Genomic DNA, 56,748 nt, shown 5'->3' on the forward strand with positions numbered 1-56,748 from the left:
CCGCTATGAAACCCACCGGCAGCATAGCAAGGGCACTGGCCACGTTTTTACACAGTCTGGGCCAGAAGCAGACGCAATAGAGCATTGCTAGTCTTGAGAGCACGCTAGGCAGTCCGAATATGCCAAGAACAGAGTGATCCGGGAGCAAGGGGTCTTGGATCGACACCTTCCATGTTGGGCCGCCACAGTGTGACTGCCGGAGCTTAATCTCCACGGAGAGAAGTGATGAAGTACTTTTTGATACTGGCGGTACTTGTCTTGAGCATGCAAGTTCAGGCCGAAGATTTCTTCCGGCCCTGCGAAGACGTCATTGAAAGCCCGGGATACACATCCCTTGCAGAGACTTTCGAGTCGGGAAACGTCAAGGCAAGATACTGTCAGAAACTCAACACCAATGAATTTCTGTACGTAACGGATGTGGGCAATTACGACCAGTTCTACCATTGCACCAAGACGGAATTGAGAAAGTTAGAGTGTCGGGGGATCGATAAGTACTCGACCTACCCTAATATAAACGTGGAACAGAGATTCCGCAGCAACAAGGGAAAACAGTTCGTATTGTTCAGCGTCGGAAAATTAAGTCATGGCATCTACTCTACAAGTTATGTGCTTTTCCACCTTGTGCCAAAATCGGAGGCACGTTCCGGCTATCTAATTTATTCACTGCGAGAAGCAGGGGAGCGCAGCGGCCGCTATTCGGACTTAGGGAAGGTGTGCAGCAACCTGGACGGACAGGATGCGACTACCCCGGAAAATCCACCTTATGAGTTTTTCGATAACGGAAAAGATGCGGCGATTATCAGGTTCCATCAGAAGCTCACGAGCTGTGACTCGACAAACACCGAAGCCAAGCAGACGCTGGAATATAAATGGGTAAAGGGGGAATTCAGGCTCTCGAAGAACACCCGGATTATCGAGTAACGGTGACCCGCAAGCCATGAGCTTCAGCCTAACGGTATCGATAGCAGTTTTATCCGAATCGCCGATAGTCAGCTATGGATCGCTAGCGGCCTCTCGTCTGCTCGATACTGTTCAACAAGAGGCCAAGCGCTTGAACTCATAGGCGCCCTGAGCTATGGCCTCATTGCTAGCTCTGCCTGCGGCCTCATTTGCCAATCGATCAAATTCTTGTAGTTGCTCCAGAGTCATAATAGTGCTCATCTCATTGCTCTCCTTTCGCCAATGCGGCGTCGATCTTGTCTTTAGTTGCCTGATAAACTCTTGTGAAATCGCTCAACTGCCTTCTCGGAAATCGATAGATCAATACAATATTTTCCCAGGCGGTTATTTTTGCAGAGCAGATTCCCGACGAGATATCTTTGCCGCAGAAAATTATTGGAAAGCTCATATCCACGGCGCCGTTGCGATGCCTGTAGAAATAATCATCTGCATGCTCCTCGTTACCCAAGGCCTGATAGAATCCAAGCTCTTCATTTAGTGAAATGGCATATCCTGAAGGTCCGCCTATCAGTTTATTTGTCAGATTATTGAGAGGTAAGTATTTTTCAGGAGAAGGAGTTGCTCCCATTTTGCAATTCATTAGTATAATAATTTTTGGATTACCCGGATCAATATCGGTAGAAATTACACCCGACATTGTTTCCTTCATGTGACTAACGCTATCTCTGTAGATTAGAGTCACGCCAGGAATAAACTTTCCTTTCTCTTTCCATACGTCTGGATTTCTGAATGTTGGCCGATATTCGTCTGGCGTTGATTTCAGGTGCTCGAAATCAAATCGCCTTCCTGCGACCCATACTGGTTCGCCATCTTCAAATTTTTTATCCGTGTAGCGCGAGTAATTTTCTCCTCGCGCTTCTATCGCATTTTTTGTGTAATCAATACATTTCTGTTCTTCAGGGGAGATATGGGAGCGGTTATTTTCATTTCCACAGGCTGAAATAAATGCTGTGACAGCTACTATGCCGAGCCCGATAAGTAATCGCCGCGAATACTGCGCGTACTGAATTATTTTAATTAAGACGCTATGCATAGCGCATATCCTCAACGCTTCTTCAGCCTAAAGGTATCTATAGCAGTTTTATTCCAATCGCCAATAGTCCGCTTTGGGTGGCGGTTGCCGCCAGATCAGAAAGCTATACCCCGCTTGACCTCTTCCAGCCTTCCCCATAACCTCCCGACGCCCCTGTGAAAGCGGCAGGGGGGCGGGTTTGGCGACCCGATAAATCCACAGTGCGACCGCGCTCATAGCGCTGCGACGTATTTCTACGTCCGCAGTGTCTTGCTATGGCAGGCCGCGCAGGGAGACCTTCGGGTCTGCCGGTCCTGTGGTTCCGGTTCGCCAACCTTGCGCGGTTCTGCCACCCCTACCGTTTGGCGACGGGGGAGTGGCCTTTCTGGATTAACCACAAAGGTCTCAACTCCATGGACGACATCTACGTTCCCACCGTTTTCCACCGCTACAACCGTTCCCTGCGCGGCGTGTTGATCGACAACCAGCCCTGGTTGGTCGCCCGCGAGCTGGGTTATCTGATCCGCGAGCAGGTCGATGCTTATGTTCTTCGATTGGATGAGGACCTCTTTCGCGAGGCGCGCCTGGTGACGGGTGGCGGTGAGGAGGTCGTGCTGCTGGTCAGTGACTATGGCGCTTTCCATGTCATGCACCGCTTTCGTGATCCGGAGCATCGGCAAATGCGGATGTGGATCACTGGCCATGTGTTGCCGACGCTCAGGGATCAGGGGCGGGTGCCTGCGGGGCTGCCGAAGCGGATGCTGGCGAAAGGCGAGGGGCGGTCGTTGGCGGTGCTGGATTGGCAGGGGGAGTATTGGGTGCCGATGGGGGAGGTGCCGCGGTTGATGCGTGAGGAGAGGCGCGGGAGATGGTGGCGGAGGGAGTGATTGGCGGTTTGGAGTGCGGTGGGTTCGCGAGCGAGCTCGCTCCTACAAGAGCAAGAGCCCCTCACCCTAACCCTCTCCCGCACGCGGGAGAGGGGACCGTTCGGTGTGGGTCATGCCCTGGTGTCAGTCGGGCAGGGCATGACTCTTTGATTGCCAATCAAGCAGCCGGAGGCGTGCCTTCGGCGTTGGCGGCCACGGCGTCGATCTGGATCAGCGCACCTTTGGGCAGGGCCGCTACGGCTACCGTCCTGCGTGCGGGGACGCCGCCGGGGAAGTAGCTGGCGTACACCTCATCGACGGCGGCAATGTCGTCGATGTTCTTCAGGAAGACGTTGACCTTCACCACATCGGCCAGTGCGTGGTCGATGCTTTCGACGATGGCCTTGAGGTGCTTGAAGCACTGGCCGGCCTGTTCCTTGATGCCGCCTGCCACCAGTTCACCGGTCTTCACGTCCAGCGGCAGCTGGGCGGAGATGTGGTTGTAGTGGGAGAAGGCGACGGTTTGGGTGGAGTAGGGGCACTTCGGCGCGGCGTCGGTGTTGTGGGCCTTGATGACGATGCCGTGGCGGTCTTCGACGGCTTGCGGGGGCGTGCCGTCGCCGTGGGAGACCACGGCCTCGACCTGCACCAGGGCATCCATCGGCAGGGCTTGCTCCTGTACGACAGTACGTGCCGGGACGTAGCCGACGGTGCGGGCGATGGCCGAGTCGGGGAAGAAGGTGGTGTAGACCTTGTTCACGGCCTGCATGTCGGCCAGGTTCTTGACGAAGACGGTGATGCGCACGATGTCATCGAAGGGCACGTCGATGCTTTCGAGGATGGTCTTGATGTTGCGCAGGCACTGCCGGGTCTGTTCCTCGACGCCGCCGGGCACCAGCTTCCCGGTGCGCGGGTCGATGGGCAGCTGGGCGGTGAGGTTGTTGTAGTGGGAGAAGGCGACGGTCTGGGTGGACAGCGGGCTCAGCGGCGCGCTCTCGGTGTTGCGTTCGACCTTGATCAGGTCGCCGGCCTGCGGGGCGTTGGGGATGGTGCCTTCGCCGCAGGTGATGAGCGCTTCGACCTGCACCTGGGCGCCCAGCGGCAGGGCAGCCACGGCGACGGTGGTGAGTGTCGGCAGGTAGTTGGGGAAGAAGGCCGCGTGCACTTTGGCGACGGCTTCGGCATCGGCGATGTTGGTCAGGAAGATGGAAATGCGGACGGTGTCGTTCAGGGTGTGGCCGATGCTTTCGATGACGGCCTTGAGGTTCCTGAAGCACTGCTCGGCCTGTTCCTTGGCGCCGCCGGCCACCAGCTTTCCGCTGCTCGGGTCGACCGGCAACTGGGCGGAAAGGTTGTTGTAGTGGGAGAAGGCGACGGTTTGGGCATAGGGGCCGAGGTTTTGCGGGGCCTTGTCGGTGTTACGTGCCAGAACTGCGTTGTAGCCACTCATGTTGGTGCTCCCTTGTTTGCTGGGAATCCATGGGTTGCGTGGCAAACGCTTCTTCCACTTCGATATCGGTCGTTGCCACTATCGGTTCAGACGACGGATATCAAGCTCGTCGAGAGGCGCGCAGACTATCGAGTCTTGAAGGGTGACCCCTTTGACTTATGGCAAGCGTAGTGGGGTCTTCTTACCGGGTTGTTTCATTTGGCGATGGGGATGAGTCGGGATATTTCGAAAGGGATTTCTGAAAGCGGGGCTGGTGGTTCTCGTGGAGGTCCGGTGCCAGAGCCTTTCCCTCACCCCAGCCCTGGCTACGCGCCCCGCTCCGAAGGGAGAGGGGGCAGACCGTTCCGACTGATGCTGCGGGTTCTCCTTGCGCCGAACGGTCCCCTCTCCCTTCAGGGAGAGGGGACCGTTCGGCCGCCTATCAGAAGATGTAGTCGGTAGTCAGGAAGCTGGAGTCGCGGTCGCGGATGATCTGGCTGATCAGGGCCTTGTTGGCGTCGGTGAAGCGCGTGGCGACCAAGGTGCGGATGGAGAAGGTGCGCAGGGCGTCGTGGACGGAGAGGGTGCCTTCGGCGGAGTTCTTGCGGCCGTTGAAGGGGTAGCTGTCCGGGCCGCGCTGGCACTGGGCGTTGAGGTTGATGCGGCCGACCTGGTTGACGAAGGCGTCCACCAGCGGGCCGATCTGCTCGGGGTCGTCGCCGAACAGGCTGAGCTGCTGGCCGTAGTCGGACTGCAGGACGTAATCGATTACTTCCTTGATGTCGCGGTAAGGCACCACCGGCACCAGCGGGCCGAACTGTTCCTCGTGGTACAGGCGCATGTCGGCGCGCACCGGGCTGAGCAGCGCGGGGTAGAAGAAGCTTTCGTGGCTCTCGCCGCCACCAGGGTTGATGACCTCGGCGCCCTTGGCCAGTGCATCTTCCAGCAGGCCGTTCAGGTAGTCGACCTTGCCCGGCTCGGGAAGCGGCGTCAGCGCCACGCCTGATTCCCAGGGCATGCCGGGTTTGAGTTCGGCGAGCTTGGCGCTGAACTTGTCGAGGAAACTGTCCAGCACGTCTTCGTGGACGAAGAGGATCTTCAGCGCGGTGCAACGCTGGCCGTTGAAGGAGAGGGCGCCGGTGATGGCTTCGCTGACGGCGTTGTCGAGGTCGACGCTGGGCAGGACGATGCCGGGGTTCTTGGCGTCCAGCCCGAGGGCGGCGCGCAGGCGGTGCGGGCGCGGGTGGAGCTTCTTCAGGTCGGCGGCGCCGGAGTGGGTGCCGATGAAGGCGAAGACGTCGACCTTGCCGCTGGCCATGAGCGCGCTGACGGTCTCGCGGCCGCGCCCGTAGATGACGTTGATGACGCCCGGCGGGAAGCTGTCGCGGAAGGCTTCGAGCAGCGGGCGGATCAGCAGCACGCCGAACTTGGCGGGCTTGAAGACCACGGTGTTGCCCATGATCAGCGCCGGGATCAGGGTGGTGAAGGTCTCGTTCAGCGGGTAGTTGTACGGGCCCATGCACAGCGCGACGCCCAGCGGCACGCGGCGGATCTGCCCGAGGGTGCCCTGTTCCAGTTCGAAGCGGCTGGAGCGGCGGTCCAGTTCCTTGAGTGCCTGGATGGTGTCGACGATGTAGTCGCAGGTGCGGTCGAACTCTTTCTCCGAGTCCTTGAGGTTCTTGCCGATCTCCCACATCAGCAGCTTGACCACGGCCGTGCGCTGCTCGCGCATGCGGGCGAGGAAGCGCTCGACGTGGGCGATGCGTTCAGCCACGCGCAGGTTCGGCCACGCGCCCTGGCCGTTGTCGTAGGCGGCCACGGCGGCGTCCAGCGCGGCGAGGGCGGCGTCGGCATCCAGCAGCGGTGTGCTGCCGAGGATCACCTGTTGGTCGCCTTCATCGGTGGCGAGGAAGATCGGGCTGCGCACCGGGGCCAGCGGGCCGTCCCAGCGGCGCAGTTCGCCGTTGACCAGGTAGTCGCGCTGCTCGACGGGCGCGTCGGGGCGCCAGGCGTCGGGGATGTCGCTGAGGCGGGGGAACAGATGGTCGAGCTTGTTGTTGTCGGGCATGACTCATCCCTCGGGGGAAGGTGGGCGACTAGTTTGTGCAGGGCGCATGACTGTTCGCAGTCATGCGCCGATGTTCTCTTGCGTTGTGATGGCGGATAACGCGTGCCGCGTTATGCGCCCTACGGAATTCTCTGGAGCCTAGCTTGGCCTGGGTAAATCGATTCAGCAAAAATTGATGCGCGGGGCTTTGGTAGGGCGGATAACCGCTTGCGGTTATCCGCCGGCTTCACGGTGTGCGGGCGGCGGCGGCGGATAACCCGTTCCGGGTTATGCGCCCTACGGGTGCGAGGGGTTGGGCTGCGGTGTTGGTGCGGGCTGCAGGAGTTCCTGCTGCTCGGCGTAGCGGGCGCGAATGTCGAAGTCGCGCGGCCAGGTGGGTTGGGCGGGGGCTTTCGGAGTTGCGGAGGAAGTCACGGGCGATACCTCGTTGCAGGAGTCCGGGGCGGGCGGTTGGTGGTGCTCGCCGGGTGATAGGGCGCTGGGCTTGATGGGTATCGCTGCGCTCCACGCCATCCTACGGGGAGCGCCTGGGTAGGATGGGTGGAGCGCAGCGATATCCATCGATCAATGCATCAGACGAACAGCGACAGCAGCAGGATGAACAGCAGGCCGACCACCGAGAGGATGGTTTCCATCGCCGTCCAGGTCTTGAAGGTCTCCATCACGCTCATGTTGAAGTACTGCTTCACCAGCCAGAAGCCGGCGTCGTTGACGTGGGAGAGGATCAAGGAGCCGGCGCCGGTGGCGAGCACCAGCAGCTCGCGGTTGACGCCGGGGATCAGGTCGATGACCGGCACCACGATGCCCGCGCCGGTGATGGTGGCGACGGTGGCGGAGCCGGTGGCGATGCGGATCACCGCGGCCACCAGCCAGGCCAGGAGGATCGGCGAAATCTGCGCCTGCACCGCCATGTGGCCGATCACGTCGCCCACGCCGCTGGCCACCAGCATCTGTTTGAAGCCGCCGCCGGCGCCGATGATCATCACGATGGCGGCAGTGGGCGCGAGGCTCTGGTCGAGTAGCTTGAGGATTTTCTTCGAGTCGAATCCGCGAGCGTGGCCGAAGGTGTAGAGCGACAGCAGCAGAGCCAGCAGCAGCGCGGTGATCGGGTGGCCGATCATGTCCAGCCAGGCGCGGACGATGTGGCCGTCGGCAAGCATGACGTCGGCGAAGGTCTTGAGCAGCATCAGGAACACCGGCAGCAGCACGGTGAGCAGGGTGATACCGAAGCTGGGCAGGTTGCTGGTGTCCGGCTCGTGGGCGATCTGTGCCACCAGCTCTTCATTGGGCTGGCCGGGGATGTACTGGGCGATGAACTTGCCGAAGATCGGGCCGGCGATCGCGGCGGTGGGCAGGGCGACCAGCAGGCCGTAGAAGATGGTCTTGCCGATGTCTGCGCCGAATACGCCGATGGCCAGCAGCGGGCCGGGGTGCGGCGGCACCAGGCCGTGCACGGCGGAGAGACCGGCGAGCAGCGGGATGCCGATCTTGATCAGCGATACGCCGCTGCGCCGGGCGACGATGAACACCAGCGGCACCAGCAGGATGAAGCCGATCTCGAAGAACAGCGGGATGCCGACCAGGAACGCGGCGAACATCATCGCCCAGTGCACGCGCTCCTTGCCGAAGGCCTGGATCAGCGTGCGGGCGATCTGATCGGCACCGCCGGACTCGGCCATCATCTTGCCGAGCATGGTGCCCAGCGCAAGGATGATGCCGACGAAGCCGAGCACGCCGCCGAAGCCATCCTGGAAGGATTTGACGATGGTCGCCACCGGCATGCCGGAGGTGAGGCCGAGGAAGCCGGCCGCGATGATCAGGGCGACGAAGGGGTGGATCTTGAAGCGGGTGATCAGCAGGATCAGGCCGATGATGGTGACCACCGCGTCCAGCAGCAGATAAGTGTCGTGGGACATGCCGAGCATGAGTCTCTCCTGTTTTTGTCGTTGTGCCGGAGCGGTTCTTCTTCTTGGGTGAGTTGAGGTAGCGCTATCTTTTGATGGCAGGCGCTATCGGCATCAGTCGCTGGAGTGCTGTCGCCACCAGAGGTGCGTGGCTTCGGCCAGCTCGTCGAGTGGGCGGGTGGCGTCCAGGCGCAGGGTCAGCGGTTCGCTGGTAGGCACTTCGAGGGCGGCGAACTGGCTGTCGATCAGGCTGGCCGGCATGAAGTGGCCGGGGCGGGTGGCGACGCGCTGGGCGGCGGTTTCCGGGGTGAGTTCCAGGAACACCACACCCAGGCCGGGCACGGCGCGGCGCAGGCGCTCGCGGTAGATGAGCTTGAGTGCGGAGCAGGTCAGCACGGGGCGCTGGCCGGTGGCGATGGCTTGCTGCAACTGGGCGGCGAGGGTGTCGAGCCAGCCGGCGCGGTCCTCGTCGGTCAGCGGGATGCCGGCGCTCATCTTCTGGATGTTGGCTTCGGGGTGGAAGGAGTCGCCTTCGATGGCGAACGCGCCGCTGCGCAGACACAGGGCCTCGCTGACACTGGACTTGCCACAGCCGGCGACACCCATGATGAGCACGGCATCGATGGAGGGGAGCATGCAGGGCCTCGGATGTGAGACAGCGCTATCTTTGTTGGGCGTAACGAAAAGCATCGGGCTGCCTCCGTATTCTTGTCATTCTAGTCGGTGTGTCCCGGTGCTCTCGGCGGATGCTGCTGTGATAAGCAAACGCCGGCGGGCGAGGGGCGGCGGGAGCCGGCCTCAGGCAATTGCCCTGGCTGCGAGACAGCGCTACCTTAGTGCCTCGATTTTTGTTTGGCAAGCCGCCCGATGACCGCCCGGAAGAACGATAAGAAAAACGACAGAAGCTCTCGCACCACCGGCAAACCCACCCTCAACGACGTGGCACGCAGTGCCGGCGTCAGCCCCATCACCGCCTCGCGCGCCTTGCGCGGCGTGAGTACGGTGGCCGAGGAACTGGTGGTAAAGGTCCGCCAGGCTGCCGCCGACCTGGGCTACGTGGCCAACCCCGCCGCCCGCGCGCTGGCTTCCAAGCAGAGCCACAACATCGTGGTGCTGGTGCCGTCGTTGGCGAACCAGCTGTTCATCGAAACCCTCGAAGCCATCCATGCGGTGATGCACCCGCGCGGCCTGGAAGTGCTGATCGGCAACTACCACTACTCCCGCGACGAAGAAGAGAACCTGCTGCGCAACTACCTCGCGTACCAACCGCGCGGCCTGCTGCTGACCGGCTTCGACCGCACCGAGAGCGCCCGGCGGATGATCGAGGCCAGCGGCGTGCCGGCGGTCTACATGATGGACCTGGACCCCGGCGCGGGGCTGCATTGCGTGGGCTTCTCGCAGATTCGTGCAGGGGAGGCGGCGGCCAAACACCTGCTCAAGAGTGGGCGCAAGCGCCTGGCCTATATCGGCGCGCAGTTGGACCAGCGCACCTTGCTGCGTGGCGAGGGTTACCGCCGCGCGCTGCAGCAGGCCGGCTGCTATGACCCGGCGCTGGAAATCCTCACGCCGCGTTCGTCATCGGTGGGCCTCGGTGGTGAGTTGTTCCGCCAGTTGCTGGCCAGCCATCCGCAGGTGGAAGGCATCTTCTTCGGCAACGACGACCTGGCCCACGGCGCCTTGCTGGAGGCCATGCGCCACGGCATCCGCATTCCCGAACAGGTAGCGGTGCTGGGCTTCAACGATCTGCCCAGCTCGGAATTCATGGTCCCGCGCCTCTCCAGCATCCGCACCCCGCGCAAGGCCATCGGCAGCCATGCGGCGGAGCGCCTGCTCGACCTGATCAACGACAAACCGGTGAATGCGCCGGTGCTGGACCTGGGGTTCGAGTTGATGGTGCGGGAGAGCAGCTGACGCTCGTCACCCAATCGTAGGGCGCACAACGCGCCAGCGTTATCCGCCGTCGGAGGTGAGCGGCGGATAACCTGTTCCAGGTTATCCGCCCTACGGTTTCAAGTTCGCTGCAGGGTATAGCGGTAAATTCCCCGTGAGCCTCGCAAGTAGGATGGCGTGGAGCGAAGCGATACCCATCGATTCCACATGCGGGGCGTGGGATGTCGGGTTTTTTCGTAGGAGCGAGCTTGCTCGCGAACGGATTCCCCGGTGGCGCGGGCGTCAAGCGGTTCGCGAGCAAGCTCGCTCCTACAGAAAATCCCCGCGCATAAAAAAGCCCGCTGGAGCAGCGGGCAGTTGTGCGCGGGATAGCCGCGGAGGCAAAACATTCCCCGGCGGGCAAGCCGCCGGAGCAATCACTCAGTACGCATCGCTCATCCCATCGGTGATGGTGATGCCCTGCTTGCGCATTTCCTGGATCAACCCGGCGCGGGTGCCCGGCAGGTTGAGCAGGGCCTGGTAGCGCGTGGCTTTGACTTCCTCGGCGGTGTAGGGCTTGAACTCGGTGGGCATGCTGTCACCGGCCATGCCCTCCTTGCGCAGCAGCCAGTTGAGCAGGTCGGCCAGTTGCGCGTCGTTCAGCGCGGACTGGGACATGCCCGGCACGCGCACGAGGAATTGCCGCCCACCATCCACCTTCAGGAAGTTGCCGACGAAGCCGTGCAGGCGCGGCGTGTCGTTGGCCTTGCTGCCACTGCCTTCGGTGAGGTGGCAGCCGGCGCATTGCAATTGGTAATTGGTGGCCGGGGTGTAGCTCTGCTGGGAGATCGGCTTCTGCACCTCCTCGTTGCCGGGCGCCGGCCGCTGGTGCGGATCGGGGATCGCGCGGGCCTGGGCAAAGGGGGCGACCAGACTGCAGAGCAGGGCGCCGACAACGAGACTGCGCATGGGCTGTTCTCCCGACTTCAGACCGCGACGCCGCGGATGATGGTGACGGTGCAGTTGTAGATGCGCGATTCCGCGCCCAGGCACCAGTTGACGTCGTTGTTGTTGAACGGACGGTACAGCGGCTCCTCGCTCTCGTTGCGGGTACAGGCGCACTGGGAGCAGCTGTGCTTACCGCAGCAGTCGTTGTAGGAAATGATGTAGTCCTTGCCGTCTGCCGGGTTGCGGCAGGTGCCGATCCAGGTCACTTGCGAGGCATCGGTGCCGGGCGGGCAGGAGGTGGTGGTGCCGCCGCAGCAGGTGCAGAGGAAGCCGTCGATGGAGCAGTAGCGCCAGTAGTCGCAGCTGTTCGGGTCACCCGGATCGCCAGCCTTGGGCGCCTCGGCGGCCAGGGCCTTGGAGGTGCGGTCGATCGGCAGGATGATCGGCAGGGCGGCGCCGGCCACCAGCAGCGAGCCGAAGCGGCCCAGCAGCTTGCGCCGCGAAGTGACGTTGGCCACCTGGCGGGAGGAGCGCTCGAACAGGTTGTCGAGGAATTTCATGCTTGTTCTCTCCGTGATCAGTGGCTGTGGCCGTGGCTGGCGTCGTGGGTGTGCACGTGGCCGGTGCCTTTCATGTACTGCTGCAGGGTGGCGCTGCCCAGGTGCTCGACCTCGAACAGGCTGTCCAGGTGCTCGCGGGAGTTCACCAGGCCCTTGGCGCGCAGCACGCCCTTGCTGTCGATCAGCGCGGCGTAGGGCAGCTTGCCGATCTGGTAGGTCATGCCCACTTCCGGGCCGACCACGTAGGCGGATTTCTCCAGGCCGTGCTCGGCGATCAGCGCCTGTTGGGCGGCCATGTCGCCGTCGCTGACGTAGATCACTTCCAGCTCGCCAGCCTTGTCCTTGGCGATGGACTTGATCGCCGGCAGCAGCGATTTGCAGATCGGGCAGGTCGGCGAGAGGAAGAACAGCAGCTGGCCGCGCTCGCCTTCATAGCCGAAGTTGACCGGACGACCGTGGCGGTCGGCGGCGGTGACTTTCGGTGCGGGCTCGTTGACCGCCACGCCCTTGTCGACCATCAGCGCGCCGGCCGGAGCGATGCGGCCGTGGAGGACGCCGATCTGGCGCACCAGCGCCATGACGGTGAAGGCGAGGGCGATGAGCAGCACCCAGAGAAGAATGTTGGAAACGATCAGACCTTCCATTTGTTCACCTTCCGATGAGTTTGAGCAGACGAGGATGATTGGCCAGCAGGCTATCGGCCGCGGCATACAGGAGCAGGGTGACGGCGCTGGCGGCGAGGATCACGAAGGCGTCGAACACGCCCATTTCGCGGGCCTGCGGGGTGCAGGCGGCGAGCAGGGCGAGCGCGGCGATGATCGCGTTGCGCAGCAGCAGAACCGGGCGCAGCGGTTGCATCTGGCCGGGGCCGGAGCAGCCGCAGTCGATGTCGCGACGGCCGCGCCACAGGTTGATGCCGATGGCGCCGGCATAGAACAGGATCAGCGCCGTGGCGGCCAGGGCCGCGACGTGACGGCTCGCCGGCACCAGCAGGGCGAAGGCAACAGCGCCTTCGACCACCGGCAGCACGCGGGCCACCGGGCCGACCAGCGAGGCTGGCAGCAGGCCGTAGTCTTCGACCTGGCGGGCGAAGCGCATCGGCGCGCGCAGCTTGTGGCTGGCGGCGCTGGCGAGCAGCACCGCAACGGCCACCGCACTGGCGATGATCAGGATCGGATCGGAAAACATATCCGTACCTCTCGGTTGGCTTTCTAAAAAAGGCTTAGTGGCTCAGGACCAGGATCGGCGTCTTGGCGATCTTGTCCATGGCGCCGTTGTACTTGCCGGTCTTCAGGTCGAAGATCTGCAGGCCGCCTTCGATGTCGGTGCCCAGCAGCAGCGGCTTGTCGTCGGTGGTGGCGTGCAGGCTCCACACCGGCTTGGGCGCTTCCAGGGTGCCGATCTTCTTCTGGGTCTTCAGGTCGTAGACCCAGATGAACGGGCTCGGGTCTTCCCATTTGCCGGCGCTGTGCTCTTCATGCATCAGCACGTACAGGCGGTTCAGCTTGGGCGCTACGGCCATCAGCTGCCAGCCGCCGGTACCCCAGCCTTTCTTGCGTTCTTCGTCGGTGGTCAGCGACCAGCTCGGCAGCATCTTCGGCTTGTCGCCGGAGACGTCCACCGGCTTGACCATGCCGTCGGTGGTCACGAAGAAGTAGGTTTCGCCGACAGCCAGGCCACGCTCGTTGAGCTTTTCCTTGTTCGGATCGAAGAACGGCGTCTGGCTACGGCCGACTTCCTTGCCATCGTCGCCGACCTTGGTGATCTGCAGCTGGCCGTCACCGCACAGCGAGGCGAAGCTGCGCTTGCCCACCGGGTAGTTGAGCACGCAGCCGCTGATGGCGATTTCGCTGGCGACCTTCTTCTCCTGGGTGTCGACCACGGTGACCGAGGTGGACGGGGTGAAGTTGTAGACGTAGACGAAGCGGTCGTCGGAGCTGCTGCCCAGGGCGTACTTCTGGGTCAGGATCGAGGCGCGCTTGGCCGGGATTTCCACTTCCCACTTCGGACGCAGGTTCGAAGTATCCCAGGCGGTCAGCACGTCGGTGCGCACGCCGCGGGTGCCGCGGGAGTAGAAGGTGTCGGCGGAGTACAGGGTCTTGGCGTCGTGGCTCAGGGTGGACGGAGCGACGAAGCCGGTGCTGACCATGCCGAGCATCTTCTTCTGCTCCGGGTCGACCACGGTGACGCGGCCGGCGATGAAGTTCTCGAACTCCACGTCGACGATGTAGGCGCGGTGCGGCGAGGGCGGGAACGGCAAGACGGTCTCACCGATGCTCTCGGTCGGCAGCTCGGCGTGGGCTGCGCCCATCGCGAGGCACGTGCTCAGCGCGAGGACCGATGGAGCGAGGAACCTGGCGACGCTCATTGGCGGGTACTCCCTTTTTCTTGTTGGCGGGCTCTCTGTTGTTATCAGGCCATCCGCCAGGGGCGGACAGCGGACGGAACATTGAGGAGAGTCTGCCTGCGTCGGTGCGTGCCGGACTTGTTGTCCGTGCCATTTCCTTGTCTGGGGGTGACAGGGTGTCGCAGGGACAAAGTCCAGACGGCAAGCGGCGCGTGCGGCGGGAATTCCGCCGAACGGCAGTGATTTGGGTCAGAGGGTTCGTCTATTTTGGTGCGAAAAAGCTGCATCGCGCCCCAGAAATCCGCACAATGCACATTTGAGCTATCTTGAAACGCCGTTACACCCACCGGAAGTGTGCATTGTGAACAGATCACAATGTTCGACATGCTCAAAATTTCCGCGTCGTTCCTGATTGGCTTTTCCGGCCCGCTATTTGCGTTGGCCGGGAGTCCTCAACCAATCCTCGCGGAATGCCCCCCCGATGAAAAAAGCCTCGACGAGTTCCCCCAGTGAGTTCCCCCTGAGCGCGACGCCCAGGGAAGGGCGCAAAGGCCTGCTGCCCATCGCCATGGTCCTGTTCAGCTTCACCTTCTTCACCGGCACCATGTTCGCCGGCGGCAAGATTGGCATGGCCTTCGACTTCGTCGACATGCTCTGGGTCGCCTTCATCGGCAACGTGCTGCTCGCCGTCTACGCCGCCTCCCTGGGCCTCATCGCCTCCCGCAGTGGCCTGAATACCGTGCTGATGGGCCGCTTCTGCTTCGGTGAGCGCGGCAGCAAGCTGTCCGACTTCCTCCTTGGCTTTGCAGAACTGGGCTGGTACGCCTGGGGCACCGCCACCGTGGCCATCGTGCTGGTGAAGATGCTGTCGCTGCCCGAGTGGCTGAATATCCCGCTGATGGTGGTGTTCGGCCTGCTGTTCTCGATCACCGCGATCATCGGCTTCAAGGGGCTGGACATCATGTCCCGCGTGTCGGTGCCGCTGATGTTCATCCTGCTGGTCGCCTCGATGGTCATCGCCACAAACCACGCCGGCGGCTGGAGTGGCCTGCTGGCGAAGGAGCCGAGCCAGATCCTGACCTTCTCCGCCGCCGTGACCATGGTCTTCGGCACCTTCGCCAGCGGCGCGACCCAGGCCACCAACTGGACCCGCATGGCCCGCAGCGGACGCATCGCGGTGATCGCCAGCGTGGTCGCCTTCCTCATCGGCAATGGCCTGATGATCGTCGCCGGCGCCTGGTGCGCCATCGTCTACCAGAACGCCGACATCGTCGAAGTGATGGTGCTGCAGGGCCTGTCCTTCGCCGCGGTGATCATGCTCTGCCTGAACCTGTGGACCATCCAGGGCCCGACCATCTACAACGTCTCCGCCGCCGCCTGCCACCTGGTGCGCAGCGAGCGTCGCCGCACCATGACCCTGCTGGCCGCCGGCATCGGCATCATCCTCGCCATCGGCGGCATGTACGAATGGCTGATTCCGTTCCTGGTACTGCTGGGCTCGATCATCCCGCCGCTGGGTGGCGTGATCATGGCCGACTACTGGTACCGCAACCGCGGTGAATACCCGGCGCTGGTGGGCACCCACATCCCGGCGTTCAACGTCACCGGCCTGGTGTCCTACGCGGTTGGCGCCGGCCTGGCCTACGCCTCGCCGTGGATTGCGCCGCTGGTAGGCATCGCCGCTTCGGCCATCTGCTACATCATCCTCACCGAAGTCACCCGCGCCCGTGCGCCGGTGGCCGAGCCGCGCGCTTGAGCCTGAGCGTCGAGGAAATCCTCCGTCTGCCGGGGCTGGAAAGCCTCGTGCTGCGGGCCGGCGCGCGCAACGTGCATCGCAGCGTGCGCTGGTCGTACGTGGCGGAGAACGTCGGCATTGCCGACTGGGTGATGGGCGGCGAGCTGGTGTTCGTCACCGGCATCAACCACACCCGTGACGAAGCCAACCTGCTGCAACTGGTGCGTGAAGGCGTTGCCAGCGGCATTGCCGGCATCGTCATCCTCACCGGCGACGAGTTCATCCAGCGCATACCGCCGTCCGTGGTGCGCCTGGCGGAAGCCGAAGGCCTGCCGCTGATCGAGCAGCCCTACGCGCTGAAGATGGTCATCGTCACCCACCTGATCGGCACGGCGCTGGTGCAGATGACCCAGGTGAAGACCTCGCGCCGCGACATCCTCGGCCAACTGCTCAGTGGCGATTACCCGAGCCTGGAGATCGTCCGCCGCCGCGCCCAGCACCTGGAGCTACCACTGGCGACGCCGCGCCGCCTGGTGGCGCTGCGGCTGTCCGGCGTCGATACGCTGTTCCAGCAACAGGAGCCGGAGGAGGCCGAGCGCGTGCTGCAACTGACCCGCCAGCGCCTGCTCGACCATCTGGAGAACTGGCAGCAGGAGCGCCCCGAGCGTTTGCCGGTGGTGATCCAGGGCGACCTGTTCGTCCTGCTCCTGGCGGATGCCGAGCGCGTCGAACTGCATGCCCTGGCTGCCGAGTTGCAGCAGGAGCTGGCGCCGTTGCGCGCCTATCTAGGGCTGTCCGCCCGCGCCGAGTCCTGCGCCGAATTCCCCCGCGCGCTGCTCGAAGCCCGTCAGGCGCTCGACGTCGCCGAAGGCATGCAGGCTCCCGGCAGCTTCTGTGACTACCGTGAGCTGGGCGTGCTGCGCCTGTTGCGGGCGATCCCCGATCGCGCAGTGGTCGAGCAGTTCATGAAAGACACCCTCGGCCCGCTCAACGAGGCGGGCCGCAAACAGCCGCACCTGCTGATCGAGACGCTCGACGCACTCGTCCAGGAAGGCGGCAACGCGCTCAAGGCCGCGCAGCGCCTGGGCATCCACCGCAATACCCTGAACCAGCGAATCGCGCGCATCGAAGCCCTGAGCGGTCAATCCCTCGATGACGCACAGTTCCGCCTGAATACCTCCGTGGCGCTGCTCATCTGGCGCATGTCCAATGCGCCGCGCCACGAATAGCCTGAAGAGGAAGAAAAAGCCCATGAAGATCATCAACGCCTCGCTGCGCAAGCAGACCGGCCTGTTCACCATCCGCTGCGAAGGCGACGTCATCGCCGAAGTCGTGCAGCAAGCCGGCAGCGTGGCTGCCAGCGGCGACGACATCGATGCCCGTGGCAACCTGGCCATCGCCCCGCTGGTGGAACCGCACATCCACCTCGACGCCACCCTGACCGCCGGCGAGCCGGAATGGAACATGAGCGGCACGCTGTTCGAGGGCATCGAGCGCTGGGCCCAGCGCAAGGAAACCATCACGCACGAGGACACCAAGTCCCGCGCACACACCACCATCCGCATGCTGGCCGCCCACGGCATCCAGCACGTGCGCACCCACGTCGACGTCACCGATCCGAGCCTGGCCGCGCTCAAGGCCATGGTGGAAGTGCGGGAAGAAGCCCGGCACCTGATCGACCTGCAGATCGTCGCCTTCCCGCAGGAGGGCATCGAGTCCTACGAGGGTGGCCGCGAGCTGATGGAAGAGGCGATTCGCCTGGGGGCGGACGTGGTCGGCGGCATCCCGCACTTCGAGAACACCCGCGAGCAGGGCGTCAGCTCGATCAAGTTCCTGATGGACCTGGCCGAACGCACCGGCTGCCTGGTGGACGTGCACTGCGACGAGACCGACGACCCGAACTCGCGCTTCCTCGAAGTGCTCGCCGAAGAAGCCCGCGTGCGCGGCATGGGCGGTCGCGTCACCGCCAGCCACACCACGGCCATGGGTTCCTACGACAACGCGTATTGCTCGAAGCTGTTCCGCCTGCTCAAGCGCTCGGGCATCAACTTCGTCTCCTGCCCGACCGAGAGCATCCACCTGCAGGGCCGCTTCGACACCTTCCCGAAACGCCGTGGCGTGACCCGCGTGGCCGAGATCGACCGCGCCGGCATGAACGTCTGTTTCGGCCAGGATTCGATCAAGGACCCGTGGTACCCGCTGGGCAACGGCAACATCCTGCGCGTGCTCGATGCCGGCCTGCACATCTGCCACATGATGGGCTTCGACGACCTGCAACGCGCGCTGGACCTGGTCACCGACAACAGCGCCCGCGCGCTGAACCTGGGCGCGCGCTACGGCATCGCCGCCGGCCGCCCGGCCAACCTGCTGGTGCTGGGGGTGGAGAGTGACTACGAAGCGGTGCGCCAGCAGACCAAGGCGCTGTATTCGATCCGCAATGGCCGCGTGCTGATGAAGCGCGAGCCGGAGCAGGTGGAACTGGTCGAGGGTTGATCGGTTCCACTTGCAGGAGCGAACTTGCTCGCGAACCTGGCCTCGCTGCGGGGCTGTTCGCGAGCAAGCTCGCTCCTACGAGATCAAGAGCCGCTGACTCTCTAATGGATCGGTAGGGCGCATAACGCCGGAGGCGTTATCCGCCATTTGGCGGATAACCCGTTCCGGGTTATCCGCCCTACGAAAGCCGACTCTCAGGGCACCATCGCCATCCCGACGCCAAAGCGGTTCCACGCATTGATGGTGGCGATCGCCAGGGTCAGGTTGACGATCTCGGCTTCGCTGAAGTGCTCGCGCAGGGCGTCGAACTGGTCCTGCGGGGCGTGTTTTTCCGGCAGGCGGGTGAGGCTTTCCACCCAGGCCAGCGCGGCGCGCTCGCGTTCGGTGAAGAAGCGGGTTTCCTCCCAGACGCTCAGGGTCTGCAGCCGCGCCTCGGTCTCGCCGGCCTTGCGGGCGTCATTGGCGTGCATGTTCACGCAATAGGCACAGCCGTTGATCTGCGAAGCGCGCAGGCGCACCAGCTCCAGCAGCGAGGTCTCCAGCCCGGATTTGGCCAGGGCCTGCTCCAGGCCGATCATGGCCTTGTAGGCCTCGGGGGCGGCCTTGGGCCATTCGATGCGTGCGCTCATGGTGATCTCCAGTGGGGCCCGCGGCAGTGCGGGAATGGAGCTAAGTTACCCCCAGTTCCGCCGCCACCGAATAGCCAATTCCCGGCAATAGCGGCAGACCAATGCGAGCCATTCCACGGCCCGAGGCCAGCCATGGCCGCCCGCCGTTCTAGTACCAAGGGAGTAGGCGGGAGCATCCAAAGCAGGATTCGGCCGCCGGCCGCGCGTTCTTACCATCTTCATCACTGGCGTCGTTCCGGGCGCCATGCCTTGCCAAGCATCTCGATGAGAGGATGAAGTGATGAACAACAAGAACGTGCTGTGTGGCCTGCTGTTAGTGGCCGGCCTGGGTGTCTCGGGTCTGGCCCTGTCCCACGGCAATGTGACGCCCCAGGCAGTGGATACCACGGGGCTGGAACCACTGGGCAAGGAATGGCGCGACACCAACCCCTACCGCGAACCCTACGCCAACCACGCCAAGGCGGTGGAGATAGGCTCCTCGGCCTACAACCAGAACTGCGCGCGTTGCCATGGCCTTGAAGCCAAGTCCGGCGGCATTGCCCCCGACCTGCGCATGCTCGATGTGGGCGCCGAGGGAGACGAGTGGTTCAAGGAGCGGGTGATCAACGGCGCGGTGCGTGACGGTGCGGTGTACATGCCGAAGATGGCCGATTACATCAGCCAGGAAGGCCTGTGGGCGATCCGAACCTACCTGGACAGCGTGCACGTGGAAGAGTGATCGCCATGCGCCTGCCCAACCTGCTGATTGGCGTGCTCTGGAGTCTGGCCTTGTGCCTGTTGCTGGGGCAGGCGCAGGCCGGGGTCCGCCCCTACGAGGACATGGTCACCAGCGGCGTGCTGCGGGTGGCCGTGTACGAGAACTTCCCGCCCTACAGCTTCCTGCAGGACGGGCAACCGCGTGGGGTCGACATCGACCTGGCGAAACGACTGGCCAGCGGGCTGGGCCTGCGCGCGGAATTCCTCTGGGTCACGCCCGGCGAACGCCTGGACGACGACCTGCGCAACTTCATCTGGAAGGGCCACTACCTGCGCCCCGGCGTGGTAGCCGACGTGATGCTGCGCGTGCCCTACGACCGCCAGTACGCCAACCGGCGCAACGATGTCGGCGAGTTCGCCAACGAGCAGGTGGTGACGTTCGGCCCCTACCAGCGCGAGCGCTGGCAGGTGGTCAGCGATGACCGCCGGTTGCCCGAAGTGGACACCATCGCCGCCTTCCGCGAGCACCCCATCGGCGTGGAGCTGGACAGCGTGCCGTCCTTCTACCTGACCTCGGTGCTGGGCGGCCAGCTCAGCCGCATGACCGTGCACTTCCCCAGCACGCAGGCGGCCTTCGATGGTATGCGCGCGGGCAAGGTGGATGCGGTGATGGCCCTGCGCGGCGAGCTGGACTGGATGCGCGCGCAAGCCGCCGATGAGCACCTGAAGAACGCCGAGAACACCTACCCCAACCTTGGCCAGCCCGAGTGGGACATTGGCATGGCGGTGCATGAAAGCAATCGCCAGCTCTCCAACGCCCTGGACGGCGAGCTGGAAGAACTGGTGCGCAGCGGTGAGATGGCAAAGCTCTACGCCGCCTACGGCGTGCGCTACGAACTGCCGGGGCTTTATCAGGACGTGCAGTGAGGGAGACATGATGCACAGGCGCGAACTGCTGCTGGGAATCTGCGCTCTGCCGTTGCTGGCAGCGGCGGTGGAGGGCGACCCGATGCCCTCGGTGATGTGGGAGTACCACCACAAGCGCCTGCTGAATGGCGAGCCCTACGTGTTCGATGAGCGGGTGAAGCTGGGCGTGCCGCCGTTCGCCGAGGACTCCCGCCAGGTCCCGGTGGAAGTCGACGCCCGCGCCTTGCCGGGGCGTTTCGACCGCCTGCTGCTGTGGGCCGAGCTGAACCCGATTCCCCATGTGCTGACGCTTTATCCGGGCGAGCATCTGGAGCCGCTGTTGGCGGTGCGCATCCGCATCGAACAGGCCACGCCGATTCGCGCCGCGCTACGGGACGAGAAGGGCGTCTGGCACGTCGGCTCGGCCTGGATCGACGCCGCCGGTGGCGGCTGCACCGCGCCCAGCGTAGTGCGCGCGCAACCGGGCTGGGAAGACCGCCTCGGCCAGGTGCATGGCGGTTCCTACCCCAAGGGCGAGTACAGCCGGGTGCGCCTGTCGGTCTCGCACCCGATGGACAACGGCCTGGTCGGCGGCATCCCCGAGTTCTACCTGGACCACGCCGAGCTGCGCGGGCCGGACGGGGAAGTCTTCGCCCGGCTGGAGCTGTTCCCGGCGGTGAGCGAGAACCCGACCTTCACCTTCGAGGTGCGCGGCCACCCACGCACCGAACTCTGGCTGCACGACAACAACGGCAACGAATTCCAGGCCGCACTGCGCTGACGCCGCTCCGTGCTAACGCCGCCCTGTGCTGACGAGGTGCCCATGCGTTTCCTCCTGATCGCCCTGGCCTGCCTGTGCCTGCCGGCCCTGGCCGACCTGCAGTACCACCTCGAACCCCGGAAGATCGCCGAGGGCACCTGGCTGGTGGAAGGCAGTACCGACAACTTCGCCAAGGACAATGGCGGCGCCATCGTCAACGTAGCCTTCATCGACACCGGCGAGGGTGTGCTGGTGATCGATAGCGGCCCGTCGAAGCGCTACGGCGAAGCCCTGCGTGCGCTGATTCAGCAGACCACCGGCAAACCGGTGAAGCGCGTGCTGCTCACCCATCACCACCCCGACCACGTGCTGGGCAACCAGGCCTTCGCCGACGTGCCCATCGGCGCGCTGGCCGGTACCAGCAAACTGCTGAAAGAGCAGGGCAACGCCATGGCGGAGAACATGTACCGCCTGGTCGGCGACTGGATGCGCGGCACGGAAGTGGTGCTGCCCACCCAGACAGTGGAGCCGGGCATCGTCCAGATGGGCAGCCATCGGCTCCGCCTGCTGGGCCTGCGCGGGCATACCGGCGCGGACCTGGCGATCCTCGACGAGACCACCGGCGTGCTGTTCGCTGGCGACATTGTCTTCTACCAGCGCGCGCTGACCACCCCGAACAGTCCGGGGCTGGACGTGTGGCTGGGCGATATCGACACGCTGCAGAAGTTGCCTTGGAAGCTCATCGTTCCCGGTCACGGCCCTGTCGCCACCGACGCGGCGCCCTTTGCGCAGATGCGTGATTACCTCGGCTGGCTCGACAGCGTGATGCGCGACGGCATCGCCCAGGGCGCCGACATGAACGACCTCCTGCGCACGCCCATCCCCGAGCGCTTCGCCGGCGTCAGCCTGACGCGCTACGAGCTGATCCGCAGCGTCAGCCACCTCTATCCGCGCTACGAGCAGAAGGCGCTGCCGCGCGTCGACGAGCCGTGACTCCGCGTTTGTAGGATGGCGTGGAGCGAAGCGATACCCATCATTTCCAGGCACCAGCAGCATGGGTATCGCTGCGCTCCACCCATCCTACCCATGCGCTCCCGGAGGCGAGTCCGACTGTAGGAGCGTGCCCGTCTCTCGCGAAACGTAGGAGCGGACTCTGTCCGCGATAGGTCCGCATCGCGCCAGATGCCATCGCGGACAGAGTCCGCTCCTACGCAACCCCCAGCTTTCGCGTGCTGCCGGCCCGGTATTGCTACCAAGGAACTAGAAAAATCGGCACTGCGTTCAATTGTTGGCTCGGCCCACCAAACCAAGAATCTGCGACAGACCGGGGAAATTTCCCGGGTACAACAACAATCGCAGAGGCTCACCGCCATGAGACAGCTTCAACCTTTCGCCCGCACCGTGCTGTTCACCGCCATCAGCCTGGCCAGCCTGGGCGCCCACGCCGGGGTTACCGACCAGGACATCGTTGATTCCGCCAAGCGCACCGACCAGATCGTGGTCAACGGGATCAACCAGCAGGGCCAGCGCTTCAGCCCGCTGAACACCCTGAACAGCGACAACGTGAAGGAACTGCGGCCGGTCTGGGCGTTGTCCTTTGGTGGCGAGAAGCAGCGCGGCCAGCAGGCGCAACCGCTGATCAAGGACGGTGTGATGTACGTCACCGCCTCCTACTCGCGGGTGTTTGCCGCCGACGCGCGCACGGGGCGCAAGCTGTGGCAGTACGACGCGCGCCTGCCGGACGGCATCATGCCCTGCTGCGACGTGATCAACCGTGGTGTGGCCCTGTACGGCGACCTGGTGATCTTCGGCACCCTCGACGCCAAGCTGGTCGCGCTGAACAAGGACACCGGCAAGGTGGTGTGGAAGAAGACCGTGGCCGACTACAAGGCCGGTTACTCCATCTCCGCCGCGCCGCTGATCGCCAAGGGCAAGCTGATCACCGGCGTGGCCGGCGGCGAGTTCGGCGTGGTCGGCAAGATCGAGGCCTACAACCCCAGCAACGGCGAACTGCTGTGGAGCCGCCCGACCGTGGAAGGCCACATGGGCTACGTCTACAAGGACGGCAAGGCCGTGGAGAACGGCATCTCCGGTGGCGAGGCGGGCAAGACCTGGCCGGGCGACCTGTGGAAGACCGGCGGCGCCGCGCCCTGGCTGGGCGGCTACTACGACCCGAGCACCGACTCGCTGTTCATCGGCACTGGCAACCCGTCGCCGTGGAACTCGCACCTGCGCCCCGGCGACAACCTGTTCTCCTCTTCGCGCCTGGCGCTGAACCCGGAAGACGGCTCGATCAAATGGCACTTCCAGACCACCCCGCACGACGGCTGGGACTTCGACGGCGTCAACGAGCTGGTGTCCTTCGATTACAAGGACGGCGGCAAGACCGTGCAGGCCGCAGCGACCGCCGACCGTAACGGCTTCTTCTATGTGCTCGACCGCACCAACGGCAAATTCATCCGTGGCTTCCCCTTCGTCGACAAGGTGACCTGGGCCAAGGGCCTGGACGAGAACGGCCGGCCGATCTACGACGACGCCCACCGTCCGGGTGCGCCGGGCGCCGATGCCAAGGGCACTTCGGTGTTCGTCGCACCGTCCTTCCTCGGCGGCAAGAACTGGATGCCGATGGCTTACAGCCAGGACACCGGGCTGTTCTACGTGCCGTCCAACGAGTGGGGCATGGACATGTGGAACGAGAACATCGCCTACAAGAAGGGCGCGGCGTACCTCGGCGCGGGCTTCACCATCAAGCCGCTGAACGAGAAGTACATCGGCGTGCTGCGCGCCATCGATCCGAAGACCGGCAAGCAGGTCTGGCGCTATGAGAACTACGCGCCGCTGTGGGGTGGCGTGCTGGCGACCCACGGCAACCTGGTGTTCACCGGCAACCCCGAAGGCTACCTGATGGCCTTCGACGCCAAGACGGGCAAGAAGCTCTACCAGTTCAACACCGGCTCGGGCGTAATCGCCTCACCGGTTACCTGGGAAATGGACGGCGAGCAGTACGTGACCGTGCTGTCCGGCTGGGGTGGTGCGGTGCCGCTGTGGGGCGGCGAAGTGGCCAAGCGCATCAAGGACCTGGACCAGGGTGGGATGATCTGGACCTTCAAGCTGCCGAAGGACCTGGTGGCCAAGAAGTGATGTTCCAGTGAGGTGAGCAAAGGGCCGGCCATTGAGCCGGCCCTCTGTTTTAGTGCGCCTGCCGGCGCCTTGTTGCACCGGCTTATCGAATCGCCGCCACCGGCTGCCCGGCCACCTGCCGGCTTGCCGCTTCCTGCAGTGCCGGGTTGGCCCAGTCGGCCGCCTTGAACTCACGGCGAATCAGGCCGTAGGACTTCGCCGCCGTGATCGAGGCGTCCAGGCGACCGAGGAAGTCGGCATCCAGCCGGGGTGAGAGCACCTCCACCAGCGGTCGGCCCTGGTATTCGCTGTTGAAGATCACCGTCGGGTAGCTGGCCTGCCGGGAGATCAGCTCGATGAAGGCGTCGCGGTTGGCCTCGGCGCTGGCCCACTGCACGGCCTGCAACTGCACCTTGAGCAGGCGTTCGGTGAGGTCCGGGTGAGCGTCGACGAATTCGCCATTGCCGACCAGAAGTGCCTGCAGGGTGCCGGCGCCGCCAAGGTCGTGGGTACTCAGCGGGATTTCCGCCAGGCCCTTGTCGCGCAGTGCGAAGAGGCCGGCCAGGCCCCAGGTGGCGTCGATCTGCTTGGCCGCCAGGGCGGCGAGGGCGGCACTGAAGTCGAGGTTGATGACCTTCAGGTCCTTCTCGGTCAGCCCGGCGCTGGCCAGGGCGTTGTCGAACGACAACTGGCTGGCAGTGCCGCGGAAGATGCCGACGCGCTTGCCCTTGAGATCGGCCAGGGTCTTGATCCCCGAGCCCGGCTGTACGCCCAGGTAATGGTTCACGCCGCGGGCGGTGGCGGCCAGCACGCGGCTGTCCAGGCCGCTGGATTTGCCGATGATCGCCGCCAGGTCGCCGAGGTAGGCGAAGTCCACCTGGCCGTTGGCGAAGGCTTCGTTGACCACTGGGCCTGCGCCCTTGAAGAAGGTCCAGGTGACCTGGATGCCGTCGGCGGCGAATTCCTTCTCCAGCAATTGGCGGGTGTAGAGGATGTCCGCCACGCCAGCGCTGGAGTGGTTCTGGCCGGCGCTGACGTCCGGCACGGCAATGCGGATTTCCTTCACCGGCTCGGCGGCGTTGACGACGATCGGATAGGCACCGAGCAGGCCGGCCAGCACCGGCGCAGCGAAGAGAGAGAGCAATTGAGTGGTGAGGGCCTTCATGGCGCCTGCCTCCTGCAGTGGGGGAGCGCGTGTGGCTCCGGCGTCCGCACTAAAGGCATGGGGCCGTCCAGCGACAAAATAATAAAAATTCATTTTTTAGTAATTATTCGAGCTAAGCGAACAGCCATCGGGCTTCGCGGGCAGATGCCGTGAGGGCATAAAAAATATTCGGCGAATGCATTGGATGAGCGCGAAGGCCTTCCCTTAAATGGCCTGTGTTAGCTCATAAATGAATTGATATAACTATTTATATTCCAATGAAGAATATTGCCAAGCCGAACCACCATGCTCTTCCCGCGCCACGCCTGAGCTCCTCGAAGCTGACCTGGCGCGGAGTCGAGCCCATCCTGCCGTGGCTGCTGCCGCTGGCCATCGCCGTGCTGTGGTGGACGGCCAGCCACCGTCACTGGATGTCCGCGCAAATCCTCCCCACGCCCGAGCTGGTGCTGCAGGCCGGGCGCGAGCTGCTGGCCGGCGAGCTCTGGCAGCAATTGGGCATCAGCCTGAAACGTCTGTTCTGGGGCCTGCTGGCCGGCATCCTCAGCGGGCTGGCACTGGGCGCCTGGCTCGGCTTCAGCCGCCGTGCCGAGCGTCTGGTGCTGCCCACCTTCAGTGCCCTGGCGCAGGTCCCGACGCTGGCCTGGATTCCGCTGTTCATGCTGTTCTTCGGCATTGGCGAGCTGCTCAAGCTGGTGGTGCTGATCAAGGCGATCATTGTCCCGGTGACGCTGCACACCCTGGTGGGCGTGCGCGATGCCCAGCCGCGCCTGCGCGAGGCCGCCGCCGTGCTGCGCCTGCCGCGCCGCCTGCTGTTCTGGCGATTGATCCTGCCGGCGGCGCTGCCGGCTTTCCTGACCGGCGTGCGCCTGGCCCTGGCGCAGGGCTGGACCTCGTTGCTGGCGGTCGAGCTGCTGGCCTCCAGCGAAGGCATCGGCTACCTGATGGTGCAGGCGCGCCAGCTGTTCATGCTCGACATCGTGTTCGTCTGCATCCTGGTCATCGGCCTGGTCGGTGCGGCCATGGACCGTGGCATCCAGGCGCTGGACCGGCGCCTGGTGCATTGGCCGCAGCCGGCCGCCGGAGAATTCCGCCGCAGTCGTACGGGGCAGGGCTGGGAGCGCCTGCAACCCTGGTTGCTGCCGCTGGCCCTGCTGGCGATATGGCAGGCGGCGAGTGCGCTTGAGTGGGTCGATCCGGCGATCCTCGCCAGCCCCGCGTCGGTGGCGGTCGCGCTGTGGGACGGCCTGCTGGACAACAGCCTGACCACGGCGCTGCTCGCCAGCCTGCAACGCACGCTCGCCGGTTTGCTGCTGGGCGGCTCGCTGGGCTTCCTGCTGGGGCTGGGGCTCGGTTTGTGGCGCCCGGCAGAACGGCTGCTCGGCCCGTCCTTCGCCGCGCTGCGGCAGGTGGCGATCTTCGCCTGGGTGCCGCTGCTGACCGCCTGGTTCGGCCTCGGCGAGCTGGCGAAGGTGGTGTTCGTCGGTCTGGCCGCGTTCTTCCCGCTGCTGCTGGCGACCCAGCGCGGCATTGCCAGCCTGCCGGCGCAACTGACCGAGGCGGCCATCGCGCTACGTCTCTCGCCCTGGCAGCGGCTGCGTCGGCTGGTGCTGCCGGGGGCCGCGCCCTCGGTGTTCGCCGGGGTGCGCCTGGCGCTGATCTACGCCTGGCTTGGCACCATCGGCGCCGAGTACTTCATGCCCTCGAATGGCGGCATCGGCAGCCTGATGATCGGCGCGCAACAACTCTTCCGCATGGACCTGGTGGGCGCCGGCATGTTGCTGGTCGGCCTGACCGGAGCCCTGCTGGCCGCCCTCGGCCAGCGCATCGAAGCGCGGGCGACGCGCTGGAGACACGCATGAACGCATTTGCATCCCCGGCCCTGGTGAGCTTTCGCCAGGTCGCCAAGAGCTTCCCCGTGGACGGCCGCGAGCTGCAGGCCATCGAGCGCTTCGACCTGGAGATCGCCGATGGCGAATTCATTGCCATCGTCGGCGCCAGCGGCTGCGGCAAGTCCACGCTGCTGCGCCTGCTGGTGGGGCTCGACCGCGAGTTCCAGGGCGAGATCCGCATCGACGGTGCGCCCATCGACGGCATCGGCGGCGAGCGCGGCATCGTGTTCCAGGAGCACCGCCTGTTCCCCTGGCTGAGCGTGGAGCAGAACGTCGCCCTCGGCCTGGTCAACGAACCGCTGAGCGAGACCGGCAAGGCCGCCAAAGTGGCCGAATATCTGCAGCTGGTGGGCCTGACCGCCTTTGCCCGCGCCTATCCGCACCAGCTGTCCGGTGGCATGGCGCAACGCGTGGCCATCGCCCGCGGATTGGTCGCCAGCCCGCGCATCCTGTTGCTGGACGAGCCCTTCGGCGCGCTGGATGCACTGACTCGCCAGCAGTTGCAGGAAGAGTTGCTGCGCATCCGCCAGCGCGAACGCATCACCACCGTGCTGGTGACCCACGACGTGGAGGAGGCGCTGTTCCTCGCCGACCGCGTGGTGGTGATGGCGCCGCGCCCGGGGCGCATCAAACGCATCGTCGAGGTGCCGCTGGCGCATCCGCGCGAGCGCGGCGGCTACGACTTCCTGCGCCAGCGCGAGGCACTGCTGCACGAGCTGACCGGGGAGGGCGACTATGTCGCGCCGCCGCTCAAACGGGTGGAAGACCTGCCATTCGAGTTCATTGCCTGCTGATCCAGAAATCCACCCCCTGTAGGAGCGAGCTTGCTCGTGAAGCTCTTCGTCCAGGCCGCTCTGGAATGTTCGCGAGCAAGCTCGCTCCTACAGGCTCATCCCACCTACCGAGTCCGACCATGAGCAAACGCCCCAACTTCCTCGTCATCGTCGCCGACGACCTCGGCTTCTCCGACCTCGGCGCCTTCGGTGGCGAGATCGCCACGCCGCACCTGGACGCCCTGGCCCTGGATGGCCTGCGCCTGACCGACTTCCACACCGCGCCGACCTGCTCGCCGACACGCTCGATGCTGCTCACCGGCACTGACCACCACATCGCCGGCATCGGCACCATGGCCGAGGCGCTGACGCCGGAGCTGGAAGGCAAGCCCGGCTACGAGGGCTACCTGAACGACCGTGTGGTGGCGCTGCCGGAGCTGCTGCGCGAGGCCGGCTATCAGACTTTGATGGCCGGCAAATGGCACCTGGGCCTGAAACTGGAGCAGGCGCCCCATGCGCGCGGCTTCGAGCGCTCCTTCTCGCTGTTGCCGGGGGCCGCCAACCACTATGGTTTCGAGCCGCCCTACGATGAAACCACGCCGCGCATCCTCAAGGGCACGCCGGCGCTGTACGTCGAGGACGACCGGTTCATCGAGGACCTGCCGGCGGACTTCTATTCCTCCGATGCCTTCGGCGACAAGCTGATCGACTACCTCAAGGAACGCGACCAGAGCCGGCCGTTCTTCGCCTACCTGCCGTTCTCCGCGCCGCACTGGCCGTTGCAGGCGCCGAAGGAAGTGGTCGACAAGTACCAGGGCCGCTACGACGCCGGCCCCGAAGCGCTGCGCCTGGAACGCCTGGAGCGGCTCAAGCAGCTGGGCCTGATCGACGCCGACGTGAAGGCGCATCCGGTGCTGGCGATCAGCAAGGAATGGGCGCGTCTCAGCGACGAGGAGAAGGCGCGCTCGGCGCGCGCCATGGAGGTCTACGCGGCGATGGTCGAACGGCTGGACTGGAACGTCGGCCGTGTCGTCGAGTACCTGCGCCAGCAGGGCGAGCTGGACAACACCTTCGTCCTGTTCATGTCCGACAACGGCGCCGAGGGCGCTCTGCTGGAGGCCTTCCCGCGCTTCGGCCCGGACCTCCTGAGCTTCCTCGACCAGCACTACGACAACAGCCTGGAGAACATCGGTCGCGCCAACTCCTACATCTGGTACGGCCCGCGCTGGGCGCAGGCGGCCACTGCGCCGTCGCGGCTGTACAAGGCCTTCACCACCCAGGGCGGCATCCGCGTGCCGGCGCTGGTGCGTTACCCGGCACTGCAGCGCCAGGGCGAGATCAGCCACGGCTTTTCCACGGTGATGGACATCACTCCGACCATCCTCGACCTGGCGGGCGTGCGCCATCCGGGCAAGCAATGGCGCGGCCGCGAGGTGGCCGAGGTGCGTGGCAAGTCCTGGCTGGGCTGGCTCTCGGGCGAAACCGAGCAGGCGCACGACGAGAAGACCGTCACCGGCTGGGAGCTGTTCGGCATGCGCGCCATCCGCCAGGGTGACTGGAAGGCGGTGTACCTGCCAGCGCCAGTCGGCCCGGCCACCTGGCAGCTGTATGACCTGGCCCGCGACCCCGGCGAGACAAAGGACCTGGCCAAGAGCGAACCGGCGAAGCTGGACGCGCTGATCGAGCACTACAAGCAGTACGTCAACGAGACCGGCGTGATCGACGCGCCGCCTCCGTTCCTCGCGCGCTGATCGCGAGCCCCATGGCCTCTCTCCCGTTAGCCTGCTGGTGTGGGAGAGAGCCGGCGGCCGCCCGGCCGCTTGGGCTGGCAGCGGCCACCGGAATGCCTTTTTCCCTGCTTTTCAGCGGTTATGCCGGCCCGTCCTTGAGGCCGTCCTGGTGGGCGGCGGACAGGTGAGGCTCCTGCCGGCTGTCCTCCGGTTCGATATCCAGCAACGCATCCAGCGATTCCTCACGGGTCACTTGCGGATCGGGGTCGGGCGTATCCCGTGGGATTTTCATGCTTGCCTCGGCGGTTTGCTGGCGAGGGCCCGCAGGCGGGCGCCAGCCACTACCACCTTGCGTGGCCGATGGGTCGGGCTCACCGGGATGGCCTCAGCGGTGCTGGCGACTCAATGCACAGGCCGCCGCCAGCAGTCCAGCGGCGGCAGCCAGCACCGCCACGGCCTGCCAGGGGTGTTCACCGGCATATTCACCGCCAGCGCGGATCGCCCGACGGCTGCGCTGGATCAGGTGCTCGCTGGTTTCGCGGCTGTCGTCCACCAGGTCGCGCAACTTCGCCTTGAACGCCGGCAGTTCGTCCGTCGTCAGGTCTCGGCTGCTGGCCAGCAGGCTTTCCAGGTCATTCACCAGGGATTGCAACTCCTGCACGGCGCTGTTGCGAGTAGAGGGGAACCATCGATAGCTGCCCATGGACTGTCTCCTTGATTGTTTCTGCTTGGAAGTGGCTGGGCCGGAACATGCATTGGGCTTTGCGCTGCCGCTGAGCGGTGATCGGCACCGCTTGCGTCGTGCTTCGAGCGCGCTGGCCCGTGCATTTGCCGATTGGCGCGACCCATTTGAAAGAGCCTTCTGGCCGTCAGGCGTTCAGTGATTCGGATGAGTGGAACCTGACGGTTTGCTTCGCGCGTGCTTGAGTGCAGAGGGCGCTTGTCGGCACATCGCTGTCTCGGGTAACGGCGAATGAGGTGCACGCAGGTGCGACGATTGGCGGCAGTGCAGGGGGGCGCATGGCGGTTAGCGCTTGTGCGAGGATGCCGCCGCCACGCCATGAGCACTTCAACGAACCGGGGGATTGCAGCCGATGATGATCCGCGACTTGCGCGACGACGACATGGACCGGGTGCTGGATATCTGGCTGCGGGCCTCGCAGCAGGCTCACCACTTCATCGACGCCGCCTTCTGGCAGGAGCGCCTGCCGGACATGCGCGACGTCTACCTGCCCGCCGCCGCTTCCCGCGTCGTCGAGAGCGATGGCTGCGTCAGCGGTTTCTACAGCCTGCATGACGGCGCGCTGGCCGCGCTGTTCGTCGCCCCGGAATGCCAGGGCAAGGGGCTGGGCTCACAGTTGCTGAGCGACGCGAAGATTCACCTGCCGATGCTGGAACTGGCGGTTTACTCGGATAACGCCGGCGCGGTGGCGTTCTACCAGCGGCACGGATTCGTGGTGCTGGAGGAGCGCGAGGACGAGCACACCGGGCATCCTGAAACTCGCATGGGCTGGACCGCACGGGCGGTGTCCTGCGGGTGCTGAGGGGCGGCTTGTCGAGTCGTATCGCTTTCCCGAAGCTGGCCGCTGCCTGAGCAGCAGCTCGAAGGCTGATCGCGCAGCGCAGAAAGCCCCCTGCCCGAATGGGCAGGGGGCTTTGTCGTTTTTGCCCGATGGGGCGGCTACCAGAAGTGGCCGGCATGCCGGCTGGACGCGTAGTCCAGGTGCAGGGCGAAGGAGCTCTGGAAGAATTCCAGCAAGCGGGTGTCCAGCACCATTTCGTTGAGCGAGGCCAGGGAGCCGATTACCTGCTGCACATCGGCTTCGGTCTCGCCGCAGCGGTTCTCGTGGCACAGCCGCTGGCTCTGCGCGTCGGCGCTGATACGGCAGATGCATTCGGCCTCGCGGCAGGAGTTGCGCACCTTCAGGCGCAGCTCCGGCAGGTCGCGGCGGCCATCGAGCAGCTCGACGCTGCACTCCAGGCCGTGCCGGCGGGCGAATTCGCTGGCGCGGGCGAAGGCTGGCAGGGCCACCTCCACCAGCGCGCTCTGGTAGGCATTGGCGAAACTCTCGGGGTCGTCGCTCATCCAGGGTCTCCTGTGCTCGCAGCACGCATCCCGGCCTACGGGCGGCAGGGGGGTGAGTCATGGACCACGGAATACGCAGCTTGCACGATGATTCGGCGGCTTTTCCGCCGAGCGGTTGGTCGAACGCTCTGGCAGCGTGAGCCCTTGCGATCAGCACAACAGCGTCCGTTGAGGGCCGCCTGCAGGAGCCTCAGTGCACCGCCGCTGATTCGGCTTCCGCGCGCAAGGCGGCGATGACCGCCGGCCGCGCGCCGATCTGTTCGCGAAAGCGGCGAATGGCGGGGAGGGCTGCAAGATCGACTTTCAGGTATTCCGCCCAGCCCAGCACGGTGAACAGGTACGCATCGGCGACGGTGAAACCGTCGCCAAACGCATGACCGTTATCGGCCAGCACCTGCTCCATGTAGCCCAGTCGCTTCGCCAGCTTGCCGCGCAACACCGCCTTCGCGCCTTCCGCAATCTCGCTGCTGAACAGCGGGCTCATCCCCGCGTGAATTTCGCTGCCGATGAAATTCAGCTGGGCCTGCAGTTGCGTGCGCGCCACGCTGCCGTTGACGGGGGCCAGGCCTGCGTCGGGCTGCAAGTCGGCGAGGTACTGTAGAATCGCCGCGCCTTCGGTCAGCACCGTGCCGTCCTCCAGTTCCAGCGCCGCCACGTAACCCTTCGGGTTGATCCGGTAGAAGTCGCGACCATCGGCGGTGCGCTTGCTCTGGTTGTTCACCCGCACCAGCGAAAACGGCAGGCCCAGCTCGCGCAGCACGATATGCGGGGCGAGGGAGCAGGCGTTGGGGGCGAAGTAGAGTTTCATCGGGTGGGTCCTGGTCGGAAATGGGTGGCCAGTATTCCCGACCCCGATACGTCGCGTAAGAACGCACTTTTTTGTGGCCAGGGCACAAAAAGGTTACCGGGAAGGAAGGATGAAGAAGAACGTTTCGGGCTGTTCCGTCGAAGAGGCCATGCGCGTGATCGGCGGCCGCTGGCGCCTGTTGCTGGTGTCGTATCTGCTCGATGGCAGCAAGCGCTTCAACGAGTTGCGCCGCGACATGCCGGAGATTTCCCAGCGGGTTCTGACCGCGGAGCTGCGAGCGCTGGAGGAGGCGGGGCTGGTGATTCGCACCGTCTACCCTGAGGTGCCGCCACGCGTGGAGTACTGCCTGAGCGGTGACGGTGAGCGACTGCGCCCGGTGGTGGAGGTGGTGAAGACCTTCGGCCTCTGGCTCAAGGCCCGCCCGGAGCTGTAGGAGCGGACTCTGTCCGCGATGTCTGACCGGCCGCTCCCTTCATCGGTCTGGTGCATGGGGTAGTCGATCGCGGACAGCGTCCGCTTGTGTCTGGCAACTTCGTGCCAGGGCTTGCCCTCACCCTAGCCCTGGCTGCGCGCCCCGCTCAGGGGGAGAGGGGACAGTTCGGTGCAGAATGAAACCATGGCGTCAGCCGGCACATTCGGCTCCCTCTCCCTGAGGGAGAGGGCTGGGGTGAGGGGGGAGGCACAGGCACGGACTATCCGGAGGAAGACAGTTGCTCCTACGCCCGGTTGGGCAGCCGTGCGCTGGGTTGCACCTTTTCCAGCCCTGGCACGAACACTGCTTTCTTCCTGCCGCCCGGCCGGCCCTCGTGGGTTGCGGCGGGCCGAGCCCGTGGCCGTGCTCCGTTTGGTAGCGCCGTGTGTGGGAAATGTCACCGGTTGCACCGGAACTGCGTTTACGACCTAAGGCTTGTTTTTATTGGGTTGCACCTGGTTGCACCTTGTATTTCGGCGGTATAACCTTGCGCCGTTTTCAGGCAAACCTTCTAACAACAGGAAGCCCCATGGCCACCACCACCCTTGGCGTGAAGCTCGACGACGCCACCCGCGAGCGCCTCAAGCTGGCTGCCCAGCAACTCGACCGTACCCCGCACTGGCTGATCAAGCAGGCGATCTTCTCCTATCTGGAGCAGGTGGAAGGCGGGCTGACCCCGGCCGAGCAGTCCGGTCTGGCTGCCGCGGCGGGCGAGGAGTCGCTGGACTCGCTGAGCGATCAAGGGCTGCAGGTCTTCCTCGATTTCGCTGAAAGCATCCTGCCGCAGTCCGTGCTGCGCGCGGCCATCACCGCTGCCTACCGCCGCCCGGAAACCGAAGCGCTGCCGATGCTGCTGGACCTGGCCCGCCTGCCGAAAGAGCAGGCCGGCGCCGCCAGCAAGATGGCGCTGGGCATTGCCGAAAAACTGCGCAACCAGAAGAACGCCGGTGGTCGTCAGGGCCTGGTGCAAGGCCTGCTGCAGGAGTTCTCGCTGTCTTCCCAGGAAGGCGTGGCGCTGATGTGCCTGGCCGAGGCGCTGCTGCGCATTCCGGACAAGGCCACCCGTGACGCGCTGATCCGCGACAAGATCAGCAACGGCAACTGGAGCCAGCACCTGGGCCAGAGCCCGTCGATGTTCGTCAACGCGGCCTCCTGGGGCCTGCTGATCACCGGCAAGCTGGTGTCGACCCACACCGAAGCCGGCATGTCCTCGTCGCTCAACCGCATCATCGGCAAGTCCGGCGAGCCGCTGATCCGCAAGGGCGTGGACATGGCCATGCGCCTGATGGGCGAGCAGTTCGTCACCGGCGAAACCATCGCCGAAGCCCTGGCCAATGCGGTCAACATGGAGTCCCGTGGGTTCCGCTACTCCTACGACATGCTCGGCGAGGCCGCGCTGACCGAGGAAGACGCCAAGCGCTACCTGGCCTCCTACGAGCAGGCTATCCACGCCATCGGCAAGGCCTCCCACGGCCGCGGCATCTACGAAGGTCCGGGCATCTCGATCAAGCTCTCCGCGCTGCACCCGCGCTACAGCCGTGCCCAGTACGACCGCGTGATGGACGAGTTGTACCCGATCGTACTCGGCCTGGTGAAGATGGCCCGCGACTACGACATCGGCATCAACGTCGACGCCGAAGAAGCCGACCGCCTGGAAATCTCCCTCGACCTGCTCGAGCGCCTGTGCTTCGAGCCGTCGCTGGCCGGCTGGAACGGTATCGGCTTCGTCATCCAGGCCTACCAGAAGCGCTGCCCGTACGTGATCGACTACGTGATCGACCTGGCCAAGCGCAGCCGCCACCGCCTGATGATCCGTCTGGTGAAGGGCGCCTATTGGGACAGCGAGATCAAGCTGGCCCAGGTCAACGGCCTGGAAGGCTACCCGGTCTACACCCGCAAGCCTTACACCGACGTCTCCTACCTGGCCTGCGCTCGCAAGCTGCTGGCCGTGCCGGAGTCCATCTACCCGCAGTTCGCCACCCACAACGCCCACTCGCTGTCGGCCATCTACCAGTTGGCCGGGCAGAACTACTACCCGGGCCAGTACGAGTTCCAGTGCCTGCACGGCATGGGCGAGCCGCTCTACGAGCAGGTGGTGGGCAAGGTTGCCGATGGCAAGTTCAACCGTCCGTGCCGCATCTACGCCCCGGTCGGCAGCCATGAAACCCTGTTGGCGTACCTGGTGCGCCGCCTGCTGGAAAACGGCGCCAACACCTCCTTCGTCAACCGCATCGCCGACCACAGTATCTCGCTGCCGGACCTGGTGCTGGACCCGGTCCTTCAGGTCGAGCAGATGGCCGCGCAGGAAGGCACCCTGGGCCTGCCGCACCCGCGCATCCCGCTGCCGCGTGACCTTTACGGCGAGGCCCGGCTGAACTCCGCCGGCATCGACCTGGCCAACGAACACCGCCTGGGTTCGCTGTCCTCGGCGCTGCTGTCGAGCACCAACCATGCCTACGTTGCCGAGCCGATGCTCGGTCTCGCCGACGCCGCTCCGGGTGTGCCGCAGCCAGTGCGCAACCCGGCGGACCTGCGCGACGTGGTGGGCCACGTGCGTGAGGCCAGCGAGGCCGACGTGAACAACGCCATCCTCGGTGCGCTGTCCAGCGCGCAGATCTGGCAGTCCACCCAGCCGGCCGAGCGCGGCGCCATCCTGCAGCGCGCCGCCGACCTGATGGAAGCCGAGATCCAGTCGCTGATGGGCGTGCTGGTGCGCGAATCGGGCAAGACCTTCGCCAACGCCATTGCCGAAGTGCGCGAGGCGGTGGACTTCCTGCGCTACTACGGCGCCCAGGCCAGCACCCACTTCGCCAACGACAGCCACCGCCCGCTGGGCCCGGTGGTGTGCATCAGCCCGTGGAACTTCCCGCTGGCGATCTTCAGCGGCCAGGTCGCCGCTGCCCTGGCCGCCGGCAACACCGTGCTGGCCAAGCCGGCTGAGCAGACCCCGCTGATCGCCGCGCAAGCCGTGCGCATCCTGCTGGAAGCTGGCGTGCCTGCTGGTGCCGTGCAACTGCTGCCGGGCCGCGGCGAAACTGTCGGTGCGCGTCTGGTCGGTGATGAGCGCGTGCGTGGCGTGATGTTCACCGGTTCCACTGAAGTGGCCGGCATCCTCCAGCGCAACATCGCTGGCCGCCTCGACGCCCAGGGCCGCACCATCCCGCTGATCGCCGAAACCGGCGGCCTCAACGCGATGATCGTCGACTCCTCGGCGCTGGCCGAGCAGGTTGTGGTCGACGTGGTCAACTCCGCCTTCGACAGCGCCGGCCAGCGCTGCTCCGCGCTGCGCGTGTTGTGCGTGCAGGAAGATGCCGCCGACCGCGTGGTGCAGATGCTCAAGGGCGCCATGGCCGAGTACCGCGTCGGTGCGCCGGAGCGCCTGCACACCGACATCGGTCCGGTGATCGACGAGGAAGCCAAGGGCAACATCGACAAGCACATCCAGACGATGCGCGACAAAGGTCGCAAGGTGTTCCAGAGCGCCCGCCTGGACGCCGAGGAAATCAAGCGCGGCACCTTCGTCGTGCCGACCCTGATCGAGCTGGATAGCTTCAGCGAACTCAAGCGCGAAATCTTCGGCCCGGTGCTGCACGTGGTGCGCTACCAGCGCGCCGACCTGGACCAGTTGCTCGCGCAGATCAACGAATCCGGCTACGGCCTGACCCTGGGCGTGCACACCCGTATCGACGAGACCATTGCCCAGGTCGTGGGCACTGCCCATGTCGGCAACCTCTACGTCAACCGCAACGTGGTGGGCGCGGTGGTCGGCGTGCAGCCTTTCGGTGGTGAAGGCCTCTCCGGCACCGGTCCGAAGGCCGGCGGCCCGCTGTACCTGTACCGCCTGCTGTCGACCCGTCCGCAGGATGCGGTGGCCAACCAGCTCAAGGGCGACGGCGCCCAGGCGCTGCCGCGTCCGAAGGATGCCCAGCAGGCCGTGGAAGCCCTGGCCAAGTGGGCAGGGCAGAAGGACGCCGCCCTGGCGAGCCTGCTCGGCGGCTACGGCGAACTGGCGCAGAGCTTCACCCAGCAGGTACTCACCGGCCCGACCGGCGAGCGCAACACCTACACCCTGCTGCCGCGCGAGCATGTGCTGTGCTTGGCGGAAGATCGCGCCGACCTGCTGGCCCAGCTGGCCGCCGTGCTCAGCGTCGGCAGCCGTCCGCTGGTGGCCGAGTCCAATGCCGCTGTGGTCAAGGAACTGCCCAAGGAAGTCGCCCAGCGCATCGAGCTGGTGGCTGACTGGACCGCGACCGACAAGGTGTTCGACGCCATCCTGCACCACGGCGACTCCGATCAGCTGCGTGCGGTCTGCGAGCAGGCCAGCCAGCGCAAGGGCGCCATCGTCGGCGTCACTGGGCTGAACCGCGGGGAGACCGACATCCCGCTGGAACGCCTGCTGATCGAGCGCGCCCTGAGCGTCAACACCGCCGCTGCTGGCGGCAACGCCAGCCTGATGACCATCGGCTGACGATCGTCGCGGGAGGCCTGCTCCCGCGATTCCACCCCTCGGCCAACCACGTCCGGGGGTTGGTGCTTCAGTCCGCGGAGTTACCCCTCCACGAAGCGCCATTTTCCTCTCTCGCGCCCTTCGGGCGTCTGGACGGGGCTATTCGCTCCGTCTTTTCCTTCCCGACCTTCCTACGCCTGGGTCCCTCCGGGACTGCGTTTCTGTGATCGTCCGCACGACGGTTTTCCCTTGCTACGACACTCCGTGGCGGGGAATAGCCGTTCGTCCTTCGGAAAAGCCTGATTCCTCTTTGGTCGTCCCTGCCGACCTTCCGCAGCATGCTTGAATCCGCCGAGTTAGAGCCTTTACGGGCATGAGGCGGGAGCGGTGACTGTGACAAGCGAGTGCAGTCGAGCGCATTGCCATCGTGCCTTTCCCTTGGTCCTGCACGGCGGAACGAATCGTGTTGACATGGATTGAACAGACTTTGCGCTCCTATCCGGAGCTGGCGATCTTCCTCTCGATTGGTGTCGGTTACTGGGTCGGTGGCAAGAGCTTCAAGGGCTTCAGTTTGGGCGCCGTGACGGCGACGCTGCTGGCGGCCCTGTTAGTGGGACAGGTGGGCATCGTCATCGCGCCCACGGTGAAAAGCGTGTTCTTCCTGATGTTCCTCTTTGCCATCGGTTATGGCGTGGGGCCGCAGTTCGTCCGTGGCATCGCCAAGGATGGATTGCCCCAGGCGCTGTTCGCCGTGGTGGTGTGCCTGTTGTGCCTGGCTTGTGCGGTGGGCGTGGCCTGGGTGGCGAAGTTCGACATGGGCTCGGCGATCGGCCTGTTTGCGGGCTCACAGACCATTTCCGCCTCGATGGGCTTGGCCACTGACGCCATCAACCGCCTGGGGTTGGCGCCGGACAAGGCCCAGGCCCTGCTCAATGCCATGCCGGTGGCCTACGCGGTGACCTACATCTTCGGCACCATCGGCTCGGCGGTGGTGCTTGCCCTGGTGGGCCCGAAACTGCTGGGTATCGACCTGGCCAAGGCCTGCCAGGACTACGAGCTGAGCCTGGGCGGCGGCGCCGACAAGGCCAGCGAAGGCCGTGCCTGGCACCGTTACGTGCTGCGCGCCTACAAAGTGGCCGAGGCTGGCGTGGTGGTGGGCAAGAGCATCGCCGAGGCAGAGGGCATGGCCATGTCCCGGGGCAAACGCCTGTTCATCGAGCGCCTGCGGCGCGGCGGCGAGCTGCGCGAGGCGTTGCCCGGCGAAGTGATCCAGGCTGGCGATGTGTTGGCTGTCGGTGGTCACAGCGATGAAATTCTGCAGTTGCTTGGCCACTCTCCGACTGAGGTGGAGGACGACGAATTGCTCGACTTGCCGGTGGCCGGCGTCGATGTCTTCGTCACCGCCAGGAGCATGGCCGGCAAGACGCTGGAGGCACTGGCCAAGCTGCCCCACGCCCATGGCGTGTACCTGCGGCGGATTCGCCGTGGCGCGCTATCCACCGAGATTCCGGTGCTGCCCGGAACCGTACTGCAGCATGGCGACGTGATCACCCTGACCGGGTTGACCAAGGATGTGCAGATTGCCGCCAAGACGTTGGGCCAGGTGGACGCGGTGAGCAACATTGCCGATGTGGCCTTCATCGGTGCGGCGATCTTCCTCGGGGGGCTCATCGGCGCCGTGGTGCTGAAGGTCGGGAGCATTCCGCTGACCTTGTCCACGGCGGGCGGCGCGCTGATTTCCGGCATCGTCTTCGGCTGGCTGCGCTCGATTCACCCGACTTTCGGACGCATCCCGGAGCCGACCGTCTGGTTCATGAATTCGGTGGGGCTGAACGTGTTCATCGCGGTGGTCGGCATCGATGCAGCCGCCGGTTTTGTCAGCGGTCTGCAGACCCTGGGGCTGAGCCTTTTCCTCTGGGGCATGTTGGCGACCACGCTGCCGCTGATCCTGTCGCTGCTGGTCGGGCGTTATGTGTTCCGCTTCCACCCCGCGATCCTGTTCGGCGCGGTCGCAGGCTCGCGCACCACCACCGCGGCGCTGGGGATGATCTGCGAGGCAGCCAAGAGCAACGTGCCGGCGCTGGGTTACACCGTGACCTACGCGGTGGGCAACACCCTGCTGACCATCTGGGGGATGGTCGCCGTACTGATCCTCTCCTGATCCCACACCACCCGGCGCCACCATCCGGGTGGCGCCTTTGCATGAAGGATGTACCTGCATGTCCGAAAAAATCGATTACAGCCAGTACAAGTCGCTCAGTCCGTTCGAGCTGAAGGACAAGCTCATTGAGGTGGCCGGCAGTCGCGAGAATCGTCTGATGCTCAACGCCGGGCGAGGTAATCCGAACTTCCTGGCGACCCTGCCGCGCGAGGCGTTTTTCCGCTTTGGCCTGTTTGCCAATCAGGAGGCCGAGCTGAGTTTTTCCTACCTGGGTCATGGTATCGGCGGCCTGCCGCAGATCGCCGGCATCGAGGGCCGCTTCGAGCGCTTCCTGCTGGATCACCGCGAGCACCAGGGAGTGCAACTGCTGGGCAGCATGCTCAGCTATGTGCGCGACCAGTTGGGCCTGAACGCCTCGGCGTTTCTCCATGAAATGGTCGAAGGCATCCTGGGCTGCAACTATCCGGTGCCGTCACGCATGTTGCGTCTGAGCGAGCAGGTGGTGCGCGAATACCTGGCGAAGGAGATGATCGGCGGACAATTGACCCGCGACGAGTTCGACATCTTCGCCGTGGAGGGCGGCACCGCCGCCATGACCTATCTGTTCAACAGCCTGAAGGAAAGCCGCCTGATCCAGCCGGGCGACAAGGTGGCCATCGGCATGCCGACCTTCACCCCGTACTTCGAGATCCCGCTACTGGCCGACTATGGCCTGGAAGTGGTTTACATCGAAGCTGATCCGAAGCTGAACTGGCAGTACCCGCGCAGCGAGCTGGACAAGCTGGCGGACCCGGCAATCAAGATCTTCTTCGTGGTCAACCCGAGCAACCCGCCGTCGGTGCGTATCGATGACGAGTCGCTGGCCTACATCGCCAGGCTGGTGGAGGAGAAGCGCCCGGACCTGTTCATTCTCACCGACGATGTCTACGGCACCTTTGCCGACGACTTCACCTCACTGTTCGCCATCTGCCCGCGCAACACCGCACTGGTGTACTCCTTCTCCAAGTATTTCGGCTCCACCGGCTGGCGCCTGGGCACCATCGCGCTGCACAAGGACAACATCCTCGACCAGCGCATCGACGCCTACCCGGCCAACGTGCATGCCGAATTGAACAAGCGTTACGAGTCGCTGGTGGTCGATACCAAGGGGCTGAAGTTCATCGACCGCCTGGTAGCCGACAGCCGCTCGGTGGCGCTCAACCACACCGCTGGCCTGTCCACGCCGCAGCAGGTGCAGATGGTGTTCTTTGCGCTGTTCGCCTTGATCGATGTGGCCGACCAGTACAAGACCACGCTCAAGCACCTGCTGCGCCAGCGCCACCACGCGTTGTACCGTGAACTGGGCTTGCCGATCCCCACCGACCGTTTCGAGACCGAGTACTACACGCTGCTCGATTTCGAGGACATCGCCACGCGCCTGCACGGCGCCGAGTTCGCTCGCTGGATCAGCGAGCGGATGGATGCCAACACCTTGCTGTTCCGTATCGCCGACGAAACCGGCATCGTCATGTTGCCGGCCGATGGCTTCGGTCCGCTCAAGCCTGGCGGCCGGCTGTCGCTGGCGAACCTCAACGAGTACGACTACGCGCAGATCGGCAAGGCACTGCGCCGTGTTGCCGATGAGGCGTATGCGGTCTTCAAGGCCGCGCGCTGAGTGGAAATAGCCCGGTAACTTGAGCATTGGCCGGGCCTTGTGCCCGGCCAATGCATTCAGGCCAGGGCGCTGGCCTTGCGCTGCGAAGCCGCCGCGGTTGCCACGAACAATCCGGCGGCGAGCGCCAGCGCTACCGGCACGCCCTGCGAGCCGAGGTCCATCAGGCTGCCGCTGAGCAGCGGCCCGAGCAGGCTGCCGACGCCCCAGAGCATGCCGGCGGCGGCGTTGGCGGTGACCAGGTCGCGGCCACGGAAGCGCTGGCCGATCAGCACCAGTGCCAGGGTGTAGACGCCACCGGCCGCCGCCCCGAGGAGCATCAGCGCCGGCCACAGCAATGACGGCTGGCTGATCAGCCAGGGCAGGGTGAGGCCGATCAGCATCGCGCCGACGCCGCAGGCGAGGTGCAGGCTGGAACGGTCGATCCGGTCGGACAGCCAGCCCAGCGGGAGCTGGAACAGCATGTCGCCGAGCAGGATCACCGTTGCCATGAAGGCGGCAATACCCACCGCGTAGCCGTGGCTGGAGGCGTACACCGGGAAGAGCGAGAGCACCACGCTGTCGAAGAAGGAAAAGAACAGCACGCCCATGCACAGCGCCGGAGCAACCCGCAGGAAACCGGCCAGGGAGAAGCTACGAGGCTCCTCGACGTGCTCGTGGATGCCTTCCTCGGGCATGGCAAAGGCTACGGTGGCCAGGGCGATCAGGTGCCCGGCGCTGACCAGCAGTACCACCCACGGCGTCTGCGCGCCGAGCAGCGCCACCAGGGTCGGCCCGAGCAACTGGAAGGCGGTGAAGCTGGTGGCATAGAGCGCCACGATGGTGCCGCGATTCTTCTCGCCGCACAGCTCGTTGACCCAGGCCTCGCCAAGGATGATCGCGATGCCCATGCCGACGCCCAGTGCCAGGCGTGCGACAGCCAGCAGCCAGAGGGAATGGCTGCTGAACTCGATGGCGGCGGTGCTGGCGGTGCACAGCACGAAGCACAGCAGGTACAGGCGGCGCCGGCTCATCAACTGGCAGGCACGGTCCACCAGGGTGGCGGCGAGGATCATGCCGGCCGCGGGCACCGCCGAGAGGATGCCGATCTGCAGCGCGCTGGCGCCGTTATCCAGCAGGCGCAGCGCCACCAGCGGCAGGGTCGCGCCCAGGCTCAGGCCGACGATGGAGACGGCGAACAGCAGCACCGCCAGCAGCGGCTTATTCAAAGAAGATGGCTGGAGGGTGGTCGGGGTATTCATGGAAACCTTCTCTTGCCCCGGCGCTTCAGCGGCGGGGCCAACACAGGCGAACGAGCCCACCGGTAGCTACCGGCGGACGGAATCGGAATGCGGAAATACCAGCGCGAGCGCGCGGCGTCCGGCTCAGCAGCCGGCGGGAGGAGAGAAGGTGAAGGCGAACAGCACGCTACGGCGACGGCGCAGCGCGGTATCGATTTTGCGCACGCGCGGGGGCTCTCGCAGCAGGGCGAGGCTCGGGTCGGCGGAGCGGTAGAGCGGAGTCATGGTGCAGGTAGTACGGGGGCTGTCGGAAACCGCGCACTCTAGTGAGTGCGCGGCAGGGCGTCAATCTTGCCCGGCTGCCCGGTCGCGCGTTGCGCGCCGGCGCGGCGCCTATTGTAAGGAGCGGGCCATGCCCGCGATCAGCCGGCAAGGCCGGCTTCAATCGGGTTCGCGAGAAAGCTCGCTCCTACGAAGAGCAGGGACTCCCCGTAGGAGCGAGGGGGACGCCATCGTTATTGCTCGCGAACCATAGCGCGCGCCGTAACTACCGGCCGAATGCCGGTGCCCCCGCAGGCACTTCCTGCGGCCGGCTCAGCACATCCCGCCCCGGCAGGAACCGCCCGAAACCACGCTCCTTGCCCAGTGCGTCCGGGAAACCACCCTCGCGCCGATACGCCACGCGCCCGTTGATCAGCGTGGCTTCCACCGCATCGTCGTTGCGCTTCACCAGCCGCGTCAGACCGATCACTTCCATGGGCGCTTCGCAGACTTCGTCCAGCTCATCGGTCAGGCCGGCGGGATTGACCACTACCAGGTCGGCGCGATCACCCACGCGGATGTAGCCGGCGTCGATCCCGGCGAAGTCCGCCAACTCGCCGGTCAGGCGGTGCACCGCGCGGCCGGTGTCCATGAAGCTCTGCCCGGCCAGCTCGGCATCGCGCACGTACTTGAGCATGCGCAGCGGGAAGTTGTACTGCGCGTGGGAGGCCAGGTGCGCGCCGGAGTCGGCGAAGCCAGGCTGGGTCCAGGGGCTGGCCAGCAGCTTGCCCATGATCTCGGGGCGGTGATTGCCGTAGCAGGTGGTCCACTTCAGCGCGTTGCGGTACTGGCCGGCCAGCTCGAAGAAGGCGTCCACCGGGTCCAGCCCGCGCTCGCGGCCGATGTCCTCGAAGTTGCGCCCGACCAGGCTCTGGTCCGGGCATTCGCGCACCCAGCAGTCGGACAGGTTGCGGTGCCACAGGCCGAGGCTGAGGGTGGCCTTGATGTCCTTCTTGAAGCGCTCGCGGAAGGCCGGCTCCTGGATGCGTGTGTAGAGCTCCTCCGGGTCCTTGATGTCGCGCAGCACTTCACCGGCGCCGAACTCCTCGAAGCCGTTCATGTTCAGCCCCTCGATACGCACCACGAAGGGTGCCGGCAGGGTTTGCCAGCGGTAGCGTCCGAGCAGCAGGCGGTTGGCTACCCAGCCGGAGGCGCGGGTGATGCGGTGCATGAAGGGCTGGGACTTGAGGTCCAGCGCGGTCAGCATCGAGCACTTGAGCGGGCGGCGGAACCAGCCGTGGGCCTGGTAGAGGAAGGCGAACACGTTGATCTTGGTGACCGCGTTGGGCGCGCCCTGCATCAGCGCGTTGCGCCGGCGCAGCACGGCGAACAGGCGGGAGAACTCCTTCCAGCTGGCGAAGGTGGAGGGCAGCGGGCTGGACCACGCGCGGTCGCCGTCCATCTTGTCCAGCCGCGTGGTCATCACCGAGAGGCCGAAGCAGCCGGCGTCCAGCGCCTGCTCCAGCAGCTCCTCCATGCGCTGCAGCTCGGCTTCGGTGGGCTTGGCGCCGCTGATGGCGCGTTCCAGGCCCATCACCGTGACGCGCAGTTCGGAGTGGCCGAGGAAGGAGCAGAGGTTCGGCCCCAGCGGCTGCTGGTCATAGAAGGCGCGGTAGCCCTTGGCGTCCTTCCAGGTGCGCTTGTCGCGCAGGATCGGCAGCACCTGCTCGCGCGGCACGGCTTCGACGCGGGTGAACAGGTCCGAGCAGTCCTCGGCTTCGCCCAGCACCATGCTGATGGAGCAGGAACCGACCGACACGGTGGTCACGCCGTGACGCACCGACTCTTTCAGCGCCGGGGCGGCGATGGCTTCGGCGTCGTAGTGCGAGTGGATTTCCAGGAAACCGGGGGTGACCCACTTGCCGGCGGCGTCGATGACCTGCTTGCAGCCACTTTCGTCCAGCGGGCTGACGCTCAGGGTATCGATTCGGCCGTCCTTGATGCCGACATGGCGCAGGCTGCCGGGGGCATCGCTGCCGTCGAAGTACAGGCCGTTCTTGATGATGATGTCGTAGCTCACAGGAGACTCCAGGGCGACAGCAGCAGGACGCCGCTGACCAGCAGCAGGCAGTGGATGGCGAGGCGGAAATGGCGTTCCTCGAAGCGGTGGTGCAGGCGTTCGCCCAGCCACACGCCGAGCAGCAGCAAGGGCGCGTACACAAGCACCTGGGGCAGCGCCGGGCGCAGGCGGCCGTCGAGGAGGAAGGCAATGGTCAACAGGCCGTTGAGGGTGAACCAGACGCAGACCAGGGTGGCGCGCAGGCGGGTCTTGTCCAGCGGGCGAGTCGAGAGTGCGTAGACCAGCAGCGGCCCGCCGGAAGCAAACAGACCATGGCAGACCCCGGCAGCGCCGGTGGCCAGGCGTACCACCCAGTTTGGCGTTCTGCCGCGCTCCGGAGCACTGGCGCGCAGGCGCCACAGTTCGCGGCCGGCGAACCAGAGGATCAGGACGCCCAGGCCGCGCTTGAGCGGCTGCGGGTCCAGGTGCGGCAGCAGCAGGTAGCCAATCAGCATGCCCACCAGCATCCCCGGCAGCACGGTGCGCGTCAGCAGTGAGGTGTCGATCAGTCGGCGATGGCGCCAGCACAGGTAGCCGGTCATGCCGATGTTCAGCGGCACCAGGATTGGCAGCAGCGTCTCGATGGGCATCAGCAGCGCGCCGAGGGACAGGGCGATCACCACGCTGCCGAAGCCGGTGATGGCTTCCAGGGTATAGGCCAGCAGGATGAAGCCGCCGAGGGCGATGGCGGGCGCATTCATGACGCGGTCACCGCGGCGGCGCGGGGTTCACGGCGCGCCCAGAGTTGCGCCAGGACCAGCCCGGAGAACAACTGCCAGCAGCCCCAGAACGCCGCGATCAGCAACATGCCGCCGGCCTGCGGGAAGAAGGTGAGGATCAGCGCCATGCCCAGCGCGGAGTTGTGGATGCCACTTTCCAGGGTCACGGCGCGCACGTCGGCATCCGGCAGTTTCCACAGCCGCGCGCAGGTGTAGCCCAGCAGCAGCGCCGTACCGTTGAGCAGCAGCACCAGCCAGAAGAACAGGTGGAAGTAGGCCATGAACTGCTGGAAGTTCTTGGCGAAGGCCATGCCGACGAAACCGAGCATCACCAGCAGCGACAATTGCCGCAAAGGCTTTTCCAGGCGCTGCGCCAGTTGCGGCTTGTGCCGGCCCAGGGCCATGCCCAGCAGCATCGGCAGGATCAGCACCAGCACCACCACGCCGACCAACTCCAGTGGGTCGATGTGGATCTGCGTGAGGCGGTCGCGGGTCGCCGGGTTCAGCCCCGCATAGAGGGCGAAGTTCAACGGGGTGAAAATCCCGGCACTCAGTCCCGATACAGCGGTGACGCTGGCGGACACCGCGACATTGCCACGCGCCATCCAGGTCATGATGTTGGAGAAGGTACCGCTGGGGCAGGTCGCCACCAGGATCATCCCCAGCGCCAGTTCCGGGTCGATCGGCAGGGCAATGGTCAGCAGGCAGGTGGCGGCGGGCAGCAGCAGGAACTGCACCAGCATGCCGATCACCGGCGCCTTGGGCTGGCGCAGGATGCGGGCGAAGTCGTCGCGGCGCAGTTCCAGCGATACGCCGAACATCATCAGGGCGATGATGGCGTTCAGCGCGATCATCGAAGCGCCGGAGAACTCGAGATGAACCTCAGGCATTGCCGTTCTCCCGCAGGCATCTGGGCGAGAAGAACGAACGCACAACAGCCGGCCGCAGGGGCGTGGCTCCGGTTTGATTTTGCATGCAAGGCGACTCTTGTTTGTATTTATCGTTGTAATTGGCAAGCATAGGGGAGCGTTACCGCCCGGTAACGGCTCAATCGGGACCTTCGCCGGTTAATTCGGGACCATGCCGCATACCATTACCGTCCATTATGCCCTGGGCATCCTGCAGGCCGCCCAGCGCCTGGGCCTGCCAGTGCCCGCCGAACTGCAGGCGGACAGCCTGGCGCCGCGCATCCCGCTACAGCGCCAGGACGCCTTCTGGGAGACCATCTGCGCCGCCTCGGGCGACCCGTTGCTGGGCCTGCGCCTGGGCAGTGCGTTGCAGGTCGGGCACCTGGACATGGTCGGCGCGCTGCTGATGAGTTGTGATCATTACGGCGAGGCACTGGACGCGCTGCTGGAGTACTACCCGATCATCGCCGAGGGTAGCGAATTCCAGCGTGAGCAGGATGCGGCGCAGGTGCGCCTGGTCTATCGGCCTAGCTATGCCGTGCGCCGAGAGGAGCGCGTGGAGGCCGCGCTGGCCAGCCTGGTGCACCTGACCCGCTGGATCACCGGGGACCGCGTCAAGCCGCAGCGACTGACCTTGAACCATGCTCCACGCGGCGAACTTGCGCGCTATGTCGAGGTGCTGGAATGCCCGGTTTCTTTCGATAGCGCCGAAAATGCCCTGTACTTCGCCGTGGCCGATCTTGACGTTCCGCTGATCCAGGCCAACGCGCTGATGCGCGAGCACTTGCGCGCGCTGGCCGATGCACAACTGCAGCGCCTCGGCGCGCAAAGCCTGGCTGTGCGGGTGCAGCAACTGCTGAAGCAGAATCCGCGCTGGGGCAAGGAGAAGGTGGCCGAGCAGCTCGACCTCAGCGGTCGCCATCTCAACCGCAAGCTGGCGGACGAAGGCGCCAGCTTCAAGCTGCTGCGTGACCAGGTGTTGTACGGCATGGCTGAACAGCTGCTGCGGGAATCCTTGCGGTTGGGCGAAGTGGCCGAGCGGCTGGGCTTCTCCGACGAGAGCGCCTTCGCCAAGGCCTTCCGCCGCTGGAGCGGGATGACGCCAGGGCAGTTCCGCCAGGGTAGCTGAGCCGCTTATTGGCGGACGTGGTTTACCGACGCCAACGCCTGGGCGGCGGGCAGATCGATACGTTGGGGAATACTGTGCTGGTGCTCGATGACACCCGTGCCGGGCAGTTTCGCCACGAAGAACTGATCGACGCCGAAAAACAGCAGGATCAGGGCGATGGCACCGACCCAGCAGAGCACGTCGTAGTCCAGCGGCCAGCCACGGTGCTGACGTTGCGAGCGGAGGGGAGGCTGGTTGTTCTTCATGGGGTCACCGCGCTTGGGTTAAGGGCCAGCGAAGCCAGGGGAATGCCTGGATTCGCTGGCCATTGTCCGGTTGGCGGTGACACCGGAGATTCAGGGAGCTCTGTAGGACGAGTAGGAATTGCCTCAATGTTCCTACGCCAGCGCTCCTGCGCGGCTGCTTCTTCTTGGGCGATCAGGCGCCCGGTAGCGCCTGGCCCTTCGGCCACAGCAGCCAGAGCTGGCCGTCCTGCTTCATGTGCCCGGCCAGCTCGCCGGCCGCGTCCCCGGTGCCCCAGAACAGGTCCGCGCGCACTTCACCGACGATGGCGCCGCCGGTGTCCTGGGCGGCTACCGGGCGCACTACTGGCGCGCCGTCCGGGCGGGTGGTGGAGAGCCACATCAGGCTGCCCAGCGGGATCACCTTGCGGTCGATAGCCACGCTGTAGCCGGGCGTCAGCGGCACGTTCAGCGAGCCGCGCGGGCCTTCGTTACTGTCCGGGCGCTGGCTGAAGAACACGTAGCTGGGGTTGCTCGCCAGCAGTTCGTCAACGCGTTGCGGGTGGGCGCGGGCCCAGTCACGGATACGCGTCATGCTGACTTCTTCCTTGCTCAGCTCGCCCTGTTCCACCAGCCAGCGGCCCACCGGCTTGTACGGCCGGCCGTTCTGCTCGGCGTAGCCCAGGCGCAGTTGGCGACCGGAGGCGAGCTCCACGCGGCCGGAGCCCTGGATCTGCAGGAACTGCAGGTCCATCTGATCGGGCAGCCAGGCCAGCACGGGCGCATTCACGCCATCGCGGCGGATGCCGGCTGCATCGGCGTAGGGCACCAGGGTATTGCCTTCGAGCTTGCCGCGCAGGCGCTTGCCCTTGAGTTCCGGGTAGACGCTGTCCAGCGCCACGGTAATCAGGTCCTTCGGTACGCCGTAGACCGGCACGCTGTGCTTGGCGTCGCGCTGCTGGCTGCCGCGGTAGACGGGCTCGTAGTAGCCGGTGATCAATCCATTCTTGCTGCCGCTGCCTGCGCGCAACTGGTAGGGCTGCAGGTGGGCTTGCATGAACTGGCGGATCGCCGGGGCGGAGGCCGGCACGCTGGCGGCGTCGGCGCAGGTCGCGGCCCAGATGTCGTCCTTCTTCAGGCGCACCGCGCAGGCCGAGCGCCAGGCGCTGAAGCCTTGCAGCACATCGGTGTCGGCGGTTTGCGGCAGCTCCGACCAGTCGGCCTTGGAGTAGGTGGGCGCCTGGGCTTCTTCGGGCTTTTTGCCGAACAGGCCGCAGCCGGAGAGCAGGGTGGTGAAGCACAGGGTGGCGAGGAGAGGGCGGGTCCAGCGGCGGGACGAATCGGTCACGGGCGAGTCCTGGCGGGCAATCGAAAGCCCGCTAGCTTGGGCAGACGCGGGGCGTGCGTCAAACGCATCGGTCGGATTTACACGCCTTGCAACGAATCCGGGGGCGGACCGGTAGAATGGCGGGGTGAATCGACAGATGGATGGTTAGAGCGTGGAGGCAAGGCAGGGTTTCGTCCTGACTCGACATTGGCGGGATACGCCCGAAGGCACCGAGGTGGGCTTCTGGCTGGCCACCGATGAAGGGCCCCGGCATGTGCTGCTGCCGCCGCAGACGTCGGTGGCTTTCGTGCCGGCCGAGCAGCGCGCTCGTGCCGAGAGACTGCTGGCCGGCGAGCGCGGCGCTGAACTGCGCCCGCTGGGCTTGCGCGACTTCCAGCAACGCCCGGTGTTGGGCTTGTACTGCCAGCAGCACCGCCAGTTGATGAACCTGGAGAAAAAGCTGCGCGAGGCCGGCGTCGAGGTATTCGAGGCAGACATCCGTCCGCCCGAACGCTACCTGATGGAGCGCTTCATCACCGCGCCGGTGACGTTCAGTGGCGAGCCGGGGGAGGGCAGCAGCGTCGTCACGACGCAACTGCGGCCGGCGCCGGACTACCGGCCCCGGCTGAAACTGGCTTCGCTGGACATCGAAACCAACATTCATGGCGACCTCTATTCCATCGCCCTGGAAGGCTGCGGCCAACGCCAGGTGTACATGCTCGGCCCGGCCAACGGCATCGACGGCGAACGCGATTTCGAGCTGGAATACTGCGACAGCCGCGCGCAACTGCTGGAGCGCCTGAACCAGTGGCTGGCCGAGCACGATCCCGACGCCATCATTGGCTGGAACCTGGTGCAGTTCGACCTGCGCGTGCTGCAGGAGCATGCCAAGCGCCTGGAGATACCCCTGCGCCTGGGGCGCGGTGGTGACGAGATGGGCTGGCGCCAGCACGCCTCAAGCAACCACTACTTCGCCGCAGCGGCGGGGCGGCTGATCATCGACGGCATCGAGGCGCTGCGTTCGGCTTTCTGGAGCTTCCCGTCGTTCAGCCTGGAAAGCGTTTCGCAGAGCCTGCTGGGCGAGGGCAAGTCCATCGACAACCCCTACGACCGCATGGCCGAGATCGACCGGCGCTTCGCCGAGGACAAGCCGGCGCTGGCGAAATACAACCTCAAGGACTGCGAGCTGGTCACGCGCATCTTCGACAAGACCCGCATCCTCGACTTCCTCCTCGAGCGCGCCAGCGTCACCGGGCTGCCGGCGGACCGCAGTGGCGGCTCGGTGGCGGCCTTCACCCACCTGTACCTGCCGCCGATGCACCGGCTGGGCTACGTAGCGCCGAACCTCGGCGGCAAGGCGCCGGAGGCCAGCCCCGGCGGCTTCGTCATGGATTCGCGGCCGGGGCTCTACGAGTCGGTGCTGGTGCTGGACTACAAGAGCCTGTACCCGTCGATCATCCGCACCTTCCTGATCGATCCGGTGGGGCTGGTGGAAGGCTTGAGCGATCCGTCGGACGAGGCCTCGATCCCCGGCTTCCGCGGCGGACGCTTCTCCCGCACGCAGCACTGCCTGCCGGCCATCGTCGAACGCGTCTGGCAGGGCCGCGACGCCGCCAAGCGCGACGGCAACGCGCCGCTGTCCCAGGCGCTGAAGATCATCATGAACGCCTTCTACGGCGTACTTGGCTCCAGCGGCTGCCGCTTCTTCGACCCGCGCCTGGCCTCGTCCATCACCATGCGCGGCCACGAGATCATGCGCCGCACCCGCGAGCTGATCGAAGGGCAGGGCCATCGGGTGATCTATGGCGACACCGACTCCACCTTCGTCTGGCTCGGCCGCGCCCACGATGAGAAGGCCGCCGCCGAGATCGGCCATGCGCTGGTGCGTCACGTCAACCAGTGGTGGGCGGAGCATCTGCGTGAGGAATACGGGTTGGAAAACGCGCTGGAAATCCAGTTCGAACGGCACTTCCGGCGCTTCCTGATGCCGACCATCCGTGGCGCGGAAGAAGGCAGCAAGAAGCGCTACGCGGGCCTGGTACGCCGTGACGATGGCAGTGACGAGATGGTCTTCAAGGGCCTGGAAACCGTGCGCACCGACTGGTCGCCGCTGGCCCAGCAGTTCCAGCAGGAGCTCTACCTGCGCATCTTCCAGCGTCAGCCGTACCGGGATTACGTCCGCGACTATGTGAACCGCACGCTGGCTGGCGAACAGGATGATCTGCTGATCTTCCGCAAGCGCCTGCGCCGCCAGCTCGGCGACTACGAGCGCAACGTGCCGCCTCACGTGCGCGCCGCGCGCATCGCCGACGACTACAACGAGCGCCAGGGCCGACCGCGCCAGTACCAGCGTGGCGGCTGGATCAGCTATGTGATCACGGTCAACGGCCCGGAGCCTCTGGAGACGCTTAGCTCGCCGATCGACTACGACCACTACGTCAGCCGGCAGCTGCAGCCCATCGCTGACGCCATCCTGCCTTTCGTGAACGATGATTTCAGCGCCCTGGTCGACAAGCAGATGGGGCTGTTCTGAATCGGGGCGGAACGAAAAAGGCCGGCAAATGCCGGCCTTTCTACGTGTGGGCGAATCAATCGCCGCGGTATTCGCAACCGCTGGTGCAAGTCTCGTGCACACGTACCTTGGACAGCTCCGGCAGCAGCGGCTTGAGCTGTTGCCAGATCCAGCGGCAGAGGTTCTCGCTGGTGGGGTTTTCCAGGCCGGGAATATCGTTCAGGTAGTTGTGGTCGAGCTGGTCGTAGATCGGCTTGAAGATCTGCTTGATCTCGGCGAAGTCGCGGATCCAGCCGGTATGCGGGTCGACCTCGCCCTCGATGTAGATGGCGGCCCGGAAGGAGTGGCCATGCAGTCGGCCGCATTGGTGCCCGGCGGGGACGTGGGGCAGGCGGTGGGCGGATTCGAAGGTGAATTCCTTGAACAATTCCAAAATAGCGTGCTCTGTGACGATCGCCGGCCCGCGAACGGGCCGGCCGGAAAATGGGCGCACAGTCTATCACCATCGCCCCCGCCGGGCCGGGCGTTCCGGCCAGCGGCTCACTTGATCGCCAGACGCCTTGCCAGGCGGTTGAGGTTGGCGCGGTCCAGGCCCATGTCGCGGGCGACGGCAGCCCAGTTGCCGTCATGGCGTTCCAGGCTCTGGCTGATCAGGCGGCGCTGGAAGGCGTCCACCGCCGGGCGCAGCTCGCCGGCCAGTTCTGTGTCCGTGGCGTTGTCGGCCTCGCTCGCATGGGGCTCGGGTGCGTTTTTGTGCAGGGTGTTCAGGGTCAGGTCGTCGACACCCAGGCTGAGAATCCGCGAGCGCTGCGAGTGATTGGCCAGCGCCTTGAGTGACGCGCGGCCGATCAGGTGCTCCAGTTCGCGCACGTTGCCCGGCCAGGAGTAATCCACCAGGGCAGCCTGGGCCTCCCGGGTCATGCGCAGGCTACGCAGCCCCAGGCGCGGGCGGTTCTGTTCGAGGAAGTAGCCGACCAGCAGGAGCACATCATTGCCGCGTTCGCGAAGCGGCGGCACGCGCAGTGGGTAGACGCTCAGGCGATGGTAGAGGTCGGCGCGGAAGCGCCCGGAGCGGACTTCTTCGGCGAGATCGCGGTTGGTGGCGGCGATCAGGCGTACATCGACGTGGTGCTCGCGGTCCGAACCCAGCCGCTGCAACTGGCCACTTTGCAGGACGCGCAGCAGCTTGGCCTGGATCGCCAGGGGCAGTTCGCCCACCTCGTCGAGGAACAGCGTGCCACCGTCCGCCAGCTCGAACTTGCCGCGTCGTTCGCCCACCGCGCCGGAGAAGGCGCCACGCACATGACCGAACAGTTCGCTTTCCACCAGGGTTTCCGGCAAGGCCGCGCAGTTGAGGCTGATCAGTGGCTCGGTCCGGCGCAGCGAGTTGGCGTGGATCGACTGGGCCACCAGTTCCTTGCCGACGCCGGTTTCGCCAGTGATCAGCACGCTCAGGTCGCTGCCGGCCACTACCTGGATTTCACCCATCAGCGCCTGGTGCGCCTTGCTCTGGCCGATCAGCTCCTTGGGCTGGTCGCCGGAGGCGCGCTGGTAGGCATCGGCGCGTTGCTGTTCGTGCTCGGCGCGCAGGGTCAGGTCGAGCATGCGCTGGCTGGCTTTCACCGTGGCTGCGGCCAGGCTGGCGAAGGCTTCCAGGTTGTCCAGGTCGCCGGTGGAGAAGCGCTCCGGGTCCAGTGCATCCAGGGTCAGCAGGCCCCAGGGTTGTTCGTCGAGGAACAGCGGGCAGCCCAGGCAATCGTGGACTTCGAGGTGGCCGTGCAGGCCTTCCACCAGCCCGTCGTAAGGGTCCGGCAGGCCGCAGTCGGCGGCGAAGTGCGTCGGGCCGGGGTGCTCGATGAGGGCGCGTAGGCGGGGGTGCTCACTGATCTTGAAGCGACGGCCCAGGGTGTCCTGGCTCAGGCCGTCGACGGCCAGCGGAACGAGCTGATCGCCTTCCAGGCGCAACAGTGCGATGGCATCGCACGGCAGCAGGCCGCGCAGGGCTTCGAGCAGACGACGGTAGCGTTCGCTGTCGGGTAGCTCGCGAGACAGGTCGGCGACCAGCGGAAGGAGGGTGGCAAGCAGGGGGTTGCGGGTCATTATGACCTCTATATAGTCTTTTTAACGCCGTAGGGTTCGGGTCATTATGACTCAACTGTTTGCGCAAGTCCTGTAAATGCGGGGCTGCGGGGTTGGCACGCTTCCTGAAAGACCACTTACAGAAAGCACAGGTAGCCCCACTCACTGCCTGGCCAACCCGAGGAGATCCGCATGCTATCCAACGAACACCGTACCCTGGTCAAGGCCACTGTCCCGCTGCTGGAGACCGGCGGAGAGACCCTGACCCAGCACTTCTACAAGATGATGCTCAGCGAGTACCCGGAGGTTCGTCCGCTGTTCAACCAGGCACACCAGGCCACGGGTGACCAGCCCCGCGCACTGGCCAACGGCGTGCTGATGTATGCCCGCCACATCGATGAACTGGAGCAGCTCGGCCCGCTGGTGGCGAAGATCGTCAACAAGCACGTGGCTCTGCAGATCCAGCCGGAACATTACCCCATCGTCGGCACCTGTCTGCTGCGGGCGATTCGCGAAGTACTGGGCGAGGATATCGCTACCCAGGAAGTGATCGATGCCTGGGCTGCCGCCTATGGCCAACTGGCCGACATTCTGATCGGCGCCGAGGAATCGGTGTACCAGCAGAACGCCGAGCAGCAGGGCGGCTGGCGTGGCGCTCGGCGCTTCCGCATCGCCCGCAAGGAAGCCGAAAGCGAGGAAATCACCTCCTTCTACTTCCAGCCGCTGGACGGAGAGCCGCTGCTGGGTTTCCAGCCGGGTCAATACATCGGCCTGAGCCTGGAGATCGGCGCTGAGGAAGTGCGCCGTACCTATTCGCTGTCCGATGCGCCCAACGGCCGCGAGTACCGCATCAGTGTGAAGCGTGAGCCGGAAGGCAAAGTCTCGAACTACCTGCACGACAGCCTGGACGTGGGCGACGAGCTGGACCTGTTCCCGCCAGCGGGCGATTTTGTCCTGCGCGATGGCGACAAACCGCTGGCCCTGATCACCGCGGGCGTCGGCATCACCCCGGCGCTGGCGATGCTCAAGCCGGCGCTGGAGTCGGGCCGCGAAGTGCATTTCATCCACTGCGCCCGCCATGGCGGCGTGCACGCGTTCCGTGAATGGGTCGAGGCGCAATCCGACGCTCACCCGCAACTCAAGCATTACTTCTGCTACAGCGAGCCGCGCGATCAGGACGGTTCCCACGTCGAAGGCTTCCTCAGCCGCGAATTGCTGGCCGACTGGCTGCCGGAAGATCGTGACCTGGACGCCTACTTCCTCGGGCCCAAGCCGTTCATGGCCCAGGTGAAACGTCACCTGCGCGAGATCGGTGTGCCTGAGCAGCAGTCTCACTACGAGTTCTTCGGCCCGGCCAGCGCGCTGGAGGCCTGAACCTGAGTGCCGGCCCGATGGCGGGCCGGCGCAACCCGAGGAGGTGTGTGATGGGAAGTCTTTTCGTTTGCCCGCAACGCAATCTGTCGATGTCCTGGTCACTGTTGACCGGTGGGCTCGTGCTGCTGCTGTTGGGGATCGTGGGAGCCTATTTCGTCGATGGCCATCTGAACCTGCAAAGCATTGTCGCAGCTCATGCCTTCACCATCCTCGGACCTACACTATTGAAGTTGGGCTATGTGCTACGGCTCGTTGCCCAACATCAGATGCGCAAGGACGGCTGGGAGGCTTGCTGTGTTGCTGGTTGATCGAAAAGCTCTGTTGACCATTCCGCCCCTGTGGCGCCTGGGCTTCCGCCCGTTCTTCCTCGGTGGTGCGGTGTTCGCGCTAGTCGGCATTGCCGCCTGGGCGGCCGTGCTGCTCGGCGTGCTGCCGACCTGGCAGCCGCTGGGCGGTTGGCTGGCCTGGCACCGCCATGAAATGCTCTTCGGCTTCGCTACCGCGATCATCGCGGGCTTCCTGCTGACGGCGGTGCAGACCTGGACCGGGCGCCCCGGCATCAGCGGCAAGCCGCTGATGGTGTTGTCGCTGGTGTGGCTGGCGGCGCGCCTGGGGTGGTTTGTCGGGGCACCGCTCTGGCTGGTCACTCCGCTCGAACTTGCGTTCATGCCCGCGATGGCCTTCTTCATCGGTCGCAGCCTGTGGCAGGTCCGCCAGAAGCGTAACTACCCGATCATCGCGGTGTTGAGCCTGCTGACCCTGGCCGATGCGCTGGTGATGGCCGGTGTCTGGACCGGTAACGAAAACTGGCAGCGTGGCGGCGTACTGGGTGCGCTCTGGCTGGTGGCGGCGCTGATGGGCCTGATCGGCGGCCGCGTGATTCCCTTCTTCACTCAGCGTGGGTTGGGCCGCACCGCCCAGGTGCCGGCCTGGAACTGGCTGGATAATGCGTTGCTGGGCGGCACCATGCTGGTGGCCGTACTGACCGCTGCCGGCTTCGGCCTGACGCCGCACCCTCTGGTGGGAGCGCTGTTCGCCGCGTTGGCGGTGGGGCACCTGATCCGCCTGTGGCGCTGGTACGACAAGGACTACTGGGGCGTGCCGCTGCTCTGGTCGCTGCACCTGGCCTATCTGTGGATGACAGTGGCGCCTGCGGGTATGGCGCTGTGGCACTTCTTCCCGACCTTCAACGTGAGCCTGGCGATCCATGCGCTGACCGTGGGCGGCGTGGGCGGCCTGATTCTGGCGATGATCGCCCGTGTCAGTCTCGGCCATACCGGGCGCCCGCTGCAGCCACCGAAAGTCATGGCCCTGGCCTTTGCGTTGCTCAACCTTGGCGTGGTCGCACGGGTGCTGCTGGTGATCTGGCTGCCGCTGGAAGGCTTGAGCATTGCC

General features: G+C 65.3%; 49 protein-coding genes (1 of these 49 only partly in view). 24 read left to right on the plus strand and 25 right to left on the minus strand.

The genetic code is table 11. From position 1 onward, the window contains the following. Nucleotides 1-225 precede the first annotated feature (225 nt). Entirely contained in the window at nucleotides 226-921 is a 696-nt protein-coding gene (locus tag CTR55_RS17020) for a hypothetical protein (protein ID WP_296288004.1), read from the plus strand. A 241-nt stretch (nucleotides 922-1,162) separates the two neighbouring features. Here the strand turns inward: CTR55_RS17020 and CTR55_RS17025 are convergent, their stop codons facing one another. Then, nucleotides 1,163-1,993 (minus strand): hypothetical protein, encoded by an 831-nt coding sequence (locus CTR55_RS17025; RefSeq protein ID WP_296288005.1) that lies wholly within the window; start codon nucleotides 1,991-1,993, stop codon nucleotides 1,163-1,165. Between the two features lie 392 nt (nucleotides 1,994-2,385). On the opposite strand from CTR55_RS17025, the gene CTR55_RS17030 reads away from it, so the two are divergent. Next, the gene (locus CTR55_RS17030; protein WP_296288006.1) at nucleotides 2,386-2,859 is read left to right on the plus strand and encodes a phage antirepressor; all 474 of its coding nucleotides are present in this window, start codon (nucleotides 2,386-2,388) and stop codon (nucleotides 2,857-2,859) included. 157 nt (nucleotides 2,860-3,016) lie between these two features. Here the strand turns inward: CTR55_RS17030 and CTR55_RS17035 are convergent, their stop codons facing one another. From CTR55_RS17035 to CTR55_RS17055, 5 genes are all read right to left on the minus strand, one after another. Next, nucleotides 3,017-4,288 carry a RidA family protein gene (locus CTR55_RS17035; RefSeq protein ID WP_296288007.1) on the minus strand — a complete coding sequence of 424 codons (1,272 nt, stop codon included), beginning with the start codon at nucleotides 4,286-4,288 and terminating at the stop codon, nucleotides 3,017-3,019. A gap of 421 nt (nucleotides 4,289-4,709) precedes the next feature. Beyond that, the gene (locus tag CTR55_RS17040; protein ID WP_296288008.1) at nucleotides 4,710-6,335 is read right to left on the minus strand and encodes an NADP-dependent glyceraldehyde-3-phosphate dehydrogenase; all 1,626 of its coding nucleotides are present in this window, start codon (nucleotides 6,333-6,335) and stop codon (nucleotides 4,710-4,712) included. 276 nt (nucleotides 6,336-6,611) lie between these two features. Next, nucleotides 6,612-6,749 (minus strand): hypothetical protein, encoded by a 138-nt coding sequence (locus CTR55_RS17045; protein WP_296288009.1) that lies wholly within the window; start codon nucleotides 6,747-6,749, stop codon nucleotides 6,612-6,614. 158 nt (nucleotides 6,750-6,907) lie between these two features. Continuing rightward, nucleotides 6,908-8,260 (minus strand): GntP family permease, encoded by a 1,353-nt coding sequence (locus CTR55_RS17050; RefSeq protein WP_296288010.1) that lies wholly within the window; start codon nucleotides 8,258-8,260, stop codon nucleotides 6,908-6,910. A 93-nt stretch (nucleotides 8,261-8,353) separates the two neighbouring features. Next, nucleotides 8,354-8,875 (minus strand): gluconokinase, encoded by a 522-nt coding sequence (locus CTR55_RS17055; RefSeq protein WP_296288011.1) that lies wholly within the window; start codon nucleotides 8,873-8,875, stop codon nucleotides 8,354-8,356. A gap of 231 nt (nucleotides 8,876-9,106) precedes the next feature. On the opposite strand from CTR55_RS17055, the gene CTR55_RS17060 reads away from it, so the two are divergent. Further along, nucleotides 9,107-10,150, plus strand: coding sequence for a LacI family DNA-binding transcriptional regulator (locus CTR55_RS17060; RefSeq protein WP_296288012.1), 1,044 nt, complete (start codon nucleotides 9,107-9,109; stop codon nucleotides 10,148-10,150). Nucleotides 10,151-10,549: 399 nt separating this feature from the next. Here the strand turns inward: CTR55_RS17060 and CTR55_RS17065 are convergent, their stop codons facing one another. From CTR55_RS17065 to CTR55_RS17085, 5 genes are read right to left on the minus strand one after another with little or no spacing between them, the layout of a single operon-like run. Next, a complete protein-coding gene (locus CTR55_RS17065; RefSeq protein ID WP_296288013.1) occupies nucleotides 10,550-11,077 on the minus strand; it encodes a cytochrome C in 528 nt (175 codons plus the stop codon). Between the two features lie 17 nt (nucleotides 11,078-11,094). After that, nucleotides 11,095-11,616, minus strand: coding sequence for a methylamine dehydrogenase light chain (locus CTR55_RS17070; protein WP_045217996.1), 522 nt, complete (start codon nucleotides 11,614-11,616; stop codon nucleotides 11,095-11,097). 17 nt (nucleotides 11,617-11,633) lie between these two features. After that, complete coding sequence (gene mauD, locus CTR55_RS17075; protein ID WP_296288014.1) at nucleotides 11,634-12,260, minus strand: methylamine dehydrogenase accessory protein MauD; 627 nt, start codon at nucleotides 12,258-12,260, stop codon at nucleotides 11,634-11,636. A 4-nt stretch (nucleotides 12,261-12,264) separates the two neighbouring features. Continuing rightward, on the minus strand, nucleotides 12,265-12,804 hold the full coding sequence (locus tag CTR55_RS17080; RefSeq protein ID WP_296288015.1) for a MauE/DoxX family redox-associated membrane protein: 540 nt from the start codon (nucleotides 12,802-12,804) through the stop codon (nucleotides 12,265-12,267). A 34-nt stretch (nucleotides 12,805-12,838) separates the two neighbouring features. After that, the gene (locus tag CTR55_RS17085; RefSeq protein ID WP_296288016.1) at nucleotides 12,839-13,984 is read right to left on the minus strand and encodes an amine dehydrogenase large subunit; all 1,146 of its coding nucleotides are present in this window, start codon (nucleotides 13,982-13,984) and stop codon (nucleotides 12,839-12,841) included. Nucleotides 13,985-14,444: 460 nt separating this feature from the next. On the opposite strand from CTR55_RS17085, the gene codB reads away from it, so the two are divergent. Genes codB through codA form a run of 3 tightly spaced genes read left to right on the plus strand, consistent with a single transcriptional unit; the run spans nucleotide 14,445 to nucleotide 18,191 of the window. After that, a complete protein-coding gene (gene codB / locus CTR55_RS17090; protein WP_296288017.1) occupies nucleotides 14,445-15,719 on the plus strand; it encodes a cytosine permease in 1,275 nt (424 codons plus the stop codon). Further along, the gene (locus CTR55_RS17095) at nucleotides 15,716-16,927 is read left to right on the plus strand and encodes a PucR family transcriptional regulator (RefSeq protein WP_296288018.1); all 1,212 of its coding nucleotides are present in this window, start codon (nucleotides 15,716-15,718) and stop codon (nucleotides 16,925-16,927) included. The genes codB and CTR55_RS17095 overlap by 4 nt, the downstream gene beginning before the upstream one ends. Nucleotides 16,928-16,949: 22 nt before the next feature. Then, nucleotides 16,950-18,191: a cytosine deaminase gene (gene codA / locus CTR55_RS17100; protein ID WP_296288019.1), complete on the plus strand. Its 1,242-nt coding sequence runs from the start codon at nucleotides 16,950-16,952 to the stop codon at nucleotides 18,189-18,191. Nucleotides 18,192-18,385: 194 nt separating this feature from the next. On the opposite strand, the gene CTR55_RS17105 is transcribed toward codA, so the two are convergent. Then, entirely contained in the window at nucleotides 18,386-18,820 is a 435-nt protein-coding gene (locus tag CTR55_RS17105; protein ID WP_296288020.1) for a carboxymuconolactone decarboxylase family protein, read from the minus strand. A 280-nt stretch (nucleotides 18,821-19,100) separates the two neighbouring features. Between CTR55_RS17105 and pedF the strand changes: the two genes are divergently transcribed. The 5 genes from pedF (at nucleotide 19,101) to CTR55_RS17130 (ending at nucleotide 24,323) form a co-directional block, all read left to right on the plus strand. Beyond that, nucleotides 19,101-19,538 carry a cytochrome c-550 PedF gene (pedF, locus tag CTR55_RS17110; protein ID WP_296288021.1) on the plus strand — a complete coding sequence of 146 codons (438 nt, stop codon included), beginning with the start codon at nucleotides 19,101-19,103 and terminating at the stop codon, nucleotides 19,536-19,538. A gap of 5 nt (nucleotides 19,539-19,543) precedes the next feature. After that, nucleotides 19,544-20,443, plus strand: a complete 900-nt coding sequence (locus tag CTR55_RS17115) for a transporter substrate-binding domain-containing protein (RefSeq protein ID WP_296288022.1) — start codon at nucleotides 19,544-19,546, stop codon at nucleotides 20,441-20,443. A gap of 10 nt (nucleotides 20,444-20,453) precedes the next feature. Further along, nucleotides 20,454-21,203 carry a quinoprotein dehydrogenase-associated SoxYZ-like carrier gene (locus CTR55_RS17120; protein ID WP_296288023.1) on the plus strand — a complete coding sequence of 250 codons (750 nt, stop codon included), beginning with the start codon at nucleotides 20,454-20,456 and terminating at the stop codon, nucleotides 21,201-21,203. 42 nt (nucleotides 21,204-21,245) lie between these two features. Then, complete coding sequence (locus CTR55_RS17125) at nucleotides 21,246-22,175, plus strand: quinoprotein relay system zinc metallohydrolase 1 (RefSeq protein WP_296288024.1); 930 nt, start codon at nucleotides 21,246-21,248, stop codon at nucleotides 22,173-22,175. 378 nt (nucleotides 22,176-22,553) lie between these two features. Continuing rightward, on the plus strand, nucleotides 22,554-24,323 hold the full coding sequence (locus CTR55_RS17130) for a methanol/ethanol family PQQ-dependent dehydrogenase (protein ID WP_296288025.1): 1,770 nt from the start codon (nucleotides 22,554-22,556) through the stop codon (nucleotides 24,321-24,323). A gap of 82 nt (nucleotides 24,324-24,405) precedes the next feature. Here CTR55_RS17130 and CTR55_RS17135 read toward each other — a convergent pair whose 3' ends face one another. Next, nucleotides 24,406-25,467 carry an ABC transporter substrate-binding protein gene (locus CTR55_RS17135; RefSeq protein ID WP_296288026.1) on the minus strand — a complete coding sequence of 354 codons (1,062 nt, stop codon included), beginning with the start codon at nucleotides 25,465-25,467 and terminating at the stop codon, nucleotides 24,406-24,408. 266 nt (nucleotides 25,468-25,733) lie between these two features. Here CTR55_RS17135 and CTR55_RS17140 point away from each other — a divergent pair, with 266 nt between their 5' ends. The 3 genes from CTR55_RS17140 to CTR55_RS17150 all read left to right on the plus strand — a co-directional run bounded on the left by CTR55_RS17140 (nucleotide 25,734) and on the right by CTR55_RS17150 (nucleotide 29,880). Beyond that, entirely contained in the window at nucleotides 25,734-27,326 is a 1,593-nt protein-coding gene (locus tag CTR55_RS17140) for an ABC transporter permease (RefSeq protein ID WP_296288054.1), read from the plus strand. After that, nucleotides 27,323-28,150 (plus strand): ABC transporter ATP-binding protein, encoded by an 828-nt coding sequence (locus tag CTR55_RS17145; protein ID WP_296288027.1) that lies wholly within the window; start codon nucleotides 27,323-27,325, stop codon nucleotides 28,148-28,150. Before CTR55_RS17140 ends, CTR55_RS17145 begins: the two co-directional genes overlap by 4 nt. Before the next feature lie 119 nt (nucleotides 28,151-28,269). After that, nucleotides 28,270-29,880, plus strand: a complete 1,611-nt coding sequence (locus CTR55_RS17150; RefSeq protein ID WP_296288028.1) for an arylsulfatase — start codon at nucleotides 28,270-28,272, stop codon at nucleotides 29,878-29,880. A gap of 118 nt (nucleotides 29,881-29,998) precedes the next feature. Here CTR55_RS17150 and CTR55_RS17155 read toward each other — a convergent pair whose 3' ends face one another. Together CTR55_RS17155 and CTR55_RS17160 are read right to left on the minus strand one after the other, a co-directional pair. After that, nucleotides 29,999-30,151, minus strand: a complete 153-nt coding sequence (locus tag CTR55_RS17155; RefSeq protein ID WP_296288029.1) for a hypothetical protein — start codon at nucleotides 30,149-30,151, stop codon at nucleotides 29,999-30,001. A 93-nt stretch (nucleotides 30,152-30,244) separates the two neighbouring features. Next, a complete protein-coding gene (locus CTR55_RS17160; RefSeq protein WP_296288030.1) occupies nucleotides 30,245-30,562 on the minus strand; it encodes a DUF883 family protein in 318 nt (105 codons plus the stop codon). 394 nt (nucleotides 30,563-30,956) lie between these two features. Between CTR55_RS17160 and CTR55_RS17165 the strand changes: the two genes are divergently transcribed. Then, nucleotides 30,957-31,403, plus strand: a complete 447-nt coding sequence (locus tag CTR55_RS17165; protein ID WP_296288055.1) for an N-acetyltransferase — start codon at nucleotides 30,957-30,959, stop codon at nucleotides 31,401-31,403. Nucleotides 31,404-31,540: 137 nt separating this feature from the next. Here the strand turns inward: CTR55_RS17165 and CTR55_RS17170 are convergent, their stop codons facing one another. Both CTR55_RS17170 and gstA read right to left on the minus strand, forming a co-directional pair. Next, nucleotides 31,541-31,945, minus strand: coding sequence for a hypothetical protein (locus CTR55_RS17170; RefSeq protein ID WP_296288031.1), 405 nt, complete (start codon nucleotides 31,943-31,945; stop codon nucleotides 31,541-31,543). A 190-nt stretch (nucleotides 31,946-32,135) separates the two neighbouring features. Further along, nucleotides 32,136-32,753 carry a glutathione transferase GstA gene (gene gstA / locus CTR55_RS17175; protein ID WP_296288032.1) on the minus strand — a complete coding sequence of 206 codons (618 nt, stop codon included), beginning with the start codon at nucleotides 32,751-32,753 and terminating at the stop codon, nucleotides 32,136-32,138. 109 nt (nucleotides 32,754-32,862) lie between these two features. On the opposite strand from gstA, the gene CTR55_RS17180 reads away from it, so the two are divergent. From CTR55_RS17180 to CTR55_RS17195, 4 genes are all read left to right on the plus strand, one after another. Beyond that, nucleotides 32,863-33,186 (plus strand): helix-turn-helix domain-containing protein, encoded by a 324-nt coding sequence (locus tag CTR55_RS17180; protein WP_296288033.1) that lies wholly within the window; start codon nucleotides 32,863-32,865, stop codon nucleotides 33,184-33,186. A 568-nt stretch (nucleotides 33,187-33,754) separates the two neighbouring features. Then, nucleotides 33,755-37,693: a trifunctional transcriptional regulator/proline dehydrogenase/L-glutamate gamma-semialdehyde dehydrogenase gene (putA, locus tag CTR55_RS17185; RefSeq protein WP_296288034.1), complete on the plus strand. Its 3,939-nt coding sequence runs from the start codon at nucleotides 33,755-33,757 to the stop codon at nucleotides 37,691-37,693. Between the two features lie 442 nt (nucleotides 37,694-38,135). Further along, nucleotides 38,136-39,833, plus strand: a complete 1,698-nt coding sequence (gene aspT / locus CTR55_RS17190; RefSeq protein ID WP_296288035.1) for an aspartate-alanine antiporter — start codon at nucleotides 38,136-38,138, stop codon at nucleotides 39,831-39,833. 58 nt (nucleotides 39,834-39,891) lie between these two features. Continuing rightward, entirely contained in the window at nucleotides 39,892-41,487 is a 1,596-nt protein-coding gene (locus tag CTR55_RS17195; protein ID WP_296288036.1) for a bifunctional aspartate transaminase/aspartate 4-decarboxylase, read from the plus strand. 56 nt (nucleotides 41,488-41,543) lie between these two features. Here the strand turns inward: CTR55_RS17195 and CTR55_RS17200 are convergent, their stop codons facing one another. The 4 genes from CTR55_RS17200 to CTR55_RS17215 form a co-directional block, all read right to left on the minus strand. Then, on the minus strand, nucleotides 41,544-42,692 hold the full coding sequence (locus tag CTR55_RS17200) for an MFS transporter (protein WP_296288056.1): 1,149 nt from the start codon (nucleotides 42,690-42,692) through the stop codon (nucleotides 41,544-41,546). 559 nt (nucleotides 42,693-43,251) lie between these two features. After that, nucleotides 43,252-45,045, minus strand: a complete 1,794-nt coding sequence (locus tag CTR55_RS17205) for an amidohydrolase family protein (protein ID WP_296288037.1) — start codon at nucleotides 45,043-45,045, stop codon at nucleotides 43,252-43,254. Further along, the gene (locus CTR55_RS17210; protein WP_296288038.1) at nucleotides 45,042-45,785 is read right to left on the minus strand and encodes a sulfite exporter TauE/SafE family protein; all 744 of its coding nucleotides are present in this window, start codon (nucleotides 45,783-45,785) and stop codon (nucleotides 45,042-45,044) included. The genes CTR55_RS17205 and CTR55_RS17210 overlap by 4 nt, the downstream gene beginning before the upstream one ends. Then, nucleotides 45,782-46,693 (minus strand): bile acid:sodium symporter family protein, encoded by a 912-nt coding sequence (locus CTR55_RS17215; protein ID WP_296288039.1) that lies wholly within the window; start codon nucleotides 46,691-46,693, stop codon nucleotides 45,782-45,784. Before CTR55_RS17215 ends, CTR55_RS17210 begins: the two co-directional genes overlap by 4 nt. Nucleotides 46,694-46,883: 190 nt before the next feature. Here CTR55_RS17215 and CTR55_RS17220 point away from each other — a divergent pair, with 190 nt between their 5' ends. Further along, nucleotides 46,884-47,840: an AraC family transcriptional regulator gene (locus tag CTR55_RS17220; protein WP_296288040.1), complete on the plus strand. Its 957-nt coding sequence runs from the start codon at nucleotides 46,884-46,886 to the stop codon at nucleotides 47,838-47,840. A gap of 5 nt (nucleotides 47,841-47,845) precedes the next feature. Here CTR55_RS17220 and CTR55_RS17225 read toward each other — a convergent pair whose 3' ends face one another. Together CTR55_RS17225 and CTR55_RS17230 are read right to left on the minus strand one after the other, a co-directional pair. Beyond that, the gene (locus CTR55_RS17225) at nucleotides 47,846-48,085 is read right to left on the minus strand and encodes a hypothetical protein (protein WP_296288041.1); all 240 of its coding nucleotides are present in this window, start codon (nucleotides 48,083-48,085) and stop codon (nucleotides 47,846-47,848) included. A 172-nt stretch (nucleotides 48,086-48,257) separates the two neighbouring features. After that, the gene (locus CTR55_RS17230) at nucleotides 48,258-49,409 is read right to left on the minus strand and encodes an MltA domain-containing protein (protein WP_296288042.1); all 1,152 of its coding nucleotides are present in this window, start codon (nucleotides 49,407-49,409) and stop codon (nucleotides 48,258-48,260) included. Between the two features lie 151 nt (nucleotides 49,410-49,560). Between CTR55_RS17230 and CTR55_RS17235 the strand changes: the two genes are divergently transcribed. Then, nucleotides 49,561-51,921, plus strand: coding sequence for a DNA polymerase II (locus tag CTR55_RS17235; RefSeq protein WP_296288043.1), 2,361 nt, complete (start codon nucleotides 49,561-49,563; stop codon nucleotides 51,919-51,921). A 55-nt stretch (nucleotides 51,922-51,976) separates the two neighbouring features. On the opposite strand, the gene queD is transcribed toward CTR55_RS17235, so the two are convergent. Beyond that, nucleotides 51,977-52,333 carry a 6-carboxytetrahydropterin synthase QueD gene (queD, locus tag CTR55_RS17240; RefSeq protein ID WP_017516521.1) on the minus strand — a complete coding sequence of 119 codons (357 nt, stop codon included), beginning with the start codon at nucleotides 52,331-52,333 and terminating at the stop codon, nucleotides 51,977-51,979. Between the two features lie 107 nt (nucleotides 52,334-52,440). Next, a complete protein-coding gene (gene norR / locus CTR55_RS17245; protein ID WP_296288044.1) occupies nucleotides 52,441-54,000 on the minus strand; it encodes a nitric oxide reductase transcriptional regulator NorR in 1,560 nt (519 codons plus the stop codon). A 171-nt stretch (nucleotides 54,001-54,171) separates the two neighbouring features. On the opposite strand from norR, the gene hmpA reads away from it, so the two are divergent. The 3 genes in view from hmpA to CTR55_RS17260 are tightly spaced (at most 50 nt apart) and all read left to right on the plus strand, a layout consistent with a single transcriptional unit that may run on beyond the window. Next, a complete protein-coding gene (gene hmpA / locus CTR55_RS17250; protein ID WP_296288045.1) occupies nucleotides 54,172-55,353 on the plus strand; it encodes an NO-inducible flavohemoprotein in 1,182 nt (393 codons plus the stop codon). Nucleotides 55,354-55,403: 50 nt separating this feature from the next. Further along, nucleotides 55,404-55,661: a transmembrane sensor/regulator PpyR gene (locus CTR55_RS17255; protein ID WP_296288046.1), complete on the plus strand. Its 258-nt coding sequence runs from the start codon at nucleotides 55,404-55,406 to the stop codon at nucleotides 55,659-55,661. Then, a protein-coding gene (locus tag CTR55_RS17260; protein WP_296288047.1) for an NnrS family protein crosses the window boundary here: on the plus strand, nucleotides 55,648-56,748 show its 5' portion. Its footprint extends 90 nt past the window's final position; the window shows 1,101 of its 1,191 coding nt (coding positions 1-1,101); its start codon is at nucleotides 55,648-55,650; its stop codon lies off the right edge, out of view. Before CTR55_RS17255 ends, CTR55_RS17260 begins: the two co-directional genes overlap by 14 nt.

This window comes from Pseudomonas sp. (assembly GCF_002796985.1).
Taxonomy (GTDB): domain Bacteria; phylum Pseudomonadota; class Gammaproteobacteria; order Pseudomonadales; family Pseudomonadaceae; genus Pseudomonas.

Bases quoted from the DNA above. Each gene is read 5' to 3' on its own strand.
- CTR55_RS17020 (WP_296288004.1), top strand. From the start codon at position 226: ATGAAGTACTTTTTGATACTGGCGGTACTTGTCTTGAGCATGCAAGTT.
- CTR55_RS17025 (WP_296288005.1), bottom strand. From the start codon at position 1,993: ATGCATAGCGTCTTAATTAAAATAATTCAGTACGCGCAGTATTCGCGG.
- CTR55_RS17030 (WP_296288006.1), top strand. From the start codon at position 2,386: ATGGACGACATCTACGTTCCCACCGTTTTCCACCGCTACAACCGTTCC.
- CTR55_RS17035 (WP_296288007.1), bottom strand. From the start codon at position 4,288: ATGAGTGGCTACAACGCAGTTCTGGCACGTAACACCGACAAGGCCCCG.
- CTR55_RS17040 (WP_296288008.1), bottom strand. From the start codon at position 6,335: ATGCCCGACAACAACAAGCTCGACCATCTGTTCCCCCGCCTCAGCGAC.
- CTR55_RS17050 (WP_296288010.1), bottom strand. From the start codon at position 8,260: ATGCTCGGCATGTCCCACGACACTTATCTGCTGCTGGACGCGGTGGTC.
- CTR55_RS17055 (WP_296288011.1), bottom strand. From the start codon at position 8,875: ATGCTCCCCTCCATCGATGCCGTGCTCATCATGGGTGTCGCCGGCTGT.
- CTR55_RS17060 (WP_296288012.1), top strand. From the start codon at position 9,107: ATGACCGCCCGGAAGAACGATAAGAAAAACGACAGAAGCTCTCGCACC.
- CTR55_RS17065 (WP_296288013.1), bottom strand. From the start codon at position 11,077: ATGCGCAGTCTCGTTGTCGGCGCCCTGCTCTGCAGTCTGGTCGCCCCC.
- CTR55_RS17070 (WP_045217996.1), bottom strand. From the start codon at position 11,616: ATGAAATTCCTCGACAACCTGTTCGAGCGCTCCTCCCGCCAGGTGGCC.
- mauD (WP_296288014.1), bottom strand. From the start codon at position 12,260: ATGGAAGGTCTGATCGTTTCCAACATTCTTCTCTGGGTGCTGCTCATC.
- CTR55_RS17080 (WP_296288015.1), bottom strand. From the start codon at position 12,804: ATGTTTTCCGATCCGATCCTGATCATCGCCAGTGCGGTGGCCGTTGCG.
- CTR55_RS17085 (WP_296288016.1), bottom strand. From the start codon at position 13,984: ATGAGCGTCGCCAGGTTCCTCGCTCCATCGGTCCTCGCGCTGAGCACG.
- codB (WP_296288017.1), top strand. From the start codon at position 14,445: ATGAAAAAAGCCTCGACGAGTTCCCCCAGTGAGTTCCCCCTGAGCGCG.
- codA (WP_296288019.1), top strand. From the start codon at position 16,950: ATGAAGATCATCAACGCCTCGCTGCGCAAGCAGACCGGCCTGTTCACC.
- CTR55_RS17105 (WP_296288020.1), bottom strand. From the start codon at position 18,820: ATGAGCGCACGCATCGAATGGCCCAAGGCCGCCCCCGAGGCCTACAAG.
- pedF (WP_296288021.1), top strand. From the start codon at position 19,101: ATGAACAACAAGAACGTGCTGTGTGGCCTGCTGTTAGTGGCCGGCCTG.
- CTR55_RS17115 (WP_296288022.1), top strand. From the start codon at position 19,544: ATGCGCCTGCCCAACCTGCTGATTGGCGTGCTCTGGAGTCTGGCCTTG.
- CTR55_RS17120 (WP_296288023.1), top strand. From the start codon at position 20,454: ATGCACAGGCGCGAACTGCTGCTGGGAATCTGCGCTCTGCCGTTGCTG.
- CTR55_RS17125 (WP_296288024.1), top strand. From the start codon at position 21,246: ATGCGTTTCCTCCTGATCGCCCTGGCCTGCCTGTGCCTGCCGGCCCTG.
- CTR55_RS17130 (WP_296288025.1), top strand. From the start codon at position 22,554: ATGAGACAGCTTCAACCTTTCGCCCGCACCGTGCTGTTCACCGCCATC.
- CTR55_RS17135 (WP_296288026.1), bottom strand. From the start codon at position 25,467: ATGAAGGCCCTCACCACTCAATTGCTCTCTCTCTTCGCTGCGCCGGTG.
- CTR55_RS17145 (WP_296288027.1), top strand. From the start codon at position 27,323: ATGAACGCATTTGCATCCCCGGCCCTGGTGAGCTTTCGCCAGGTCGCC.
- CTR55_RS17150 (WP_296288028.1), top strand. From the start codon at position 28,270: ATGAGCAAACGCCCCAACTTCCTCGTCATCGTCGCCGACGACCTCGGC.
- CTR55_RS17155 (WP_296288029.1), bottom strand. From the start codon at position 30,151: ATGAAAATCCCACGGGATACGCCCGACCCCGATCCGCAAGTGACCCGT.
- CTR55_RS17160 (WP_296288030.1), bottom strand. From the start codon at position 30,562: ATGGGCAGCTATCGATGGTTCCCCTCTACTCGCAACAGCGCCGTGCAG.
- CTR55_RS17165 (WP_296288055.1), top strand. From the start codon at position 30,957: ATGATCCGCGACTTGCGCGACGACGACATGGACCGGGTGCTGGATATC.
- CTR55_RS17170 (WP_296288031.1), bottom strand. From the start codon at position 31,945: ATGAGCGACGACCCCGAGAGTTTCGCCAATGCCTACCAGAGCGCGCTG.
- gstA (WP_296288032.1), bottom strand. From the start codon at position 32,753: ATGAAACTCTACTTCGCCCCCAACGCCTGCTCCCTCGCCCCGCATATC.
- CTR55_RS17180 (WP_296288033.1), top strand. From the start codon at position 32,863: ATGAAGAAGAACGTTTCGGGCTGTTCCGTCGAAGAGGCCATGCGCGTG.
- putA (WP_296288034.1), top strand. From the start codon at position 33,755: ATGGCCACCACCACCCTTGGCGTGAAGCTCGACGACGCCACCCGCGAG.
- CTR55_RS17195 (WP_296288036.1), top strand. From the start codon at position 39,892: ATGTCCGAAAAAATCGATTACAGCCAGTACAAGTCGCTCAGTCCGTTC.
- CTR55_RS17210 (WP_296288038.1), bottom strand. From the start codon at position 45,785: ATGAATGCGCCCGCCATCGCCCTCGGCGGCTTCATCCTGCTGGCCTAT.
- CTR55_RS17215 (WP_296288039.1), bottom strand. From the start codon at position 46,693: ATGCCTGAGGTTCATCTCGAGTTCTCCGGCGCTTCGATGATCGCGCTG.
- CTR55_RS17220 (WP_296288040.1), top strand. From the start codon at position 46,884: ATGCCGCATACCATTACCGTCCATTATGCCCTGGGCATCCTGCAGGCC.
- CTR55_RS17225 (WP_296288041.1), bottom strand. From the start codon at position 48,085: ATGAAGAACAACCAGCCTCCCCTCCGCTCGCAACGTCAGCACCGTGGC.
- norR (WP_296288044.1), bottom strand. From the start codon at position 54,000: ATGACCCGCAACCCCCTGCTTGCCACCCTCCTTCCGCTGGTCGCCGAC.
- hmpA (WP_296288045.1), top strand. From the start codon at position 54,172: ATGCTATCCAACGAACACCGTACCCTGGTCAAGGCCACTGTCCCGCTG.
- CTR55_RS17255 (WP_296288046.1), top strand. From the start codon at position 55,404: ATGGGAAGTCTTTTCGTTTGCCCGCAACGCAATCTGTCGATGTCCTGG.